Origin of the sequence: Luedemannella helvata (assembly GCF_039528415.1) — a bacterium.
Lineage (GTDB): Bacteria > Actinomycetota > Actinomycetes > Mycobacteriales > Micromonosporaceae > Luedemannella > Luedemannella helvata.
In genome coordinates, this window is sequence record NZ_BAAALS010000034.1 from 1 (window position 1) to 49,449 (window position 49,449).

General features: G+C 70.9%; 40 protein-coding genes. 19 read left to right on the forward strand and 21 right to left on the reverse strand.

All coding sequences use genetic code 11. The annotated features are described in order from the left end of the window. Positions 1–605 precede the first annotated feature (605 nt). A complete protein-coding gene (locus ABD191_RS25185; protein ID WP_344087105.1) occupies positions 606–1,148 on the reverse strand; it encodes a DUF2087 domain-containing protein in 543 nt (180 codons plus the stop codon). Positions 1,149–1,215: 67 nt separating this feature from the next. Here ABD191_RS25185 and hisN point away from each other — a divergent pair, with 67 nt between their 5' ends. Both hisN and ABD191_RS25195 read left to right on the forward strand, forming a co-directional pair. Continuing rightward, positions 1,216–2,010 (forward strand): histidinol-phosphatase, encoded by a 795-nt coding sequence (hisN, locus tag ABD191_RS25190; protein ID WP_344087108.1) that lies wholly within the window; start codon positions 1,216–1,218, stop codon positions 2,008–2,010. A 67-nt stretch (positions 2,011–2,077) separates the two neighbouring features. After that, positions 2,078–2,971: a hypothetical protein gene (locus ABD191_RS25195; RefSeq protein ID WP_425560855.1), complete on the forward strand. Its 894-nt coding sequence runs from the start codon at positions 2,078–2,080 to the stop codon at positions 2,969–2,971. 1 nt (position 2,972) lies between these two features. Here the strand turns inward: ABD191_RS25195 and ABD191_RS25200 are convergent, their stop codons facing one another. Continuing rightward, positions 2,973–5,624 carry an MGH1-like glycoside hydrolase domain-containing protein gene (locus ABD191_RS25200; RefSeq protein WP_344087213.1) on the reverse strand — a complete coding sequence of 884 codons (2,652 nt, stop codon included), beginning with the start codon at positions 5,622–5,624 and terminating at the stop codon, positions 2,973–2,975. A gap of 65 nt (positions 5,625–5,689) precedes the next feature. On the opposite strand from ABD191_RS25200, the gene ABD191_RS25205 reads away from it, so the two are divergent. The 3 genes from ABD191_RS25205 (at position 5,690) to ABD191_RS25215 (ending at position 9,397) form a co-directional block, all read left to right on the forward strand. Then, entirely contained in the window at positions 5,690–7,672 is a 1,983-nt protein-coding gene (locus ABD191_RS25205) for an amylo-alpha-1,6-glucosidase (RefSeq protein WP_425560856.1), read from the forward strand. Positions 7,673–7,850: 178 nt separating this feature from the next. Next, a complete protein-coding gene (locus ABD191_RS25210) occupies positions 7,851–9,095 on the forward strand; it encodes a glycosyltransferase family 4 protein (protein WP_344087219.1) in 1,245 nt (414 codons plus the stop codon). Positions 9,096–9,226: 131 nt separating this feature from the next. Next, positions 9,227–9,397: a DUF4236 domain-containing protein gene (locus ABD191_RS25215; RefSeq protein WP_344087110.1), complete on the forward strand. Its 171-nt coding sequence runs from the start codon at positions 9,227–9,229 to the stop codon at positions 9,395–9,397. Between the two features lie 24 nt (positions 9,398–9,421). On the opposite strand, the gene ABD191_RS25220 is transcribed toward ABD191_RS25215, so the two are convergent. Continuing rightward, positions 9,422–10,690, reverse strand: a complete 1,269-nt coding sequence (locus ABD191_RS25220; protein WP_344087112.1) for a vWA domain-containing protein — start codon at positions 10,688–10,690, stop codon at positions 9,422–9,424. Positions 10,691–10,933: 243 nt separating this feature from the next. Here ABD191_RS25220 and ABD191_RS25225 point away from each other — a divergent pair, with 243 nt between their 5' ends. Genes ABD191_RS25225 through ABD191_RS25240 form a run of 4 tightly spaced genes read left to right on the forward strand, consistent with a single transcriptional unit; the run spans position 10,934 to position 14,331 of the window. Beyond that, a complete protein-coding gene (locus ABD191_RS25225; protein WP_344087115.1) occupies positions 10,934–11,857 on the forward strand; it encodes an ABC transporter ATP-binding protein in 924 nt (307 codons plus the stop codon). Next, the gene (locus ABD191_RS25230) at positions 11,847–12,713 is read left to right on the forward strand and encodes an ABC transporter permease (RefSeq protein WP_344087118.1); all 867 of its coding nucleotides are present in this window, start codon (positions 11,847–11,849) and stop codon (positions 12,711–12,713) included. The genes ABD191_RS25225 and ABD191_RS25230 overlap by 11 nt, the downstream gene beginning before the upstream one ends. Continuing rightward, positions 12,668–13,621 carry an ABC transporter ATP-binding protein gene (locus tag ABD191_RS25235; RefSeq protein WP_425560857.1) on the forward strand — a complete coding sequence of 318 codons (954 nt, stop codon included), beginning with the start codon at positions 12,668–12,670 and terminating at the stop codon, positions 13,619–13,621. The genes ABD191_RS25230 and ABD191_RS25235 overlap by 46 nt, the downstream gene beginning before the upstream one ends. Continuing rightward, entirely contained in the window at positions 13,618–14,331 is a 714-nt protein-coding gene (locus ABD191_RS25240; protein ID WP_344087124.1) for an ABC transporter permease, read from the forward strand. Before ABD191_RS25235 ends, ABD191_RS25240 begins: the two co-directional genes overlap by 4 nt. A 102-nt stretch (positions 14,332–14,433) precedes the next feature. Here ABD191_RS25240 and ABD191_RS25245 read toward each other — a convergent pair whose 3' ends face one another. From ABD191_RS25245 to ABD191_RS25280, 8 genes are all read right to left on the reverse strand, one after another. Beyond that, positions 14,434–16,368 carry a M3 family metallopeptidase gene (locus ABD191_RS25245; RefSeq protein ID WP_344087127.1) on the reverse strand — a complete coding sequence of 645 codons (1,935 nt, stop codon included), beginning with the start codon at positions 16,366–16,368 and terminating at the stop codon, positions 14,434–14,436. Between the two features lie 101 nt (positions 16,369–16,469). Continuing rightward, the gene (locus ABD191_RS25250; protein ID WP_344087130.1) at positions 16,470–17,762 is read right to left on the reverse strand and encodes a cellulose binding domain-containing protein; all 1,293 of its coding nucleotides are present in this window, start codon (positions 17,760–17,762) and stop codon (positions 16,470–16,472) included. A gap of 138 nt (positions 17,763–17,900) precedes the next feature. Further along, positions 17,901–19,082, reverse strand: a complete 1,182-nt coding sequence (locus ABD191_RS25255; RefSeq protein WP_344087133.1) for a CaiB/BaiF CoA transferase family protein — start codon at positions 19,080–19,082, stop codon at positions 17,901–17,903. A gap of 90 nt (positions 19,083–19,172) precedes the next feature. Then, positions 19,173–23,240, reverse strand: coding sequence for a M4 family metallopeptidase (locus tag ABD191_RS25260; RefSeq protein ID WP_344087136.1), 4,068 nt, complete (start codon positions 23,238–23,240; stop codon positions 19,173–19,175). A 136-nt stretch (positions 23,241–23,376) separates the two neighbouring features. After that, a complete protein-coding gene (fahA, locus tag ABD191_RS25265; RefSeq protein WP_344087139.1) occupies positions 23,377–24,558 on the reverse strand; it encodes a fumarylacetoacetase in 1,182 nt (393 codons plus the stop codon). A 19-nt stretch (positions 24,559–24,577) separates the two neighbouring features. Beyond that, complete coding sequence (locus ABD191_RS25270) at positions 24,578–25,063, reverse strand: hypothetical protein (protein WP_344087142.1); 486 nt, start codon at positions 25,061–25,063, stop codon at positions 24,578–24,580. A 228-nt stretch (positions 25,064–25,291) separates the two neighbouring features. After that, positions 25,292–26,185 carry a TIGR03619 family F420-dependent LLM class oxidoreductase gene (locus ABD191_RS25275; protein ID WP_344087145.1) on the reverse strand — a complete coding sequence of 298 codons (894 nt, stop codon included), beginning with the start codon at positions 26,183–26,185 and terminating at the stop codon, positions 25,292–25,294. A gap of 104 nt (positions 26,186–26,289) precedes the next feature. Then, positions 26,290–27,459 carry an SGNH/GDSL hydrolase family protein gene (locus ABD191_RS25280; protein ID WP_344087148.1) on the reverse strand — a complete coding sequence of 390 codons (1,170 nt, stop codon included), beginning with the start codon at positions 27,457–27,459 and terminating at the stop codon, positions 26,290–26,292. 343 nt (positions 27,460–27,802) lie between these two features. Here ABD191_RS25280 and ABD191_RS25285 point away from each other — a divergent pair, with 343 nt between their 5' ends. Together ABD191_RS25285 and ABD191_RS25290 are read left to right on the forward strand one after the other, a co-directional pair. Continuing rightward, positions 27,803–28,144: a DUF1232 domain-containing protein gene (locus tag ABD191_RS25285; protein WP_344087151.1), complete on the forward strand. Its 342-nt coding sequence runs from the start codon at positions 27,803–27,805 to the stop codon at positions 28,142–28,144. 27 nt (positions 28,145–28,171) lie between these two features. Next, entirely contained in the window at positions 28,172–29,284 is a 1,113-nt protein-coding gene (locus ABD191_RS25290) for a calcium:cation antiporter (protein ID WP_344087155.1), read from the forward strand. Here ABD191_RS25290 and ABD191_RS25295 read toward each other — a convergent pair. Continuing rightward, positions 29,267–30,340, reverse strand: a complete 1,074-nt coding sequence (locus tag ABD191_RS25295) for a LacI family DNA-binding transcriptional regulator (RefSeq protein WP_344087158.1) — start codon at positions 30,338–30,340, stop codon at positions 29,267–29,269. The genes ABD191_RS25290 and ABD191_RS25295 overlap by 18 nt on opposite strands. Positions 30,341–30,512: 172 nt before the next feature. Between ABD191_RS25295 and ABD191_RS25300 the strand changes: the two genes are divergently transcribed. The 3 genes from ABD191_RS25300 (at position 30,513) to ABD191_RS25310 (ending at position 33,872) form a co-directional block, all read left to right on the forward strand. Then, entirely contained in the window at positions 30,513–30,869 is a 357-nt protein-coding gene (locus tag ABD191_RS25300; RefSeq protein WP_344087161.1) for an ArsR/SmtB family transcription factor, read from the forward strand. After that, a complete protein-coding gene (locus ABD191_RS25305) occupies positions 30,866–32,515 on the forward strand; it encodes a SulP family inorganic anion transporter (protein ID WP_344087164.1) in 1,650 nt (549 codons plus the stop codon). Before ABD191_RS25300 ends, ABD191_RS25305 begins: the two co-directional genes overlap by 4 nt. 124 nt (positions 32,516–32,639) lie before the next feature. Then, positions 32,640–33,872: an amidohydrolase gene (locus ABD191_RS25310; protein WP_344087167.1), complete on the forward strand. Its 1,233-nt coding sequence runs from the start codon at positions 32,640–32,642 to the stop codon at positions 33,870–33,872. 13 nt (positions 33,873–33,885) lie between these two features. Here ABD191_RS25310 and ABD191_RS25315 read toward each other — a convergent pair whose 3' ends face one another. Further along, the gene (locus ABD191_RS25315) at positions 33,886–34,551 is read right to left on the reverse strand and encodes a response regulator (RefSeq protein ID WP_344087170.1); all 666 of its coding nucleotides are present in this window, start codon (positions 34,549–34,551) and stop codon (positions 33,886–33,888) included. Then, positions 34,548–35,756, reverse strand: coding sequence for a sensor histidine kinase (locus ABD191_RS25320; RefSeq protein ID WP_344087173.1), 1,209 nt, complete (start codon positions 35,754–35,756; stop codon positions 34,548–34,550). The genes ABD191_RS25315 and ABD191_RS25320 overlap by 4 nt, the downstream gene beginning before the upstream one ends. Before the next feature lie 192 nt (positions 35,757–35,948). Between ABD191_RS25320 and ABD191_RS25325 the strand changes: the two genes are divergently transcribed. Next, positions 35,949–36,518, forward strand: a complete 570-nt coding sequence (locus ABD191_RS25325; RefSeq protein ID WP_344087176.1) for a hypothetical protein — start codon at positions 35,949–35,951, stop codon at positions 36,516–36,518. Positions 36,519–36,599: 81 nt separating this feature from the next. Here ABD191_RS25325 and ABD191_RS25330 read toward each other — a convergent pair whose 3' ends face one another. Next, positions 36,600–37,481 (reverse strand): helix-turn-helix transcriptional regulator, encoded by an 882-nt coding sequence (locus ABD191_RS25330; protein ID WP_344087179.1) that lies wholly within the window; start codon positions 37,479–37,481, stop codon positions 36,600–36,602. A 130-nt stretch (positions 37,482–37,611) separates the two neighbouring features. On the opposite strand from ABD191_RS25330, the gene ABD191_RS25335 reads away from it, so the two are divergent. Both ABD191_RS25335 and ABD191_RS25340 read left to right on the forward strand, forming a co-directional pair. Further along, entirely contained in the window at positions 37,612–38,517 is a 906-nt protein-coding gene (locus ABD191_RS25335; RefSeq protein ID WP_344087183.1) for an oxidoreductase, read from the forward strand. A 115-nt stretch (positions 38,518–38,632) separates the two neighbouring features. Next, a complete protein-coding gene (locus ABD191_RS25340) occupies positions 38,633–39,466 on the forward strand; it encodes a MerR family transcriptional regulator (RefSeq protein ID WP_344087186.1) in 834 nt (277 codons plus the stop codon). 34 nt (positions 39,467–39,500) lie between these two features. Here ABD191_RS25340 and ABD191_RS25345 read toward each other — a convergent pair whose 3' ends face one another. Genes ABD191_RS25345 through ABD191_RS25365 form a run of 5 tightly spaced genes read right to left on the reverse strand, consistent with a single transcriptional unit; the run spans position 39,501 to position 43,183 of the window. After that, positions 39,501–40,166 (reverse strand): hypothetical protein, encoded by a 666-nt coding sequence (locus ABD191_RS25345; RefSeq protein ID WP_344087189.1) that lies wholly within the window; start codon positions 40,164–40,166, stop codon positions 39,501–39,503. Continuing rightward, on the reverse strand, positions 40,163–40,942 hold the full coding sequence (locus tag ABD191_RS25350; RefSeq protein WP_344087192.1) for a hypothetical protein: 780 nt from the start codon (positions 40,940–40,942) through the stop codon (positions 40,163–40,165). Before ABD191_RS25350 ends, ABD191_RS25345 begins: the two co-directional genes overlap by 4 nt. 32 nt (positions 40,943–40,974) lie before the next feature. Continuing rightward, positions 40,975–41,838 carry an ABC transporter ATP-binding protein gene (locus tag ABD191_RS25355; protein ID WP_344087195.1) on the reverse strand — a complete coding sequence of 288 codons (864 nt, stop codon included), beginning with the start codon at positions 41,836–41,838 and terminating at the stop codon, positions 40,975–40,977. Further along, on the reverse strand, positions 41,838–42,662 hold the full coding sequence (locus ABD191_RS25360) for a cupin domain-containing protein (RefSeq protein ID WP_344087198.1): 825 nt from the start codon (positions 42,660–42,662) through the stop codon (positions 41,838–41,840). Before ABD191_RS25360 ends, ABD191_RS25355 begins: the two co-directional genes overlap by 1 nt. Continuing rightward, complete coding sequence (locus tag ABD191_RS25365; protein WP_344087201.1) at positions 42,659–43,183, reverse strand: RNA polymerase sigma factor; 525 nt, start codon at positions 43,181–43,183, stop codon at positions 42,659–42,661. Before ABD191_RS25365 ends, ABD191_RS25360 begins: the two co-directional genes overlap by 4 nt. Positions 43,184–44,056: 873 nt before the next feature. Between ABD191_RS25365 and ABD191_RS25370 the strand changes: the two genes are divergently transcribed. After that, positions 44,057–46,207, forward strand: coding sequence for a hypothetical protein (locus ABD191_RS25370; RefSeq protein WP_344087204.1), 2,151 nt, complete (start codon positions 44,057–44,059; stop codon positions 46,205–46,207). A 115-nt stretch (positions 46,208–46,322) separates the two neighbouring features. On the opposite strand, the gene ABD191_RS25375 is transcribed toward ABD191_RS25370, so the two are convergent. After that, positions 46,323–47,144, reverse strand: coding sequence for a hypothetical protein (locus ABD191_RS25375; RefSeq protein ID WP_344087207.1), 822 nt, complete (start codon positions 47,142–47,144; stop codon positions 46,323–46,325). Positions 47,145–48,713: 1,569 nt separating this feature from the next. Between ABD191_RS25375 and ABD191_RS25380 the strand changes: the two genes are divergently transcribed. Continuing rightward, positions 48,714–49,449, forward strand: a 736-nt coding sequence (locus tag ABD191_RS25380; protein WP_344087222.1) for an IS5 family transposase, incomplete at its 3' end; no start/stop codon positions are given.

Consider the following 49,449-nt stretch of genomic DNA (forward strand, 5'->3'; position numbering starts at 1 on the left):
CGAAATCCACCACGCCCTCACCGTTGACAAACCATAGGAGCATCACTTTGGCGGCATCGCGGACCACAGTGACCGCCGAAGTGCGCACTTCGGCGGGACCGATGGGACCGATGGGTGTCCGTTGCGTTCTGACGCATCAGAACGTGATCATCGCCGACCGAAACAGCGCTATGGTGCCATAGCTATGGAATGTGGGACCGAATTCCATAGCTATGGCACCATAGCGATGGAATCCTGCCCTTTGGACATCGCTCCAGCCGGAGCCGTGCTGCGATCACCTCCAGCAACCCATCGCCATCGCGGGCCTCCGCGGCAGAGTGCATACATGGGTGGTATCCGACGGCGTTGATGCCGCCAAAGTGCGCACTTTGGCGGTCACTGTGGTCCGCGATGCCGCCAAAGTGCGCACTTTGGCGGCCAGGCGAAGGGCGGAGGCCGGGGTCACAAGCCCGGCGCGGGGCGGGAGCGCGGGCCGGGGCGACAAGCTCGGCGTGAGGCAGGAACGCGGGCCGAGCCAAGCGGGGCGCGGGCGCGCAGGGCCGGGAGCGCGGGCCGGGGCGCGGGCGCGCAGGGCCGGGAGCGCGGGCCGGGGCGCGGGCGCGGGGTTAGCGGAGGTAGACCGGGCCGCCGGTGCGCCAGTAGGCGCCTTCCGAGCGGGCCATGAGGTCCTCGTCGATCAGGTAGCGGCGCAGGCTGGCGTAGTCCGGGTGCCAGGCGCGCAGTACCGCGTCGACCTCGCGTTCGGGGTACTTCACGCCCGGCTCGAAGCCCGAGACGATGTGCTCCAGGATGACCCGGCGCTTGCCGCGCGCGGCGGGGATGGACACGAGCCGGCCGTCGGCGATGAACGCGCGCAGCACGGCGGCCCGGTTACGGTCCGCGTCGAGGGGTTCGGCCGGCGCGGCGTGCTGTTCGGCGTACCCCCGGACGGTGTCCTTGAGGACGGCGACCTGCGCGACCAGCTTGCCGTCGACGGTGGCCAGCAACCCGCCCTGCAGTAACCGGTTGATCGCGGCGACCGCGTCCCGGGCGCTGAGGCTGGCGCGCTGCGCGACCTCGCTGGGCGTACTGGCACCGAGCACGACGGCTGCGAACGCGCGCAGGCGGTTCTCCTCCGCGAGCAGCCCCAGAACGACGTTCGGACCCACCCGCGAGAGACTACCCAAGCGCCGCGCCGGACCCACCGGGAGATCGGAGCCGTGTAGGTTCGCGTGCGTGACCCGCTTCGCCGACGATCTTGCGCTGGCCCACGTCCTGGCCGACAGCGCGGACTCCATCTCGATGGCCCGGTTCCGGGCGCTGGACCTCACGGTGACCGCGAAGCCGGACCTGACGCCGGTCTCGGACGCTGACACGGCCGTCGAGAAGGCGATCCGTTCGACGCTGTCGCGCACCCGACCGCGCGACGGCATGATCGGCGAGGAGTTCGGGCACAGTGTCGCGGCGGCGGGGCTGAGCCAACGGCAGTGGGTGATCGACCCGATCGACGGGACGAAGAACTTCGTGCGCGGCGTGCCGGTCTGGGCCACCCTGATCGCCCTCATGGAGGGCTCGGAGGTGGTGGTCGGCCTGGTCTCCGCGCCGGCGCTGGGCCGGCGCTGGTGGGCCGCCAAGGGCCTGGGGGCGTACGCGGGACGCCACCAGGCGGCCGCGACGGCGATCAGGGTGTCCGGAGTGAGCCGGCTCGCGGACGCGTCGTTCTGCTACTCGTCGCTGACCGGGTGGGAGCAGGCGGAGAAGCTCGACGGGATGCTCGACATCATGCGCCGCACGTGGCGCAGCCGGGCGTACGGGGATTTCTACGGGTACATGCTGCTGGCCGAGGGTGCCCTGGACATCATGGTGGAGCCGGAGCTGTCGTTGTGGGACGTGGCGGCGCTGATCCCGATCGTGACCGAGGCGGGGGGAACCTTCACGGACCTGGCCGGCCGGGAGGGGCCGGGCAACGGCAGCGCCATCGCGACGAACGGTCCGCTGCACGCGGATATCCTCGACATTCTCGGATCATGATCCACCGTCGCGCGCATCGCCCGGATGGGTCTCGGCGCGGGCCGAGGTGGCCGCATATCCTCCTCGCGTGATGTCTCCGGGCTGGTTCTTCCTCACTGCCATGATCGGCATGTACGGGGTGGCCAACCTGTTGCAGTCGATCGCGGCCGCCAGGACCACCGCGCACCACACGCTGGACCCGGCGTTGCTGGTCCGGCTCGCGCGGCACAAGACGTACCTCGTGGGCCTTTTGTGCCAGACGCTGGGCTTCCTGCTGGCCTTCGTGGCCCGCCGCGACCTGCCCCTGTTCCTGGTGCAGTCGAGCGTCGCGGCCGGCCTCGGCGTGACCGCCGTGCTCGGCGTGCTCGTGCTGAAGTGGCGCCTGCCGCCGGCCGAGATCGCGCTGCTCGTGCTGCTCTGCCTGGGCCTGGCCGCGCTCGTCATCTCGGCGCAGCCGCACCCGTCGCGCGACATCGGCCTGACGGGCGAGATCGCGCTGGCGCTGGCGCTCGTCGGCGTGGCCGGGCTCGGCTTCCTCGCCGCGAAGGTGCACGGCGCGCCCGGCTCGGTGGCCCTGGGCGCCCTGGCCGGTCTCTCCTTCGGCGCGGCCGCGATCGCCTCGCGGCCGCTCGCCAACGCCCACTCGGTGGACGCGTTCATCACCAGCCCGCTGCTCTACATCCTGGTCGCGCACTCGCTGGTCGCGCAGCTGCTGCTCGGCCTGGCCATGCAACGCGGCTCGACCACGGCCGCGGTCGCGGCGATGGACGCCGCGTCCGCGATCCCGCCCGCGATCATCGGCCTGGTGTTCCTGGGCGACAAGGTGCGCCCCGGGCTGGGGTGGCTGGCCGGCGTGGGCTTCGTGGCCACCCTCGCCGCGGTCATCGGCATGACCTTCTTCGCCGAACCGCAGCACCACCACGCGACCGGCCGCCACCGCCGGCCGGACCAGTTCGTGGGGACCCGCCGGGCCCAGGACTGAACTACCGGCCGTGCAGCGTGAGGATGTAGTCGAGCACGAGGGCGGTCCACCCGGTCTGGTGCGTGGCGCCCAGGCCGGCGCCCGTGTCGCCGTGGAAGTACTCCGGGAAGGGCAGCAGGTCGCGCCAGCGCGGGTCGTTCTGGAACAGCTCCACGTCGCCGGACAGCGGCCGCTTGCCGTCCTCGCCGCGCAGGAACAGGGCCACCTGCCGGCGGGACAGGTCGTCCGCGATGTCGGTCAGCGTGCGCTTCACCCCGGAACCGGTCGGGTACTCCACCTGCAGGTCGTCGCCGAAGAACCGGCCGAACCGGCGTAGGCCCTCGATGATCAGGTAGTTGACCGGGAACCAGATCGGGCCGCGCCAGTTGGAGTTGCCGCCGAACAGGCCGGTCGCCGACTCGGCCGGCTCGTAGCCCACGGTGAACTCCGTGCCGCCGAGCTCGACGGTGTACGGCTCCTTGAGGTGTTTGCGCGACAACGTGCGCAGGCCGTACGGCGAGAGGAACTCCTCCTCGTCGAGCATCCGGCGCAGGATCATCAGCAGATGGTCCGTGCCGACGGCCGTCAGCAGGCGCAGTTGCTGCCCGTCGCGGATGCGCCGGGCGCCGACCACGTCGGCGTACTCGGGTTTGTTCGTCAAAAACCAGCGCAACCGCCCGGCCACCTCGGGCAGCCGCGCCAGGGTGATCGAGCTGAGGATGGTGTTGGCGCCCAGCGGCAGCAGGCCCACGACGGAACGCACCTTGAGCGGCACCTGCGTGCCGTCCGCCTGGCGGATCACGTCGTAGAAGAAGCCGTCCTCGTCGTCCCACAGGCCCTGCTCGAACGCCGCCGACGCGATGTAGGCGAAGTGCTCGAAGAACTTCGTGGCCAGGTCGACGTACGCGCGGTCGTGCGTGGCGAGCACGAGCGTCATCTCCAGCAGATTCAGCGCGTACATCGACATCCACGCCGTGCCGTCGCTCTGCTCCAGCACCCCCGCGATCGGCAGCACCGCGCCCCGGTCGAACGGGCCGACGTTGTCCAGCCCCAGGAAGCCGCCCTCGAAGACGTTGTTGCCGCTGGTGTCCTTGCGGTTGACCCACCAGGTGAAGTTCATCAGGAGCTTGTGGAGTACCCGCGCCAGAAAGTCGTAGTCGCGCGCCCCGTCGAGCTCGAACACCTTGAGCGCAGCCCACCCGTGCACGGGCGGGTTCACGTCGTCGAAGGCCCACTCGTAGGCGGGGATCTGCCCGTTGGGGTGCATGTACCACTCGCGCAGGAGCAGCAGCAACTGTTCCTTGGCGAAGGACGGGTCGACCCGGGCGATCGCGACGCACTGGAACGCCAGGTCCCAGGCGGCGTACCACGGGTACTCCCACGGGTCCGGCATGGAGATCACGTCGAAGCTCGACATGTGCCACCAGTGGCCGTTGCGGCCGTGCTTGCGCGCCTCCGACAGCGGCTGGCCGGCGGGGTCGCCGGACAGCCAGCGCACCACGTCGTAGTGGTAGAACTGCTTGCCCCACATCAGGCCGGCCACGGCCTGGCGCAGCACGAGCGCCTCGTCCGCGCTGGCCGTGGGCGGGGTGAGGTCGGCGAAGTACGCATCCGCCTCCGCGCGGCGGGCGGCGACCACGGCGTCGAAGTCGGCGCCGAGGTCGAGGGCCGCGTGGTCGCGCTTGGCGGCCTCGGGCGACCACTCGTCGGCGCTGCTGGCCACGAGCGCGAGTCGCAGCCGGATCTGGCGGGTCTCCCCCGGTTGGAGGTTCAGCTCGTAGTGCAGGGCGCCCTTGGTGCCGATCCGCTCGGGGTTGACCATCGGCAGGCCGTTGATCAGGTACTCCCCGATGCCGTCCTTCGGGAACTTCGAGCGGCTCTCCAGCCCCCACAGCCGCTCGGCGTTGGACTCGTTGTCGCAGCACAGGGCCTCGGGGTTACCCTCGCCGGCCAGCACGAGCCGGCCCAGGATGCGGTGCTTGGCGACCAGCGTCCCGGCGTCGTAGCCGTGCAGCTGCGGCACGTCCGACCAGCCCGGCAGGCCCCAGGCCCAGGTGTTGCGGAACCACAGGGTCGGCAGGACGTGCAGCGGCGCCGCCTCAGGCCCGTGGTTGGTGATCGTCACCAGGATGCAGTAGTCGGTCGGCGAGGCCTTCGCGTAGTCGACATTGATCGAGAAGTACCGGTCCTCGTCGAAGACGCCCGTGTCGACCAGCTCGTACTCGGGCTCCTCCCGGCCGCGGGCCCGGTTGACCTCGGCCAGCTCGCTGTACGGGAAGTGGGCCTGCGGATAGTGGTAGCGCCAGGTCATCCACGAGTGGGTGGGCGTGGAGTCCAGGTACCACCAGTACTCCTTGGCGTCCTCGCCGTGGTTGCCCTCGGGGCCGGCCAGGCCGAAGATCCGTTCCTTGAGGATGTTGTCCTGGCCGTTCCAGAACGCGAACGCGAACGCGAAGGTCTGCCGCTCGTCGCAGATGCCGCCGAGGCCGTCCTCGTTCCACCGGTACGCCCGGGAGCGGGCGTGGTCGTGAGGGAAGTAATCCCAGGCCGTGCCGTGCTCGCTGTAGTCCTCCCGCACCGTCCCCCAGGCTCGTTCCGACAGGTACGGGCCCCATTCGCGCCAGGCGTCCACCCCCGCGTCCGCGTCCGCCAGCCGGTTCCGTTCAGCTCCCATTGCGTCCCCAGTCACGCCCTGATTGTCCGCTAGTCGTGTTACGGGCGCCCGCACCACCCGCCGTCATGATCTGTACCGGTACCCCACGACGTGCCCGTACGATCGGCAACGTGACATTGATCCCCCGGTGGTCCTTCGGCACCCAGGTGTGCGGCACGCTCTCCGCCGGCGCCAGCCGGGAGTGGCTGGTCACGGACGGCCGCGGCGGCTACGCCATGGGTACGGTCGCCGGCCTGCGCACCCGCCGATACCACGGCCTGCTCGTGGTGGCCGGCGCCACGCCGGCCCGCCGGATGTTGGGCCTGGCCGCGCTCGACGCGATCGTGACGCTCCCGTCGGGCGCCCAGGTGCGGCTGGGCACCCACGAGTGGGCCTCGGGCCACGTGGAGCCGCGCGGGTACACCCTGCTGGAGAGCTTCGAGCTGCGCGGCGGGGTGCCGCGGTGGCGCTGGCGCATCGGCGACCTCGTGCTCGAACGGGAGATCGCCATGGAGTACGGGCGGGCGTCCGTCGCGGTCACCCACCGGCTGGTGGCCGGTCCGCCCGTACGCGTGACCGTGGAGGCGCTGGGCACCTGGCGCGACTCGCACGGCGAGCGCCACGCGACCGGGGACGAACTGACCCTGGAACCGACCGGCGACGGGGTGCTCGTCGCGGGCGCCTACCGGGTGGCCGGGCCCGGGTACGAGCCGGACGGCCACTGGTGGCTCGGCGTGCGGGCCCGCGAGGAGGCCGAACGGGGCCTGCACCCGGACGAGGACCTGCGCTGCCTGGGCCGCTTCGGCGCGGACCTGGAGCCGGGCGGGACGCTGGCCGTCTCGGCGTGGGCGGGCGACCTGGCGACGGCCCCACCACCGGCCGCGACGGTGATCGCGGCGGCCCGGTCCCGGGCCGCCGACGTGGTTGCGGGCGCGGCCGACGAGACGGCCGCCGCCCTGGCCCTGGCCGCCGACGCCTTCGTCATCGCCACGGACGCCGGGCCGGACGTCGTGGCCGGGTACCCGTGGTTCGGGGCCTGGTCGCGCGACACCATGACCTCGTACGAGGGCCTGTTCCTCACGACCGGCCGCGCCGAGCTGGGCCGCGAGCTGCTGGTGAGCTACGCCGGGACGCTGTCGGAGGGGATGCTGGCCAACACGGCGGACACGGGCGCGACGGAGTACAACACGGCCGACGCGACGCTGTGGTTCCTGCACGCCGTGGACCGGCACGTGGCGGCCACGGGCGACACCGACCTGGCCGCGTCCATCGTGGACGGACTGGACGGCATCGTCACCGCGCATCTGGCGGGCACCCGCTTCGGCATCCGGATCGACCCGACCGACGGGCTGCTCACCCAGGGCGCGGAGGGCAAGGCGCTGACCTGGATGGACGCGGTCGTGGGCGGCATCGCGGCCACGCCGCGCCCCGGCAAGGCCGTCGAGATCAACGCCCTGTGGATCAACGGACTGGCCGCCCTGGCCGGGCTGCGCGAGCGCCTCGGCCGCCCGGCCGACGACCTGCGCAAGGTGCGCGAGCTGGCGCTGGACTCGTTCCGCGCGCGCTTCCCCGACCCGGCCGGCTGGCTGCGCGACGTCGTCGACTCCACCGCCCTGCAGACCTATCCGCGCGGCGACGACCCGGCCCTGCGGCCCAACCAGCTGCTCGCGTACGGGCTGCCGTACGCGCCGATGCGCGGCACCGACCCGGGGCCGGTGCGGGCGGTCGGCGCCGCCCTGCTCACCCCGCTCGGCCTGCGTACCCTGGCCACCGGCGAGAACGGGTACCGGGGCGCGCACCGGGGTTCGCCGGTCGCGCGCGACCACGCGTACCACCAGGGCACCGTGTGGCCGTGGCTCATCGGACCGTACGTGGACGCGTGCCGCGCGGTCGGGCTCGACCCGGCCGGGGCGTTGGACGGTCTGATCGCGCACCTGCCGGACTGGGGCGTGGGATCGGTGAGCGAGACGGCCGACGGGGACGCGCCGCACACGGCGACGGGATGCCCGTTCCAGGCATGGTCGGTCGCCGAGCTGGCGCGTTCCCACCAGATCCCCGAGGCAAAGTAACACTGCGGAAATCCGCATGTTCTCGCAGGTAACAGCCCCCGGACAGAATGGGGGGCATCCCGGTAGGTCGACGGCACCCCCGCTCAGGGGTGCCTGACGGCGCACGCCTACCGGCAGGTTCTGGGGAGCAGAAGGGGGAGCGACCGTGCCCGAAAACCCACGTTCTCGTCGCGTGCTGATGCTGTCCTGGGAGTACCCGCCCGTCGTCGTCGGCGGGCTCGGCCGGCACGTGCACGCGCTGGCCACGTCGCTCGCGGCCGCCGGCCACGAGGTGACGGTCGTGACCCGCCACGCCCCGGGCGCTCCGCGCGAGGAGTACGCCGAGGGCGTACGGATCGTGCGCGCGGCCGAGGACCCGCCCACGTTTCCGCTCGTCACGACAGGGCTGCTCGCCTGGACGATGGCGTTCAACCACTCGCTGACCCGCGCCGCCCTGCACGCGGCCGCCACCGGCGAGTACGACGTGATCCACGCCCACGACTGGCTGGTCACCCACACGGCCGTGACGCTCAAGGAGCACCTGGGCATTCCGCTCGTCGCGACCGTCCACGCGACCGAGGCCGGCCGCCACCAGGGCTGGCTGCCCGGCGAGATGAACCGGACGATCCATTCCGTGGAGGTGTGGCTGGCCCGGGAGGCGTGCCGGGTGCTGGTCTGCTCGGAGTACATGCGCTGGGAGGTGACCCGGCTGCTGGACCTGCCGGTCTCGCGGGTGGACGTGGTGCCCAACGGGGTCGACAGCTCGGTGTGGCGCACGACGCCCCGGGCTGTCGCCGCGGCGCGCACCCGGTTCGCGGGCGAGGGCCCGCTGTTGGGCTTCGCCGGCCGGCTCGTCTACGAGAAGGGCGTGCAGCACCTGGTGAGCGCGCTGCCGGAGCTGCGCGCCCGCCACCCCGGCATGCGCCTGGTGATCGCGGGTGACGGTCCGCACAAGGCCGAACTGATCGCCGCCACGAACAAGCTGCGCCTGCAGCGGGCGGTGAGCTTCACCGGCTTCCTCGGTGCCGACCTGCCGGCCGTCCTGGCCGCGACCGACGCGATGGTGGTGCCGAGCATCTACGAGCCGTTCGGCATGGTGGCGCTGGAGGCCGCGGCGGCCGGCGCGCCGCTGGCGGTGGCGCGCACCGGCGGCCTCGCCGAGATCGTGGAGCCCGGTGTGACCGGCGTGACATTCCCGGCGAGCGACCCGGGCGGCCTGGCCGAGGCGGTGAGCTCGCTGCTGGGCGACCAGCGCTTCGCCAAGCGCGTCGCGCGGCAGGCCAAGGCGATGGTGGCGGCCCGCTACGGCTGGCCGACGATCGCCCGCCATGTCGTTTCGGCCTACGACGCCGCGCTGGCGCAGGCGCCGTCGTTCAACGAGGAGTCGGCGCGGGCCGTGTCCGCACCGATCAATGTCCCCGAGGGCAACCTGCTCGCTGCTTGATCACCTACACTGTGGACCACCTGGCGCTTGTTGCCACGGTGGTCCACAGTGTGTGGTGACCGGTTTGGCGATCGTCGCCCACCGGGTATTTACGGATTTACTCCGAGTGCTCGACGAAAGGGGCGCCCGCGATGGGCATCATCTTCCGCAAAGTGTGGCGGCTGGGTCCACTGCGGTTGAACTTCACCAACAAGGGTCTCTCCTCGTGGACCTTCAAGATCGGCCGTTGGTCGTGGAACTCCCGCACCCGCGCGCACCGGGTCGACCTGCCGGGCCCGATCTCCTGGAAGCAGGACAAATAGCACCGCCGCACCGGCGGGCCCTGTTCAGGCCCGCCGGTGCGCGCCGCGCCAGTCGTTGAGCTTGCGGACGACCACGACCAGGAGCAGGACGAGCGTCGCCGCCCCGATGAGCAGCAACACCATCTGGAAGTACGGCGGGTTGAGCGTCGTCTCCCCGTTGACGGCGATCGTCTGCGGGCCCTCCAGCTTCGTCGCGCGCTTGAGGTGGTGCTTCGCCAGGACCGCGTCCCAGGGTGAGCTGACCTCGGCGTGCAGCGCGAAGGAGGCGTGGACCGCCATCTTCTCCGACGACAGCCGGAACCAGGGCTTCGTGGGCCACTCGAACTGCACGTAGTAGTAGGCCGGCGTGTTGGGGACGAGTTCGATACGTTCCGGCAGCTTGGCCACCGTGACGGTCTCGTCGCCCTCGACGCGTTGCAGGGTCACGCCGGTCAGGACGAGCGGCAGGTTCGACGTCTTCGACTCCAAGGTGATCATCTGGGACGCGTTGCCGGCGGCGGGGTCGACCCCGTCGAGCGAGTGGTCCCAGGTCAACGAGACCGACGCCGCCAGGTCCGGTTTGAGCACGGTCCTGAGCCGGCTCACCTGCAGGTCGGAGCGCATCTTGTCGTAGAACTTCTTCGCCTGGTCGGTCTTGGTGATGTTGATCGCCTCGACCTTGCCGAAGACGGAACGCAGCGCCCGGGTGCTCGACACTCCCCCGGCGGTGGACCCGAAGACGCGCAGCCCTTCCACGTTGGACGCCGGCTTCAGCGTCTTCCACAGCGGGTCCGTACGGTCGGTCAGGTCGTTGGACTTGCGGTCGATGTCGCTCATGACGATGAGCGCCGACACGGGCGCCTTCTCCTCGCGCATGTCGCCGAACGCCGTCAGCAGCGGGCGGGCCAGGTTGGACGACTCGCCCTCGTCCGCGGCGGGCAGGCAGGACACCATGTCCTGCGGGTCGATCAGCGTGCCGGAGTAGCAGTCGCCGGGCGAGTCCGCGAACGTCGTGATGTTGATCGTGTCGTTGGGGCCGAGGGCGCCGATCAGCGCGAGCAGCGACCTGCGGGAGCTGCTGAACCGGCCGCCCTTGAACATCGTGGTCGACGTGTCGATGAGGACCTCGAAGTGGATCGGCACGTCACCGATCTCAAGGGTCTCGTAGACGTCCTGCTCGGTCGCCTCGCCGTCGGCCGCGCGGGCCGGCGCCGGCACACCGAGGGCCGTGATCGTCGCGAGTACGAAAGCCAGCGCCGCGGCGCCCGCCCGCCGTCCGGACGCCTGCCGGGGCGGCACACTGAGTCGGCTCATTTCGTGCCGTTCCTTCCTTCTCGCGGTCCGCCCCGCGTCACCGGGCGGAGTTAGGTGCGCGGGGCATGCTAACGACGCGCAGTCGGGCGTTCAGTCGGCTGACGGACGGAACGGGCGGTTGTTCCCCGTTCGGCTACCGGATGGGCGACGTACGGACAGGCTCGTCCCCTACGGGTTGTGAGCAGGGGAATACCGGGGATGCACCGGGTCCCCGCGATGGCACCGGGCAACTACGGTATGCCGGTGACACTCATCGCGACCGAGGCGCTCACCAAGCGGTACCCGAACGGGGTCACCGCCCTGAGTGACCTCACCGTGGACGTCCCGCCCGGCGTGATCGGGCTGGTCGGCGCGAACGGCGCCGGAAAGTCGACCCTCATCAAGATCCTTCTCGGCCTGCTGCCGCCCACCAGTGGGCGGGTCAGCGTGCTCGGCATGGACCCGACCGCCGAGCCCGAACAGGTGCGCGCCCGGGTGGGTTACATGCCCGAGCACGACTGCCTGCCCCCCGACCTGGCCGCCGCCGAGTTCGTGACCCACATGGCGCGCATGTCCGGCCTGCCCCGCGCGGCGGCCCGCGAGCGCGCCTCGGAGACCCTGCGCCACGTCGGCCTCTACGAGGAGCGCTACCGCGCGATCGGCGGCTACTCCACCGGCATGAAGCAGCGGGTCAAGCTCGCCCAGGCCCTGGTGCACGACCCCGACCTGCTGCTGCTCGACGAGCCCACGAACGGGCTCGACCCGGCCGGGCGTGACGCGATGCTCAACCTCATCGACCGCATCGGCAGCGAGTTCGGCATCTCGCTCGTGGTCTGCTCGCACCTGCTCGGCGAGGTGGAGCGCATCTGCGACACCCTCGTGGCCATCGACGGCGGCAAGCTGCTGCGCGCCGCCAACATCTCCGCCATGACGAAGGCGAGCGACGTGCTCGCCATCGAGGTCACCGAGGGCGGCGACGCGCTCGCCGCGCGACTGTCCGCGCGGGGCCTCGACGTGCGGGCCGACGGGCGCGACCTCCTGGTCCCGCTGGCCGGCGACGAGACCTACGACGTGGTGCTCGCCGCGATCGCCGAGCTGGACCTGCCGCTGCACCGGCTCGACCAGCGTCGCCACCACGTTTCCGACCTGTTCCGCGACACCGCCGGGGAGCCCGCCCATGTCGGTTGAGAAGCAGCCATCCGGCGTCATCCATGACATCGGCTACCAGCGCTACACCGGCGCCCGCCTGGGCCGCTCGTACGCGACGCGCTCCCTGTACATCCACAGCCTGCGTACGGCCCTCGGTCTGGGCCGGGGCCCGAAGGCGAAGATCTTCCCGTGGCTCGCCGAGGGCATCCTGCTGCTCGTCGCCGCGATCGTGACGGCCATCCGCGCGCAGGGCGGCGAGGCCGTCCTCAGTTACTCGGAGTTCGCCGGGCAGCTGAGCTTCCTGCTCATCCTGTTCTGTGCGGCCACCGCCCCGGAGCTGGTGTCGCGCGACCTGCGCAGCGGCGTCCTGCCGCTGTACTTCTCCCGGCCGATCCGCCGCAGTGACTACGCGTTCGGCAAGCTGGCCGGGATGGCCACGGCCACCTGGCTGCTGCTGGCCGTGCCGCAGACGCTGATGTTCATCGGCGGCGTCTTCTCCGTGAGTGGCGTCAGCGCCGTCTGGGACGAGACCATCGAGTACGGGCAGGGCCTGCTCGCCTCGGCGCTGTTCGCGCTGCTCTTCGGGGCCATCTCGATCCTCATCGCGTCGCTGGCCGGCCGCCGCGCGGTCACCGCCGCGCTCATCGTGGTGGCGTTCCTGGTGACCACGCCCATCTACGCCGTCATCCAGGAGGTCGGCAGCGGCCCGGTCAAGCAACTCGCCGGCCTCATCAACCCGGTCACCCTCGTCCTGATCACGAACGCGTGGCTCACCGGCGACGACCTGGAGGGCCTCGGCGGGAACTACGGCGCGATCTACGCGCTCAGCACGCTGATCGCGATTCTCGTGTGCGTACTCCTGCTCCTGCTGCGGTATCGGAAGGTGGCCCGGTGACCGACGTCGAGTTGACCAACGTCTCGTGCTGGTACGGCAACGTGGTGGCCGTCAATGACGTCACGATGACCCTGGGCCCGGGCGTGACCGGCCTGCTGGGTCCGAACGGCGCCGGCAAGACCACGCTGCTGCACATGATGGCGGGCTTCCTGGCGCCGTCCCGGGGCACCGTGCAGGTCGGCGGCGCGCCGACGTGGCGCAACCCGGCCGTCTACCGCGACCTCGGGCTCGTCAGCGAGCGGGAGGCGGCGCACGGGTTCCTCACCGCGCGCCAGTTCGTGGAGGCCAGCGCACGGCTGCACAAGCTGGCCGACCCGAAGGCCGCGGCGGCCCGGGCGATCTCCCTGGTCGAGATGACCGACGCGCAGGACCGGCGCATCGAGACGTACTCGAAGGGCATGCGCCAGCGCACCCGGGTCGCGGCCGCGCTCGTGCACGACCCGGCCGTACTCCTGCTAGACGAACCGTTCAACGGCATGGACCCGCGCCAGCGGCTGCACATGATGGACATGCTCGACAAGCTGGGCCGCGACGGACGCACGATCCTGTTCAGCTCGCACATCCTGGAGGAGGTCGAGCAGGTCTCCGGGACCGTGCAGGTCATCGTCGCGGGCCGGCTCGCCGCGTCGGGCGACTTCCGGACGATCCGCCGGCTGATGACCAACCGGCCGCACGTGTTCACCATCCACTCCAGCGACGACAGGAAGCTCGCCGTGGCCCTCATGGGCGACGCGTCGGTCGCCGGCGTGGAGCTGGAGAAGACCGGGCTCACGGTGCGGGCGGGCGACTACGGCGCGTTCACCCGGTCGCTGCCGAAGATCGCGACCTCGTCCGGCGTACGGGTGACCCGCGTCCTGCCCGCCGACGAATCCCTTGAGAGCGTCTTTTCTTATCTGGTGGCCTCATGAACTGGACAATTGCATCGATTACGCTGCGAGGGCTGTTCGGGCGGCGGCGGTTCCTGTTGCTGCTGCCGTTGCCGCTGCTCGTCATCGGCCTGGCGGTGCTCTGCCGCGCGCTGGGCGCCGACCCGGAGACCTGGGGCGAGCCGGTCCTCGTCGGCCTGGGCCTCAGCGTCACGCTGCCGCTCATCGCGCTCATCATCGGCACGGGCGTGCTCGGCGCCGAGATCGATGACGGCACGATCACCCACATCCTGGCCAAGCCCTTGCCGCGTGCCGAGATCATCCTGTCGAAGCTGCTCGTGGCCATCGTGGTCACGGCCGTGACGGTCGCCCCGGCGTTCGCCGTGGCCGGCCTCATCACGGGTACGACGTCGGTCGGCGTGGGCCTGGCCGTGGGCGCGCTGGTGGGCTCGGCCGCGTACGGCGGGCTGTTCGTGGCCATGAGCATTCTCACCCGCCGGCCGGTGCTGCTGGGGCTGCTCTACGTGCTGCTCTGGGAGGGCATCCTCAGCAACGCGCTGGAGGGCACCCGCATCCTGTCCATCAGCCAGTACGTCGCCACGGTGGCGGACCGGTTCTCCGACTCGCCCATCCTGGGCAGCACCGTGGGGCTGCCCGCCGCCCTGATCATGTCGGGCGTGTTCCTGGTGGGTGGCACGCTGCTGGCCGTCAACCGGCTGCGGTCGTTCAGCGTGGCCGGCGAGACCTCCTGACGTCCATGCGGGGCGCCCCGTTCGGGGCGCCCCGCATTCTCCGAGGGGTCGATGCGCCTTTTTCCGCGAGTCTAAACAAACAGATCGAGTACGGTCAACGCGTCAGCTGTTCAACCAGGCCTGGTAGGCGTCAAAGGTGTAGTCCCGACCGAGGAACTTCCGGACAAGCTCCGCGGCGGGGGCCGAACCGCCCGGCGCGAGCACCGCGTCGCGGTAGCGCGCGGCGGTCTCCTCGTCCAGCAGGCCCTCCCGCTTGAACACCGTGAACAGGTCCTTCGCGATCACCAGCGACCACATGTACGTGTAGTAGATCGCCGAGTACCCGTCGAGGTGGCCGAACGACAGGTGGAACCACGTCCCCGGCACCTCGGGGAACGGGGCGTAGCGCGCCTGCAGCTCGCGCTTCAGCTCCGCGACGTCGAAGGTCTGCGGGTCGCGCCGGTACAGCTCCAGGCTCACGGCCGCGTAGAACATCTGTTGGCGCACGAAGATGCCCTTGCCGAACTCCTCGGCGGCGCGCAGCTTCTCGACCATCTGGGCCGGAATCGGCTCGCCGGTCTTGTAGTGCACGGCGAAGGTGGCCAGCGTCGGCGCGTCGAGCGTCCACTCCTCCAGCAGTTGCGAGGGGGCCTCCACGAAGTCCCACTCCGTGCTGATGCCGCCCATGCCCGACCAGCGGGTGTGGCCGGCGAAGATGTGGTGGACGAGATGGCCGAACTCGTGGAAGAACGTGCTGACCTCGTCGTGCTGCAGCAACGCCGGGTCATCCCCCGGCTGGGGCAGGTTGCACAGCAGCGCGCACTCCGGGATGCGTACGCCCGCCTTGCCGTTGACCATGGTGAACATCGCCGCGTGGTTGTACTTGTCGGCGCGCGGGTGCATGTCGAGGAAGATGCGCCCAATCAACTCGCCGCCCCGGGACACGTCGTAGGCCTCCACGTCCGGGTGCCACACGGGCGCGTCCTGCCGGCGCGTGAACGACACCCCGAACAGCCGCTCGGTGAGGTCCATCAGGCCGGCCTTCACCCGGCCGTACTCGAAATACGGCCGCATGGCCTGCGAGTCGAAGGCGAACCGCTCCGCCTTGACCCGGTCCTGCAGGAACGAGTTGTCCCACGGGTCGACCGCGGTCGCGGCCGGGTCGTCGGCGCGCTTGCGCTCGAGCAGCGTGGCGAGATCGGCCCGCAGCCGGTCGGCGGCCACGGCCGCGATCCGGTCGATGAAGTCGCCCGCCGCGTCGGCGCTGCCGATCATCTTGTTCTCGGTGACGTACTGCGCCCAGCTCGGATAGCCCAGCAGGGTCGCCAGCTCGTGACGGCGCTCGATCAGCCGGTCGAGCACCTCGATGTTGTCCGGATGCCCGCGCAGCTGGAACAGCCGCCACAGCTGCTCGCGTGCCCCGGCGTCGGTCGCGTAGGTGAGGAACGGGATGACGTCCGGGTACTCCGTGGTGACGCGCACGAGGCCGTCCTCGCCGGGCGGGTGGGCTCGCACGTAGTCGTCGGGCAGGCCGGCCAGGGCGCTCGGCGGCAGCGTGGCCGTGCGGGTGTCGGAGCGGATGTTGCGGTCGAAGTCCTGCCCGATGCCGACGAGCTCCTCCTGCAGCTCGCGGACGCGGGCGCGGGTGGCGTCGTCGCGATCCACACCGGCGCGGCGGAACTCGCGCAGCGTCTTGGCCACCCAGTGCCGGGTCGCGGCGTCGAGGCCGCTCACGTCGATGGCGGCCAGCGCCTCGTAGACCTCCCGATCGAGCGAGATGTCCGTGGCGACCTTGTCCAGCTCCTGCTCGGCCTCGTCGGCCGCGTCGCGCACGGCCTTGTCCGGGTGCGCCTTGGCGATCATGCCGGCCAGCTCGCGCAGATTCCCCAGCGCGGCGTTGGCCTCGTCGAAGATGTCCAGCAGCTCAGCGGCGTCGCCCGTGGCCTTCTTGAACCGCTCAATGCCGCCGCGGGCGGTCGCGATCGCCGCCTCGGTGGCCTTCGCCAGCTCGTCCGGGGTTCCGGAGGCCAGGCGCGCCGCCTCGAAATCCACCGACATGACTTCCTCCCCAGTACGCGCGGGCCGACGCCGCTGACACTACCTGGCAGGACCCGGGCGGGGCGGTCGACGTCGCGACCGCCCCGCCCGTTTCGCGGAGGTCAGCAGCCGATGCGGCTGGAGCCGACGGCCACGTCGTCGTACCAGAGGGTGTCCGCGCCCTCGCCGTAGCTCTCCCAGCCGATGCGGAAGTTGCTCAGCGCGGGCCGCCAGCCGGGCCGGCTGCTCACCCACTGGCCATCGATGTCCTGCGTGGGCACCATGTCCTCGCGCAGGCCGGGCACGTCGGCGCCGTTGACCCAGGTCTGCATCTGGCCGTTGCCGCCGTTGACCATGAACTCGACGCACGTCCAGGTGTTGGTCGGCAGGTCGACGCTCTGCGCCACGCCCGCCGGGCTCTGCGCCGGCAGCGTCGCGTCGTCGGACTCGCGGTTCCACTGCAGCTTGCCGTTCTGGCCGCCCATACGCAGGTCGCGGTTGCCGTCCGCGGTGTCGCGCATGGCGAGGAACGTGACATGCGAGGTGGGCAGCGCGGTGGTGTGCCGCACGTAGAACCGGGCGTACCAGACGTTGCCCGTCAGCGGCGTGGACGACTGGACGAACACGTGGTTGCAGTACCCGGCGACGCCGGACACCTTGAGCGACTTCGAGCCCGACCGCGCCGTCGTGGTGTCGATCGCGGCGGTGCCCGACCCGGAGCAGTTGGGGTTCTGCACGCTCCAGGCGCCCGACGGCGTACCAGCGGCGAGGTTCTCGAAGCCGTCGCAGATGCTCGCGCCGGAGCACCCGACCGGCGTGCCGGTGGTGACCGGGGCGGACGTGACCGGGGCGGACGTGACCGGCCCGCCCGTCGTCACCGGGGCGCTGGTCACAGGGCCCCGGGTGGTGACCGGAGCGCTCGTGACCGGGCCCTGCGTGGTCACCGGGGCGGACGTGACCGGGCCTGCCGTGGTCGGCGTCGTCGTGCCGTTGCAGGCCACGCCGTTGACCGCGAAGTCGGTGGGCGTCGCGTTCGTACCGGAGTAGGTGCCCTGCACGCCGAACTCCGTGCTGCCGTTGGCGGCGACGGTGCCGTTGTAGGACATGTTCTTCGCCGTCACGGCCGTGCCGCTCTGCGTGACCGTGGCGTTCCAGGCGTTCGTGACCCGCTGGTCACCGGCGTAGGTCCAGGTGACCGTCCAGCCGTTGAGGGCCTGGTCGCCGCCGCTGACGCGGACGTTGGCGGTGAAGCCGCCCGGCCAGCTGTTCGGCGTGTAGGTGACCTGACAGCCCGTCGCGGCGCTGGCGCCGGGGGCCATGACGAGCGCCACGGCCGTGGCCGCGAGCCCGCTCGCCAGGGCGGCGGCCGCCGCCACCGCGCGGGCGCGACGCGACCGCAATCGTGAGATCCACATGGGTGTGCCGTTCCTCTCCGCCCCACCCAGCCCCGGGGAATCAATCGACGAACATCGCTGGATGAAGGGCCGAGGTCAGTGTATCCAGCAGCAATCTTCCATGGAGACGTCCATCAATGGGCGACGAGACCGGGCAGGTCAGGCCTGGCCGGACGGCGGAAGTTCCAGGGCCACGACACCGGCCTGGACCAGCTGGGCGACCTCGTCGTCCGCGAGCCCCGCCGCCGCGAGCACGGCCGCGGTGTCGGCGCCCAGCCGCCGCGGCGGCCGCACCGCGCCCGTCGGCGTCGCCGCGAAGCGGGGCGCCGGGGCCGGCTCGACCGTCCCGTCGGCGCGGGTCCGGTAGGTGCCCCGCGCGGCCAGGTGCGGGTGGTCGGGTGCCTCAGCCAACGTCAGTACGGGCGTGACACACGCCTGCGTGCCGTCGAACAGCCGCGCCCACTCGTCCCGCGCCCGCCCCGCGAAGATCCCGGCCAGCCGGGCGTGCATGGCCGGCCACGCGGCCCGGTCGTACTGTGCGGCGAAGTCCGGGTCGCCGGCCAGTCCCAACACGGCGAGCAGCTCGGCGAAGAAGCCCGGCTCCAGCGCCCCCACCACCACGTGGCCGCCGTCCGCGCACCGGTACGACCGGTAGAACGGTGCGGCCCCGTTCACGATGTCGATGCCGCCCGCCGCCTGCCACGCCCCCGGCCGCCGGGCCCCGTACGCCATGGCGAGCAGCAGCGCCGACCCGTCCACCATGGCGGCGTCGACGACCTGCCCCTCCCCGGTGGCGCGCGCGTGCAGCAGCGCCGCGAGCAGGCCCACGGCCAGCAGCATCCCGCCGCCGCCGAAGTCGCCCACCAGGTTCGCGGGCGGCACGGGCGCCCGGTCGGGATCGTCCGCTGGCCGGATGGCGTCGAGGACGCCCGCCAGGCCCACGTAGTTGATGTCGTGGCCGGGCGTCCGGGCGGCCGGGCCCTCCTGTCCCCACCCGGTCATCCGCCCGTAGACCAGCGACGCACGCCGGGCCAGGCACACGTCGGGGCCGAGGCCGAGTCGCTCGGCCACCCCGGGCCGGAACCCCTCGATCACCGCGTCCGCGCCGTCGATCACGCGCAGCAGCGCCGCCACCCCGTCAGGGTGCTTGAGGTCGATGGCCGCCGACCGGGCGTTGCGGTGCAGTACGGCGTCCGGCGCGGGGGCGCCCGCCTCCGCCACCCGGGCGATGCGGATCACGTCGGCGCCCAGGTCGCCCAGCAGCATGCCGCAGAACGGGGCCGGCCCGATGCCGCCCAGCTCCACCACGCGCAGGCCGTGCAGCGGCCCTTCACTGGTCACGTGCCGACCCTGCCACACGACGTCCACTTCCCCGCGACGGCGCGGGGCCCCGGCCGTGTCGGCCGAGGCCCCGCGCGTGCTGTCGGTGGATCAGCCGAGGGCCGCCCCGAACAGGGTGCCCGCCTGACCCTTGCCGTCGAACTGGCTGTTCGTCACGACCTGGGCGCCCGTGGCCGCCGGTCCGGCCGGGTAGAGCACGACCGCGCCCGTACCGTCGTCCTCGCCGGGGATGCCCACCAGCAGGTTGGCGCCCGTACCGGACTTGACCTTGACGATCCGTACGGCCGCGCCGAACTGGTCGCCAACCTCGTCGCCGCCCGTCGCCGCCGTCTGTCCGAAGGCCAGCGCGCCCGTGCCGGACAGCCCGCCCGAACGTCCCTTGAGGACGGCCACCGTGCCGGCGTTCGCCAGCGCGCCGCTCGCCTCGCCGGGCGCACCCACGGCCAGGTCGACATACCCGTCACCGTTGAGGTCACCGACGGCCAGCGCGGCGCCGAACAGGTCGCCCGTCTCGCCCGTACCCGGCACACCGGAGGTGTTCTGCGAGAAGGCGACCGAGCCCGAGCCGGTGATCCCACCCGACGAACCCTTGAGGATCGTGACCGCACCGGCGCCGGAGCCGGTGTTCGTGATCGCCTCACCGGGCGCGCCGACCGCCAGGTCGACGTAGCCGTCCTTGGTGAAGTCACCCACGGCGAGCGCCGCGCCGAACAGGTCCTCCGCCTCGGCCACTCCGGTCACGCCCGAACTGTCCTGCGAAATGCCCTTGGAGCCGCTGCCGGTCAGGCCGCTCGACTTGCCCGGCAGCACGACGATCGCGCCCGCCCTGGCCAGCGACCCGACGGCTTCGTGGTAGACGCCCACGGCGAGATCGGCGTACCCGTCCTTGTTGAAGTCGCCGAAGGCGACCGCGTTGCCGAAGCGGTCACCCGCCTCGCCGGCGCCCGGTACCCCGGACGAGTCCTGGGTGAACCACTGCTTGTTGGTCGTGGTGAGCCCACCCGACGCACCGCGCAACAGCCCGACGCCGCCCTTGGCCGAGTCGAAGCCCTCCACGCCGATGGCAAGATCGGCGTACCCGTCCTTGTTCACGTCCCCGGCCGCGAGCGCCTTGCCGAACCCGCTCGACGCGGTCGCGAACGTGCTGCTCGCGAACACCTTCGCGCCGCGGGCGGTAATGCCCTCGGACGAGCCGTAGAACACCGTGACCCTGCCCGAGGTGGCGCCCTTGGCGGCGGCCCCCACGGCCAGATCGGCGAACCCGTCGCCGTTGAAGTCGGCGCTGACCACCGACGAGCCGAACTGCTGGTTCACGACCGGTACCGCGCCGGAGGCGCCCGTGCCGGCCGTCAGGACCCGAGCGCTCGACGTCGTGAGCCCGGAGCCGGTGCTGCCGTAGCTGACGGTCACCGTGCCGGCGTCCACCAGCCCGCCCAGGTCGCGACCTGGCGAGCCGATCGCCACGTCGGCGACCCCGTCGCCGTTGAAGTCGGAATGCACCGGGTTCTTCGCCGAGCACGTGTAGACCCGCACGTTGTCCAGCCACCAGCCGTAACCAGCGCTGGCCGGCGAGAACACGCCATCGGTCTTGAGCGAGAACCGCAGCCGGAGATTCTTACTCTTGTACGTCGCCTGGTCCAGCGCGATCCGCGACGACGTCCAGCCCCGGCTGTCGCCGCCGAAGCCCTTCGTCCCGGTCGCCCCGATCTCCTTGCCCGGACCGTTGGTCCACGTGCCCTTCGGCGCCGCGAAGGTCGAACCCGTGGTGACGCTGAGGAAACCGCCGTCGAGAAAGACCTCCGACGGGTCGTTCGGGACCGGGCCCAACCAGTCGAACGCGTCGAGGTGGTCGAACCGCACATAGACCGTGCCGGTGGCGGGCAGGGAGATCGACGAGTTGAGCGTCGCCGTGATCGTCGTCGCCTTTACGTCCGGGTACGGGGCCGCCAGCACCAGGCTGTCACCTGCCACGGCGCTCGGCTTGACGCTGCCATCGATGCCCGCGTTGCCGGAGATGGTCCAGGCTTTGGCGCTGGAGAACTTCTCCAGGAGCAGGTTCTTCGGGCCCTGGCCGGCCGGGCACACGCTGGCCTGCTTGATGGCGGGCTCGGCCTTTGGTTGCGCGGTCATCCGCACAGCCGCCACGGCGTCGCTCACCGACCTGCACTCGGTCGTGTAGCCCAGGTTCGCGCAGGCCTGCTGCAGGGCGTACGCCAGGTCGCCGTAGTCGGCGCCCGAGGTGAGCAACTGCTCGGCGCCCAGCCAGATCCTGCCGACCTTGGTGAGGTCCTTGATGCCCGCGACGGTGACGCCGTTGAACGTGCCGCCGTCGGTCATCAGGTATGCCGCCTTGTTGCCGACACCACTGTTGAAGTGCACGCCACCGCCGTCCCACCAGGCCGGGTCCCACAGCTCGCTGTTCACGTCGGGATCGTCGTCCGTCATGGCGTCCGGCTGGTAGAACTGGGGTGGGTTCTTCAGGTTACGCAGCGCGCCGCCGGTGCCCGGCGGCTGCGGGTAGTCGGGATCGATCGGCAGATCCTCGCCGAGAAGCCAGCGCATGTTCGCGCCGTCGGCGCCGGGCACCAGCCGCTGGCCGCCGGGCCGGGCGCCCCGCGGGGCCGACCCGGTCGTCGCGGCCCCCTCCGTCGTGGCCGGCGCGGACGTCTCCGGCGCGGCGGTGGTGATCGCGGCCCCACTCGTGGCGGGAGCGGAAGTCTGCGGGGTCGCCGTCTGCGCGGTGGCGGTCTCGGGCGTGGCCGGCTCCGGGGTCTCCAGCCCCGGCGCCTCCGTCGCCGCCGTGGTGACCGGCGCTTCGCTGGAGGCCGGCGCGCTCGTGGCCGGGGCGCTGGTCGCCGGAGCCGAGGTTGCCGGCTCAGCGGTCGCCGGGGCGCTCGTGGCCGGGGCCGACGTCGCGGGGGCGGTCGTGGCCGGCGTGGCGAGCGACTCGCCGTCGAAGGACAGGTCGAACAGCTCGCCGAGCACGTCCGAGATGGACTCGTTAATCGCGCCGGACTGGTAGTAGTACAGCAGGTTGGACGTGTACTGGGTCACGCCGTGGACGAGTTCGTGCCCTACCACGTCGTCGGCGGAGGCGTACCCGTCGCCGAAGACCATCTGCTCGCCGTCCCAGAAGGCGTTCGGGTAGCGGCACAGGCCGGTCTTCTCGTCCTCGAACTCCGTCGGGCAGAACCGCGTGGTGGAGATGAGCTGCAGGCCCTTGCCGTCGATGCCGTCGCGGCCCAGCGTCTGAAGGAACCGGTGCATCGCCCCGGTCAGCTCGTACGCGTAGTCCACGTCGGCGATACCGGAGGGTTCGTCGTCTTCCTCGGTTCGCAGGGCCTTCTCCCGGTCGCACACCCAGTCGTCGGACGGCTTGTTGTCCATATCGCACACTGCGCGGTCCGGGTCGCTGGCGTGCTTGACCTGCGAGAAGGTCAGTGCGATGTGGCCGCTGCGGGCGTCAACCAGGACGAACTGGTTCACGTCCGGCCGGCTCGGGGCCGTGACCTCAATGTGCCACACGGGGCGGGCGCCCGGGATGGTCTCCGGGCCGACCAGCGACGCGTCATAGAGCGACAGCGACGCCTTACCGGCCCGCAGCTTGCTCGCGGAGATCTTGAGCTTGCGGGCGGTGGACGCGATCGCGTTCTTCTTCGCGTCCGCGGCGCTGACCGTGGCCTTCGTGGTGGCGCCCTCGGTCGTGGCGGCCTCGCCGTTGATGGCGAGCAGGCCGCCGGCCTTGTTGACCGTGACGGCGAGCTGGCCGCCGATCACGGGCAGGCCGCCGTAGGTCTGCTGGAAGCGGACCACGTTCGCCGCGCCCTGGCCGAACGAGCGGACCGTCGTGAGGTCCTTGGCCTGGTCGGTGACGCCGAACGCGGCGCCGTACGTCCTGAGGTGGGCGCGCGCGGCCTCCTCGGAACTGGCACCGGCGGGCAGATCGGCTGGGGGCGCGATGGGCTCCCCAGCCGGAGCGCTGAGGTAGTGGGCCAGACCGTTGTCGCCAACCTGGATCGTCGGCGTGTTCGCCGAGACCAGCGAGGCCACGGGCGCGGGGCGGGTCAACAGCACGGCGACGCCCGCAGCCGCGGCGACAGCCGGGGCGGCCACGAGGGCGGTCAACGTGAGGACGCGGCGGTTGAGGGGAAGTCCCACCGTGGGTTACTCCTGCCGGGGTGGATGCGGAGCGGAGAAACACCCGACTGTAGGGCTTCGCGCGCCTGCGCGCCGTCCCGGATGGGCGCGCACGACCCCATCTCCAGCCGTTCGGCCAGATGGTCGACCCGATCGATCAGGTTCGCGCGGGCGCCACGGTCCCTCGTACCTCGCCGAGGCCGACACGCCCACCGTCCGGCCCGGGGGCGGTGGCGGTGATGACGACCTCGTCGCCGTCCGCCAGGAACGTCCGCCGTTCGCCGCCCGGCAGCGTCAACGGGTCCCGGCCGTTCCAGCTGAGTTCCAGCAGCGAGCCCCACTGGTCGCGGTCGGGGCCGCTGACCGTACCGGAGGCGAACAGGTCCCCGGTGCGCAGGCTCGCGCCGTTGACCGTCAGGTGGGCCAACTGCTGGGCCGGGGTCCAGTACATGACCCCGAACGGCGGTCGGGTGATGACGTGGCCCGCCAGCGTGACCGTCAGCGCGATGTCGAGCCCGGCGCGCGCGTCATCGGACAGATACGGCAGCACGGGCATGTCGCGCGCGGGCGGCGCGACGCGGGCGTGGTCCAGCGCGGCCAGCGGCAGCACCCACGCCGATATGGACGTGGCGAACGACTTGCCGAGGAACGGCCCGAGTGGCGCGGTCTCCCACCGCTGGATGTCGCGGGCCGACCAGTCGTTGACGAGCACGACGCCGAAGACGTGCGCGTCGAAGTCGGCGACGGCCACCCGCTCCCCCGGCGCGGTCGGCACGCCGACGACAAAGCCCACCTCGGCCTCGAAGTCGAGCCGCCGCGTGGGCCCGAAGACCGGGTCGGGGTCGCGGAACTGCCCGACCGGGCGGGTGACCGGCGTGCCCGAGACGACCACCGTGCCGGCCCGTCCGTGGTAGCCCAGGGGCAGGTGCTTCCAGTTGGGCGGCAGCGCCGGGCCGTCCGGCCGGAAGATCCGCCCGGCGTTGACCGCGTGCTGCTCGGCGGCGTAGAAGTCGACATAGTCGGCGACCTCGACGGGCAGGTGCAGGTCGACATCGCGCAACGGCGTGAACAGCGCCGGGTCGGGGTCGGCCACGAGCCAATCGCGCAGGTCGGCGCGTACGGCCGCCCACACGTCGGGTCCGGCCGCCATGAGCGGGTTCAGCACCGGGCCGGCCAGCAGGTCCGCGTAGGACCACCGCAGCCGGCGGGCCACCGCGCACGCGTCCAGCACGTACCCGCCGTAGCGGACGCCGACGCGACGCGGCCCGCCGCCTACCGAGAAGATCCCGTACGGCAGCGCCGTGATGCCGAACGGGTGGTCGGGCGCGAGGTCGAACACGCACCCAGGCTAGGCGCTGTCAGTCGTCGTTGCGCCCACCGAGGCGCCGGCGGCGGCGGCGCGCCTTCTCCCACAGCTCCAGCGGCACGAACACCAACGTCATGAGGATGACGGCCACGAACGCCCAGGTGGCGACGATGCCGGGGCCGATGTGCCCGACGCCCAGGTTCGCCGTCCACGCCGGGTCGAGGCCGAGCGGCGGGAAGCCCTCCCAGAACAGCACCCACAGCAGCGGGATGAGACCCATGGCCACGCCGTACGCGGTGAAGTGGCCCGCCTTGGAGAAGACGATCCCGATGAGGACGGCGACGATGAGGTACACCAGGATGGCCGTGCGCTGCGCCCCGTCGTCCGGGATGCGGTCCACCACGAAGTTCCAGGCGCCGGAGACGGCGTCGAACACCGCGGTGTGGAAGGCCGCGACCAGCACCAGGATCGCGACCGTCACCACCGAGATGAGTACGCCGCGAAACACCAGCTTGCTGCCGTCTTCTCGCCTGGCCATGACGCTCCTTGAGGGGTGAGTTCTGCGCACATAGTGACACCCGCGCGCCCGCGCCGCGACGGCCAACCAGCCAGGAACCGCCCTGGTACGTATAGGTACCAGCGCGGTTCACTGCTAGGGAGGCGACAGTGGGGGGCCCACACGAAACAGCTGGGGCCTATGGACGTCCTGATGAAACGCATCGTCCCTGAACGTGCGTAGCCGGCCCAGCGTCCTACGCAGACGGCGCTAGGGCGCGAGGGCGGTGAGGAGTCCCTCGGCGCGGGCGGTGGCCTCGTCCGGGTCGGCGTCGGGGCTGCCCACCAGCGGGTCCCAGTTGAGGTCGAGGAAGACCTCCGTGACGCCCTGCTCGGCGAGCCAGGCGAGGTCGGCGCGGATGTCGTCCACCGATCCCGACAGGCGTGGACCCCGCTCCCCCGGCCGGACGACGCCGCGGCACACGATCCGTACGCCTGACGGGTCCTTGCCGGCCTCGACAGCGCCGCGCTTCACCTCGGCGACGTCCGCGGCGATCGCGGAGAGGTCCTGGGCGCTGCGGCTGATCCAGCCGTCGCCGATGCGCCCGGCGCGGCGCAGCGCGGCGGGCACGGAGCCGCCGAACAGCAGCGGCGGGCCGGGGCGCTGCACCGGCTTGGGCTCCATCCGGGCGGCCGGGACCGTGTAGAACTCGCCGTCGTGCGACGCCACGCCGGCGGCCCACAGGGCGCGCAGCACGGCGGCGTACTCCTCGACGCGGGGGCCGCGGCGCGCCATGGACGCGCCCGTGGCCGCGAACTCGGCCGGCGACCAGCCGGTGCCCAGCCCGAGGTCGAGGCGACCGCCCGACAGCACGTCCAGGGTCGCCGCCTGCTTGGCGAGGACCGTCGGCGACACGAAGGGGGCGTTGACGATCGCGACGCCGAGGCGGGCCCGCGTCGTGTGCGCGGCGGCGAACGCCAGCGCGATCAGCGGGTCGAGCACGGACCGGTAGACGGGCAGGACCTGCTCATTCTCCGGGACCAGGAGCCGCTGGAACGTCCACAGTGACCCGTAGCCGAGCTCTTCCGCGCGCGCGGCGAAGCGGGCCACGTTCGCCGGGGTCGCCCAGGCGCCCGCGACGGGCAGTCCGAAACCGATCACCACGCCCTCACCCTAGCCCTGCCGGGTGCACGACGTGGATGGCGCCGCGCGTCACAGCGAGGCGTCCATGGGGTCGGCCAACCCCATGGACGCCGGTCTCTGATGATCTAGGCGAAGGCCCCGGCGGGCACCGCGGCGGCGATCGCCCCGTACCCGGCCGGGTTGATGTGCAGGTGGTCGCCCTCGTCGTAGGCGGGGAGCAACCGGCGCGGGTCGGCGGGGTCCCGGACCGCCGCGTCGAAGTCGAAGACGGCCTCGAACGTGCCGCCCTCCCGGATCCACCGGTTGACCGCCTGCCGGGCGCCCTCGCGGTGCCCGCCCGGGTCGTCGTACCCGCCGCCGCCCCCGAAGGGGGTGATCGTCGCGCCGTACACACGGATGCCGCGGGCGCGGGCCCGCTCGACGATCTGCTCGTAGGCGGCGACGAGATCGGCGACGACCTGCTTCTGCGCCGCCTCGGTGGCCGCCGCCGTGCCGATGTCGTTGACGCCCTCGAAGACCACCAGCCGGCGCACACCGCTCTGCGCGAGGATGTCGCGGTCCAGGCGGGCCAGCGCGCTCGGCCCCAGGCCGTCGTTGAGCACCCGGTTGCCGCCGCCCGCCTGATTGATCATCGCGACGCCGCCCGGCAGGCGATCGAGCAGCTGGTCGGGCCAGCGGTCGTTGCCGTTCGTGGTCGACCCCCGGCCGTCGGTCAGCGAGTCGCCGAGCAGGGCCACCACCTCGGTCGCGGCCGGCGCCCACACCTCGACCCCGCCGAGGAAGTACCAGTGGTCGACCCGCGCGGCGCCCGCCAGGTCCGCGTCGGCGACGCGATTTCCCGCGAGTACGTGCGACGTGGTGCGCGAGCCGGGGTGGGAGGTGACCGCGCCGGCCGGCTGGCCCTGGGCGAGGTACGCCGTGACGGCGAGGGCCGACCGGGGCGCCAGGTCGATGTCGAGCGGGTCGGACAGCACCGGGGCGCCGGCCGCCACGACCACGGAGGGCCGCCCGTGGAAGGTGACCGTCCGCGCGGTCTCGGGCTCGATGGCGCCCACCCCGACCGCGCCGCCCGCCGGCAGAGCCACCGTGACGGCGGCGATCGGGAGCGGGCAGTCACCGAACGCGTTCGTCAACCGCAGCCGGATGCGGCCACCGCCGAGCGACACGCGGAAGGTCTGCCGCAGGGTGGCGTCGGCGAAGGCGACCCCGTCGGCGACGTACGGATGCGGCGGCAGGTCGGCCGGCTCGGTCAGCATCGGCATCGCGGCCCACGTGGCCACCCAATGACCCACCACGACGCCCCCCTCCGCGCATCGATCCGGGGCTGGGCGGGCCGCGAGCCCGCGCGACCCACCCTCTTCCCGAGGTACGAGTGTTTCTCAGATGTTGACGTGGACGTGGAGCGCGCCACTGGAATCGACAGTTGCGGATATATGCCCTTGATTCGAACGCGTTCCGTGATGTTAGCGACTGATTTCCGCTGCTATCAATGCCTCGAAATAACGTTCGCCCACCACGGAACTTCCGACATGGGTACGGCACTGCGGCCTGCCACCTCCAACCGACCCCTCGAAAGTTTCGGCGTGTTCGGCCAGGATGGCGTTCGGGTATGACTGGTGGGGACGAAGGGAGCGACCGATGTCACGGGAAGCGTGGATCGTCGTTGGCGTGATCGCGGCGGTCGTCGCGGTGGTGACGCTCGTGTGGGCCGTTCGTCTGCTGGTCCGGCTGTTCGCCATGCGCCGCACCCTGCAATCCATGGGCGCCAAGGGGAACCTGGTGTTCTGGGGCGCGCTGATCTACACCATCTTCCCCATCGACGTGCTGCCCGACCCGATCTACCTCGACGACGTGACCGTCCTGGGTGGGGCCCTGTGGTTCCTGTCGAACCTGCTGCGCCGCCGCGCGAGCCTCAAGGACGCTCCGGCGCACGCCCAGCGGGTCGTCGAACTCGGCGCGAAACAGCGCCAACGCCGCTAATCGGGCTTTTTGCCTGAGAATGACCGCATGACGAACTTCGCGTCGCCGTTGCGGGCACTCACCCAATGGACCGTCCTGGTGCCCGTACTCGCGGTCGTGGTCCTCGCCCTCACCTGGGGACGCCACCTCGCCGGGCCGGCCGTCATCCTGGTCTCCGTGCTGCTCGCCGGCGCGGTGCTCGCGGCCGTCCACCACGCCGAGGTGGTCGCGCACCGGGTCGGCGAGCCGTTCGGCTCGCTGGTGCTCGCCGTCGCCGTCACCGTGATCGAGGTCGGGCTCATCGTCACACTCATGGCGACCGGCGGCGCGAAGGCGGCCACGCTCGCCCGGGACACCGTCTTCGCCGCCGTCATGATCACATGCAACGGCATTCTGGGCCTTTCCCTGCTCATCGCGGCGTTGCGCCGGCGCGTGGCCGAGTTCCACGCCGAGGGCTCGGGCGGCGCGCTGGCCACCGTGGCGACCCTGTCGACGTTGAGCCTCGTGCTGCCGAAGTTCACCACCAGCGAGCCGGGGCCGGAGTTCTCGCCGTTCCAGCTCACCTTCGCGGCGATCGCCTCGCTCCTGCTCTACGGCGTCTTCGTCCTCACCCAGACCGTGCGGCACCGCGACTACTTCCTCCCCGTCACGGACGCGCTTCCCGCGTCAACGACGGACACCGAATCCCACGCCGTCCCGCCGTCGACCCGGGCCGCCTCGTTCAGCCTGCTGCTGCTCTTCGTCGCGCTCGTCGCGGTCGTCGGCGACGCCAAGACGGTCTCCCCCACCATCGAGCAGGTCGTCGCCCGGCTCGGCCTGCCGGTGAGCGCCGTCGGCGTCGTCATCGCGCTGCTGGTCCTGCTGCCCGAGACGATCGCCGCCGTCCGGGCGGCGCGCCGGGACCGCGTCCAGACCAGCATCAACCTCGCCATCGGGTCCGCCATCGCCAGCATCGGCCTCACCATCCCGGCCATCGCGATCGCGTCCATCTGGCTGGGCGGACCGCTGCACCTCGGCCTCGGGCCGGCGCAGATAAGCCTGCTCGCGCTCACGTTCGTCGTCGGTACCCTCACGGTCGTGCCCGGCCGGGCCACGCTGCTGCAGGGCGGCGTGCACCTGGTCGTCTTCTCGGCGTTCCTCGTCCTAGCCGTCAGCCCCTGACGGGGGCGGCGCGGTGCTCTCCCGGACGGTCAGCGTCGTGGCGAACTCCATGCGGCGCTGCGCCGGCTGCTCACCGCGGCCGAGGGCGAGCGCCAACTCCGTGGCCGCCACGGCCATCTCCATCAGTGGCTGACGGACCGTCGTGAGCGGCGGGTCGACCCACGAGACGACCGGCAGATCGTCGAAGCCGACGACGCTGAGATCCTCGGGGATGCGCAACCCCGCCTCGCGGGCCGCCTTGTAGACGCCGAGGGCCTGCACATCCGTGGCCGTGAAGATCGCCGTCGGGCGGCGCGGGCGGGCCAGCAGCTCGCGACCCGCACCGTACCCCTGCTCGTGGTTGAGGTCGACGAGGAGGACGAGCGCCGGGTCGACCGGGATGCCCGCGGAGTCCATCGCGGAGCGGTAGCCGTCCAGCCGGGCGCGGCAGCACAGCACGCTGTCCGGGCCGCCGATCATCGCGATCCGGTGGTGTCCGAGCTGGATGAGGTGGCGGGCCGCGGACCGACCACCCAGCCAGTTGGTCGCCCCCACGTACGGGGCGTCGTCGGGCAGGTCGGCGGCGAGGTCGAACACCACGAACGGGATGTTGCGCGCCACGAGCTGGTCGCGCTGCGTCTGCGACAGCTGGGCCACGGACACCACACACCGGGGTCGACGGGCCAGGGCGTCCTCGACCCAGCCGCGGGCCTCCGTCGGCCGCTGGTCGAAGTCCGACAGCACCACACCGACGTGGTGGTCGCGGGCGGTCCGCTCGACACCCCGGATGATCTCCAGGCCCCACATGCTCTCCAGCTCGCCCATGACGAGCTCCATGATGTCCGAGCGGGTCGTCGGCTCCGGACGCTGATAACCGTGCTCGTTGATGAGGGCCTCGACCCGGGCGCGCGTCTCGGCGCCCACGCCCGACCGCCCGTTGATCACTTTGGACACGGTGGGGATCGACACGCCGGCCCGTTCCGCGATGAACGCGATCGTCACCGTCCGGTACGGGTCGCCGGGCCGGTTCTCGGATCGCCCGTGCCGCCCGTCGGACCCGGTACGAGGAACCGGCACGCCTTCCTCCCATCGATCCCGCTCAACACGCTGGTGCGCAAAGAATAGCGGCGACGGGCCGTTCGGGCGGCCCACTCAGCGGACGGGTGGGCGGCGTACGGGCGTGTGACCCACGGCATAGCGGCCGACCCCGCCCACACATAGCGACTTGCAGAAATCTTCAATTGCACACATGCAGGTTCCGTTGTATCAGGCGAAGGCGGAGTTCTTCCGCATGCTGGGCCACCCGGTGCGCATCCGCGTCCTCGAACTGCTCGGCGAAGGGCCGCGGCAGGTACGCGACCTGCTCGACGACATCGGCGTCGAAGCGTCCAACCTGTCGCAGCAGCTGGCCGTGCTGCGCCGGGCCGGCATCGTGATCTCGACGCGGGAGGGCACCGCCGTGGTCTACAGCCTGGCGGGCCCGGACGTGGCCGACCTCATGCGCGCCGCGCGCCGCATCCTCACCGAAATGATCGCCAGCCAGGCGGAACTGCTCGACGTCCTGCGCGAAACCGAAGCCGGCGCCGCGTCGCCGACCGCCGCGTGAGGACGCGGGTCCTCTCCGGCGCCCGACGGCGCGTCGGAGCGGTCCTGCCGCGCTGGCGCGACCTCGCCGCGATGCGCGAGCAGCCTCGCGCGAACCTGGTCGCCGGGGTGACCGTCGCGGTCGTCGCCCTGCCCCTCGCGCTCGGCTTCGGCGTCTCGTCCGGCCTGGGCGCCGGCGCCGGGCTGGCCACCGCGATCGTCGCCGGCTGCCTGGCCGCGATCTTCGGCGGCTCCAACCTTCAGGTCACCGGCCCGACCGGGGCCATGACCGCCGTGCTCGTACCCATCACGGCCAGCTACGGCGCCTCCGGGGTGCTCACCGTGGGCCTGCTCGCCGGGGTGCTTCTCGTCGTCCTCGCGCTGACGCGCGCCGGCCGCTACGCGCGCTACGTGCCGGCGCCCCTCGTCGAGGGGTTCACCCTCGGCATCGCGGCCGTCATCTTCCTCCAGCAGGTTCCCGGCGCGCTCGGGGTGGTCGGGCACGGCGACAAGGTGGTGACAATCGCCGCCGACGCGGTACGCGGGTTCGCGGGTACCCCGCACTGGCCGGCTCTGGCGGTCGCCGCGGGAGTGGGCGTGCTCGTGCTGGTCGGCCTGGCCCGCCGCCCTAAGATCCCGTTCTCGTTGCTGGCCGTCGTGGCCGCGACCGCCACGGCGGAACTCTTCGACCTCCCGCTCGCCCGGATCGGCGCGCTGCCGGCGACCCTGCCGGCCCCCTCGCTCGCGTTCCTGGACCCGGCGCAGGTACCAGCACTGGTCACGGCCGCGGTCGCGGTCGCCGCGCTCGCGGCGCTGGAGTCGCTGCTGTGCGCCACGGTCGCCGACTCCATGCGCGCCGCCGCCGACCCGCACCGGGCCGCGCAGCGGCACGACCCGGACCGTGAACTGTTCGGCCAGGGCCTTGCCAACATCGCCGCCCCGCTCTTCGGCGGCGTACCCGCGACCGCCGCGATCGCCCGCACGGCCGTCTCGGTCAAGGCGGGGGCGTCCACCCGGCTCGCCGCGCTCAGCCACGCCGCCGTGCTGGCCGCCATGATGCTGGCCCTCGCGCCCCTGGTCGCGCTCGTGCCGATCGCCGCGCTGGCGGGCGTCCTGTTCGCCACCGCGATCCGCATGGTCCACCTCGCGACGCTCGTGGCCAACGCACGCGCCAGCCGGTCCGACGCCGTGATCATGACGATGACCGCCGTCGCGACCGTGGCGCTCGACCTCGTCACGGCCGTACTCGTCGGTCTCGGCGTCGCGGTGGTCCTGGCGCTTCGCAAGGTCATCAAAGCGGTCCACATCGAACGCCTCAGCGAGGAGCACCTCCACGACGTGCTGGTGCTGCGCCCGGTCGGCCCGCTGTTCTGGGCCGCCGCGCACACGCTGGAGCACCAGCTCGCCGCCGTACGGGACGTGCGCTGCGTACTCATCCGCATGTCCCGGGTCAGCGTCATCGACGCGTCCGGCGCCCAGGTGCTCCGCGACGCGATCACGGACCTGCAGCGGCGCGGCATCGTCGTCTACCTGTCCGGGCTGCACCTGGCCCATCACAAGCCGTTGGCGGCGTTCGGGATCCTCGACGACCTCGACGGCCGGGTGTTCAGCGACGCGCTCATGGCGCTCCAGGCCGCCGCCCAGCACCCGCCGCGGCACACCGCGTAGCGGCCTCCGGGTGCCCGGGCCACGGGGAATCCGCGGTTCGTGCCCGCCGATCGGGGATCGAACCTAGCATTATGGGAAAGAACTCCCGGCGTTCATCGTCTGCGGGGCAACCATGAACACATCAGTGGCCGAGAGGACCGACGACCTGATCGCGGTCTACAAGGACCTGCATTCGCATCCCGAGCTGTCCCAACACGAAACCCGTACGGCCGCGATCGTCGCCGAGAAGCTGAGAGCGACCGGGTTCGACGTGACCACGGACATCGGCGGCCACGGGCTGGCCGGGGTGCTCCATCGCGGGCAGGGGCCGACCGTGCTGCTGCGCGCCGACATGGACGCGCTGCCGGTCGCCGAGCAGACGGGCCTGGACTACGCCAGCACGGTCACGACCACCGACCAGAACGGTCAGGAAGTGCCGGTGATGCACGCCTGCGGCCACGACATGCACGTCACCTGCATGCTGGGCGCCGCGCGGGTGCTGGCCGGCGACACCGACGGCTGGCGCGGCACCCTGATCCTGGTCTTCCAGCCCGCCGAGGAACTCGGCACAGGCGCCCAGGCGATGATCGACGACGGGCTCTACAAACGGGTGGGCACCCCCGACATCGTTCTGGGACAGCACGTCTCGCCGCTGCCGGCCGGGATGATCGGCCTGCGCGCCGGCACCTCGTACGCGGCCTCCGACGGGCTGCGGGTGGTCATGCACGGAAAGGGATCACACGGCTCCCGACCGGAAGCCTCGATCGACCCCGTGGTCATGGCTGCCGCCACGGTGATGCGGTTGCAGACCGTGGTCTCCCGGGAGATCGCCGGTACGGACACCGCCGTGCTCACCATCGGCGCGATGCACTCCGGCACCAAGGAGAACATCATCCCCGACCGCGCCGAGCTGCTGATGAACGTCCGTACCCTCGACCCGGCCGTACGCGACCGGGTGCTGGCGGACATCCAGCGGATCGTCGACGGCGAGGCCACCACCTCGGGCGCCCCGCAACCACCGGAGATCACCGAGATCGAGTCGTTCCCGCCGGTCATCAACGACCCCGACGCGGTGGCCCGGCTGCGGACCGCGTTCGCGAAGGAGTTCGGCGCCGCGAACATCATCGACCCCGGCAGCGGAACCGGCAGCGAGGACGTGGGCCGGCTCGCGACCGCGGCCAACGCCGCCTGCGCCTACTGGCTCCTCGGCGGCGCCGACCCGGCCCCGTTCAAGGGCGCCACCGACATGGGCGACATCATGAAGGTCCTCAAGGACGTGCCGTCCAACCACTCACCGAAGTACGCCCCGGTCATCGAACCGACCCTGGACATCGGCATCGCCGCCCTGGTGCGCGCCGCCCGGACCTTCGCCAACTGACCAACCTGACGGCTCAGTCCGCTTCACCCGGCACGATGAGCCCGTGCTCGTACGCGTACACGACCGCCTGTACCCGGTCGCGCAGGTCGAGCTTGGCCAGCACCCGGCTGACGTGGGTTTTCACGGTGGCGTCGGACAGGTGCAGGCGCCCGGCGAGTTCCTGGTTGCTCAGGCCACGGGCGACCAGCCGCAGCACCTCCAGCTCGCGTTCGGTGAGCCGGTCGGCGGCCGCCCGCGCCGCCGCCGTCGGCGAGGGCGGCACCCGCAGGAACCGGGTGATCAGCCGCTTCGTGACCGCCGGCGCCAACAGCGACTCCCCGGACGCGACCGTCCGGACGGCCTCGGCCAGCTGACCCGGCGGCGCGTCCTTGAGCAGGAACCCGCCGGCGCCCGCGCGCAGCGCCTCGTAGACGTACTCGTCCAGGTCGAAGGTGGTGAGCACGAGGACCCGGGGCGCATCAGGCGCCGCGCGGATGCGCCGGGTGGCCTCGATGCCGTCCATCTTCGGCATCCGGATGTCCATCACGACCACGTCCGGTCGTAACGCACCGGCGCGCTGCACCGCCTCGGCGCCATCGGCGACCTCACCGACGATCGTGATGTCGGGCTGGGCGCCCAGCATCCCGGCCAGCCCGGAGCGGATCAACGCGTGATCGTCGGCGACCAAAACGTTGATCATTGGGGCTCCCTCGGAAGTCGCGCGTGCACGGCGAAGCCGTCGCCGTCCGGGCCGGCGGTGACCGTCCCGCCGTAGAGCCGCACCCGCTCACGCATGCCCACCAGCCCGCGCCCGCTGCCCGCGGTCCGCGCCCCAGCGCGGTCGCCGTCCGGACCGGCGGCGTTACGGATCTCCAGCTCGATCCAGCGGTCACCGTAGCCGATCCGCACGCTGGTCTCGACGGCTCCGGCGTGCCGGCGCACGTTGGTCAGCGCCTCCTGCACGATCCGGTAGCCGGCCAGATCGACCCCGGCCGACACGGTACCCCGCTCACCGTCGATCACCAGCCGTACCGGCAGGCCGGCGGCGGACACCTCGTCCACCAGGTCGGCGACCCGCTCCAGGGTCGGCTGCGGCGCCAGCGCCACGGCGGCGGCCGGCCCGCCCTCGCGTTGCACGTCCAGCACGTGGCGCATCTCGGTCAACGCCTCGCGGGCCGTACGCCGGGCCGCGGCGATGTGGGCGCGGGCGCTGTCCGGGTCCAGGCCGATCAGCTCCTCGGCGGCGCCCGCCTGGACCGCCACGATCGACAGCGAGTGCGCGACGACATCGTGCAGCTCCCGGGCGATCCGCGCGCGTTCGGCCACCACGGCCTCCTGCGCCAGGCGGACGGATTCCCACCGCGCTGCCGCGGCCTCATCGGCCAGGCGCGCGGAGTCGGCGCGCGCCGCGGCCGCCTGAGCGGCGCGCAAGCGGACCAGCCAGCCGCCCGCCCAGGCGCCGGCCACGAAGAAGCCGAGGATGAACATCTGCCCGATGCTCGTCGGGCTCTCGTGGTAGCCGAGCGGGAACAGCGACAGCATCGCGAGCACCGGCGCGATCCCGGCCGCCACGGCCACCGCCCGGCTGCGGGCGTGCAATGCCGCTGAAAAGGTCGCCACGAGCAGACTGGGAAAGGGGAACGTGCTGTCCTCCCGCCCGGGGATCAACCAGATGCGGACCATCAGCACACCGATGAGGACCGCCATCACGGCGACCGGGGCGCGCCGGCGCAGGACCAACGGCAGCGTCACGCAGACCGCGAACAACACCCGCTGCCACAGCAGCCCCGGCCCGGACGCGGTGAACGCCTCGATCACGGCCCACGTGAGCAGCGGGGCGGTGATCAGGACATCGACGCGCGTCGGGCGGCGCGGCGCCCTCGCGATCGTCTCCAGCGCATCCACCAGCCGACCCTAGCCAGCCCGGGGGCGCACCGGCGTCATCCTCCGGTCGCATGATGATCAGTCGAGCGATGGAGAAAACAAGCGCCCGCCGTGGGGTACGGACCGGTCCGCGGACCGACGTTCGGGGACCCCGCCCGCTCATACGGTGATCTCGTTGGCCGGCACGGTGCCGGCCCGGAAGGAGCGACCACCATGAGCAGCACCACGACGACCGCCCCGACCGCCGCTGAGACCCGCGTGGGCGGCAAGGGCGCCGGCTACGCCGCCATCGCCGGAGGCATTGCCTCCGCCGCCGCCGGGGCCATGCAGGCGGTGCGAACCGACGACGGCAATCCGATAGTCGGCGCCTCGGAGCACGCGATCCTCACCCTCATCGCCGCGGCGCTGGTTCTGTGGATGCCCGGCTACCTGGCGCTGGGCAGGGCGTCGGGCCGGCTCGGCCGAATCGGCGCGATCACCACGGTGGTCGGCACCGGCCTGCTGGCCTTCGGCATGACCTCGACGAACCTGAACGATCAGGACTTCTCGTGGTTCCCGGCCGTCGCCGCGCCCGCCAACCTGGCCTGGTTGGTCGGCTCCGTGCTGCTGGCCGTGGCCACGTTCCGCACCGGGGCGCTGCCGCGCACGCTGGCGCTCAGCCTTCCGCTGATCTGGCTGACCTCGATCATCCTGTCGCAGCTCGGCGGCAACCTGCTCGCCGGCGCCGGCTGGGCCGTGATCGGCTGGGTCCTCACCGTCAACGCCCGGCAGGGTGGGCGCTGACGACCGGGTCCCCTCGGTTGGCACCGTCGTCGGCACGTCCGACGGCGGTGCCAGCCCGTATGCGTCGACCTCGGCGGCCGGCTATTCCCAGGGGGTGTGCCTGCTGGCGAGCGCGGAGCGGGTCGCGTGCAACGACGCCAGGATCCGCAGCCGGTCCGCGTCGGCGCTGCCCGGTTCGGCGGTGAAGACAAGCATGATCGGGCCGGGACTTCCCGGCAGCGGATACGTGTCCCAGTCCAGGATGATGTCGCCGACCTCGGGAACCCGGAAGGTCTTGGTGCCGCTGACCGATTCACGTACGTCGTGCCGGGCCCACAGCCGCCGGAACTCGGCGCTGCGGATGCTCAGCTCACCGACGATCGCGGTGGCGCGGGGATGGGTCGGGTCGGTGGCGACGGCGGCGCGCATCATGCCGATGTAGTCGAGAGCCTGGTTCTCCCAGCCCGGGCAGCTGCGCTCGCCGGTCAGCGTGTCGTCGAACATCAGCAGGAGCATGTTGAGCCGGTCGGGCGGATACGCGTCCGGGTCGCCGAGCAGCGCCTGCGCCATCGGGTTCCAGTCGAGCAGGTCCAGGTGCCGGCCGAGCACGACCGCCGGGGTGTCCATCACCCGCAGCAGCCGCCGCGTGCTGTCCGGCACCAGCTCCGGACCGTGGTCCAGTCGGGCGGGCACCGGCCGGCGGGCGGCGTGGGCCAGAGTGAACAGGTGCCGGCGTTCCTCGTCGTCAAGACCGAGCGCGTCGGCGAGCGCGTCCAGCACACCGTCGGACGGGCGTACCTCCCGGCCCTGCTCCATCCGCTGGTAGTAGTCCGTGCTCAGCCCGGCGAGCAGGGCCAGCTCCTCGCGCCGCAGCCCGGTGACCCTGCGCCGGCCGCCCGGCTCCAGGCCGACGTCACGGGGACGCAGGCGACCCCGCCGGGCGCGCAGAAAATCACCGAGCTCACGAGCGTACGGGTGGGTCATGCCGCAAGTGTGCCGCCTCGCTGGACACCCAAGGTAGGTCCCGCAGACCCAGGTAACCGAGGACGACCGAACCAGCCCGCCCCGCTCCTAGCGTGATCGGTCTACCGCACCGACACACCAGGAGCAGCAGATGACCGGATGGACCACCGACCGCATCCCCGACCAGCGCGGCCGCACCGCCGTCGTGACCGGCGCGAACTCGGGCCTCGGCCTAGTCACCGCCACCGAACTGGCCCGCCACGGCGCCCACGTCGTCCTCGCCGTCCGCGACACCGCCGCCGGTACGGACGCCGCCCGCCGCATCGGCGGCGACGTCGAGGTGCGCGAGCTGGACCTGGCCTCCCTCGCCTCCGTACGGGCCTTCGTGGCGAAGCTGGCCGCCGACCACCCGGCGATCGACCTGCTGGTCAACAACGCCGGCATGGTGCTGCTCGGCCCGCGCCGGACGTCCAGCGACGGCTTCGAGCTGCAGCTGGGCACCAACATGCTCGGCCACTTCGCGCTGACCGGCCTGCTGCTCGACAACCTGGCCGCGGCGCGGGAAGCCCGCGTGGTCAGTCTCAGCTCGATCACCCACAAGAACGCGCACCTCGATTTCGACGACCTGATGTTCGAACGCGACTACCGGGCCGCTGCCGCCTATGGCCGTTCCAAGCTCGCCACGACGGTCTTCGGCGTCGAACTGGCCCGCCGCCTGCACGCCGCCGGATCGCCGATCGTCAGCACGCTGGCCCACCCCGGTCTCACCCGTACCAACCTGACTCCGCGCGCCTGGAGTCATCGTGGCCGGCTCGGGCAGGCGATCGCGTGGGCCGGCCTGCTGGCCACCCAGCCGGTGGAGCAGGGCGCGTTGCCACAGTTGCGCGCCGCCACCGAGCCCGGGGTGCGCAGCGGCCAGTTCTTCGGGCCGTCCGGACTCTGGGAGACCCGGGGTCGGGTCACCGAGGCCCGGCTCAGCCGGGAGGCCGCCGACCCGGCCGTCGGCAAGCGGCTCTGGGCGGCGGCCGAGAAACTGACCGGCGTCAGCTACCTATGACCCGACCGTGCCGGATGCGCAACCCGCACCCGGCCGGGTGGCCCTGAGCGGACGCCCGCACGTTGCTCGGATGCGGTGTTGACCCTGACACCGTGTCAGGCCCCAGGATGGGGCGGTGTTCAGCATCGGGGATTTCGCCGCACTCGGCCGCGTGTCGGTGCGCATGCTGCGCCACTACGACACGATCGGCCTGTTGCGGCCCGCCGCGACGGATCCGGCCACCGGGTACCGCCACTACCGCGCCGACCAGCTGCGCCGGCTCAACCGGATCATCGCGCTGAAGGACCTCGGACTCACGCTCGCACAGGTCGCCGACATCCTCGACGACAAGGTCACCGTCGAGAAGCTGCACGGCATGCTCCGGCTGCGGCGCGCACAACTGGAAGAGCAGCTCAGCGCCGATGCCGCCCGGCTGGCCGGCGTTGCGGCGCGGCTACGCATGATTGAGCAGGAGGGGCACATGAGCACCGAGGACGTCGTGTTGAAGCGCATCCCGCGAGCGCGCGTCGCCGAGCTTTCGGCGGTGGCCGCCAGCTACGAGCCGCCGGACATCGGGCCGGTGATCGGGCCGCTGTACCAGGAGATGTGGCGACGGCTGAACCAGACCGGCGTGACGGTGACCGGTTCGCCGATCGCCTACTACCTGCCGGAACCGGGCGTCGATGGCCAGGAGGTACGGGTGCACGCGGCCGTCGAGGTGGCCGCCGACACGCCTGCCGGCGACGGCACCATCGACGTCCTCGACCTGCCCGGGATCGAGTCCGCCGCCACGCTCGTCCACCGGGGACCGATGGACGAGGCGGTGCGCAGCATGCAGATCCTGGCCCGGTGGATCGACGACAACGGCTACACGCCGGTCGGGTACGCCCGCGAGGTCTGCCTCGAGTTCGACCCGCAGAACCCGGCGAACTGGGTACACGAGTTCCAGTTGGAGGTCGTCCGCACCTGACGGTCGCGGCAGGCCGCCGACGTGGCGTGCCGAGCTACCGCCGCGCCGATGCGGCCTTGACCGACGGCAGGGCGCGGCGGGCCGGGTCGCGGAGCGCGACGGCCGTGACCAGCAGGCACAGGGCCAACACGGCGGCCCACCGGGTGTGGGCGAGCGTCCAGTCCTGCGGGCGCAGGCTGAGCAGGATGAGCCGCTGGCCGACGACGAACGCGACCATGGCGCCGGCGGCGACGACGGCCCCGGCGATCAGCCCCGGCTCCGGTATCCCGACCCGGGCGGCGATCGCCGCCGCCGCCAGCGCCAGCGCGACCATCGTGACGAACTCCAGGGTGAGCCCGCCGACAGGCAGCTCGGGGACCCGGGCGCGCACCACGAACAGGATCGCCGCCCACAAGGGACCGAACAGCGCGGCCAGCAGAAGCACCCGCAGGCCGACCCGGTGGACCAGCGGCATGGGCACCGACGCGGTCAGTGACGCGGCCGCGTCGTCGAGCAGGAAGCCCGCCCCGAGTGCCAGCAGCACGGCCACCAGACGGACCGTCCACACCGCCGGGCGGAACTGCGGCGGCTCGGCCCGCCAGCCCGTCGAAACAGCGAGCGCCACCACCGTCACGACCACGAGGCCCGCGACGGGCTGCCAGCGAACCACCCGCAACAGCGCCGGCACGTGCGTACGCAGCTGGAGCATGGGGGACGTCACGGCAGCTGGGCCCATCCGGTCGCGACCACGGCCACGCCGCACAGCAGACCCACGCCCACCCACCTGCCGCGCCAGCGTGGTTCGCGGGCGAGCGCGCCGGCCCCTGCGAGCAGGCACAGCGCCAGCAGGTAGGCGGCGTGCCAGTTGGCCGACCCGTCGATGAAGCCCCAGCCGCCCGGGGAGTCCGGCTCCGGCCCCCACCGGGCGAACTCGACGTAGAAGCCCAACCACATCGCGTCGCCGCGCAGCCGGAGATTGAACGCGAAGAGCACGACCATCGCCAGCAACGGCGCGCCGGGCCACGGCGCCCACCGGGACACCATGACGCCCAGCAGGCCCGCGCCGAGCACGCAGAGCGGACCGGCGAGAAGCTCGGCCGGCAGCGGGAAACGCTCCACCTCGACCGGAGCGAGCGCGTAGTAGGCCGCCGCCATGGCCTGGGCGACGCAGGCGACCAGGAACGGCGCGACGGCGGCGAGCAGCGACGCGGCCGTGCGGCGCTGGCGCTCATCGGGCAGGGCGGCAAGCAGTTCGTCACCGCCGGCGCGTCGGTGCGCGGTGGCGACCAGGTGCGCCGCGAAGAACGTGGGCACCCCCCAGACGATGGCGACCGTGTTCGTAATCCAGCTGTACGCCTCCCGCTGGCTGCCGCCGAGGTCGGCGAAGAAGGTGAACACGTACAGCGCGGCCCCGAGCAGGTGCAGGGGGTGGCGCAGCAGTAGGTTCGCCTCCGCCAGGGCCAACGGCCACAGCACGGGCATCGTTCGCCCCACCACGGGCGGACGGTGGCTACGCACGTCCAACTCCGTCATGCCGCGCTCCGGGTACTCGTGGCTTCGGTGTCCCCGGTGAGGAGCAGGTACGCGTCCTCGATGCTCGGTTCGGCCAGCTCGGCGTCCGGCGGGGGTGTGCCGATGTTGCGGTAGCGCCCGTCCCCGGTCCGCCAGGACAGCGTGGCGCCGGGCGAGCGTCGATCGGAGTGCCAGATCCGGCCCTCGGCGAGGCCGGTGAGGTCCTCGGGGGTGCCGTCGAAGAGCGTCCGGCCGCCCACCAGCGCGACCACCCGGTGGCAGAGGGCGGCGACGTCCTCGGTCTGGTGGGTGGAGAGCAGCACGGCGCAGTCCTCACCCACGCGCGAGATGAGGTCGCGGAACCGCATCCGTTGCTCCGGGTCCAACCCGGCGGTCGGCTCGTCCAGAATCACCACGTCGGGATTGCCCAGCAGGGCCTGGGCGAGCCCGGTGCGGCGCCTCATCCCACCCGAGAGCCGGCTGATCTTCTTTGATCGCTCCCGGTCGAGCCCGACCAGTTCGATGACCCGGCGTACCTCGTCGTGGCGGGCACGGCGGTCGGTCATCTCCTTGAGGATCGCGATGTAGTCGACGAACTCGAAGACGGTGAGCGACCGGTGAAAGCCCGGCTCCTGCGGCAGGTAGCCCAGCCGCCGGCGCACCTCCAGGCGACCGCTCGGGGTCGCCGGGTCCCGCCCGCCGAGGCGCACGCGGCCGCCGTCGGGTGCCAGCACCGTGGCGAGGATGCGCAGCAGCGTCGTCTTGCCGGCGCCGTTGGGGCCGAGCAGTCCCGTGACCCCGGGGCCAGCGGCGAACGTGACCCCGTCGAGCACCGTGCGGCCACGGTACCGCTTGGTAAGCCCTTCAACGGAGATGTGCATCAGATCCTCCCGAGGCGGTCGCGCCGACGCACCAGTACGGCCGCTGAGCCGAGCGCGAGAACAAGAAAGCAGAGCTGGCCTATCGGGCCGAGGGCGGTCAGGCGGTCGCCTTCGACCGTGGTCACCACGACGACGAGCCAACCGGCGGCCACGACGGCAGCCGAGGTGACCGAGTCGAACCACCCGCTCAACGCCAGCGTGAGCAGGGTCAGCCCGAGCGCCGGCAGGAGCCACACCGCGACCGAGAGGCCGCGCGACGGCGTCAGCGATCCCGCCGCCAGCGCAAGAACGGACGTACTGACGATCACCGCGGCCGCGCGAAGCAGTAACACCCGAAACGCGGAGTACGGCGCGGCGAGCCCGATCTCGTACGTGGGATCCGTACGGGCACCGAAAGCGACCGCGACCGACAGCACCGGAGTGATCGGGGCGAGGCTGAGGAAGAAGAGCATGCCGTTGGCGTCGGCACGGGCAGCGACCACCGCGAAGGCCAACGCGGCCGCCGTCGCGCCCAACCAGGGCAGGCGCAACGACGACGTCGCCGCCACAATCCTGGCCTCCGCCGCCGGCACGCCGAGCAGCCGCAGCAACCGTTCGACGACCGACAGCCGTGGCGCGTCGACCCGATCGACGATGCCGGCCCACACCTGGTCCAGCCGCGGCGCCAGGCTCGGCGCCGCGCCTTCCGCGATCGAGTCCCGGCACGTCGCGCATCGCAGGAGGTGCGCCTCAACCGACGCCGCCTGCGCCATGTCGAGCGTCGCGGTCGCGTACCCATCGAGGGTCGCCCGGTCCACGTGCCATCCGGCGCTATCGGTGCTCATGCCAGCTCCTCCCTGAGTACGGCGCGGGCGCGCATCATGCGGGTCTTGACGGTGCCGGCCGGAATGCCGAGCAGCTTCGCGGCCTCGCGCGTCGTGAGGCCGTCGAGGATCGTCGCCTGCACCACCGAGCGCAGCTCCGGAGAAAGGCGGGCGAGGGCGCCCCCGAGATCGCCATACTCGACCCCCAGCAGGACCCGGTCCTCGGCCGAGGCGACGACCTCAAGCGTCTCGGTCAGCTCCTGGGTCTGCGGGGCCCGCTTCCGGAGGTGGTCGAGGAGACGACGAATACCGATTCCCCAGATCCACGCGGCGACCTCGCCCCGACCGTCCCAGCCGGTCGGCTTGCGCCAGATCGCCAGGAACGTGTCCTGGATCACCTCGTCGACGAGTGCCGCGTCGGCACATCGGCGACCCAGTCGGAGCATCAGCCACGGCGAGTGCCGCCGGTAGAGCACCTCAAGTGCCGTCCGGTCGTCAGCGGCCATCGCCGCCAGCAGCTCACCGTCCGTGCGCTGCGTCACCCACACCACCTCATCGCGCTTGCCACATCCACCTGTCGCCGGACGGCAACGGATCGGTTCAAGATCATGACATGTGGGCGGCGCGGGCCGCGTACACCGTGGCCAGGGCACGTGGGCTCGTGGACTGCGTGACCTCGGGAGTTGTCGATAGTGCGCCAGCGCTTCAGTGGACCGGAGGCCCAGGCGTACCCGTCCTGCGCCGGGCGGCAGGCAAAGCCGAGACAGCACCGGTGACGCCGGTTAACAGCGGGCACGAAAACGGCCCCTCAGATCATCTCTGAGGGGCCGTTATTCCTAGTAGCGGGGCTAGGATTTGAACCTAGGACCTCTGGGTTATGAGCCCTTCGGATCTTGATCCCGGCTGCGCTTAAGTTCGCATTTTCCCAGCTCAGCCCACATCTCCGGGGCCGCGCCATGTCACCTAATGCTACCTCTTGATGGGTCGTTTGCCCTCGCCCTGCCCTCATCGGCCATAGAGGCAAGCCACTATTCGGCCCATGCCCAATCTCCGCTCGCAACCAGGGCGAGCCCGACACGGCGTAGACGGAGCCTGCCATCGAGGGGGTCTCGGTAGGGCGGAGCCGCTAGGGTTCGGATCTGTTCAGCGCAGATGGCCAGCGACGCCGAGCGCCTGTCTCGGCGAGCAGATAAGGCAGGTTAATCTTGGACGGCCTTCTTGACGGGGAGTTGCTCCAGGGCGTCCACGAGGTAAGGACACTGTTGCGACCGGCCCGTTACGCGCGCCCGGTTCCCGTGGGCGACCCAGGCCGGCTCCATGATGTGATCGGTATGCTCTGCCAAGTATGGGGCGGGGCGGGCCACCCGCTTCTGCCGGTCGCTGACGGGTCAATCCCCGGTTCGTATGCGGATCTCTTGCCAATCGCGCAGATCGACGAAGTCGACGATTCGCTCACGATTGACAACCTCCCGTCGGGGGTTGGACAGCTGCGTTCTTGGGACTCGATGGCGTTGCTTCTGGCGAACACCGGACGCAGGGCTGAGCTACGCGGAACGCGGGTCGCTGCACTGAAGGCTACGGATCCGTGGCGTGGCATCTACGCGGCCGTCCTGGGATATCTGCCCGAGAAGCCGGACCCGTTACTCCTTGATCAGGCAATGGCCCGCAACGACCTCACGTTCGAGGAGATCATCCCACTGGAACGCGGCAGCGTTGCGGGGTCACTGGAAGATCTAATCTCTCGGCTCAACTCCCGCGACTGTTTCCATCCCCGTCAGTTCAGCAACATTTACCTCGCTTACGGGCAGAGCCCGGACACGGGTTTCATCAATACATCCGACATCCTTCCCGCGCCGCGGAAAATCCGCCGGGCAGCGGGTCCGAACATCGTCGTGATTGTCGCACCCGGCTCGGTCGAAGACATCGTCCTGCTGTGGAACCTAAGAGTCGTGCACGGCGACACAGACGTCCTGCCGATTGGTCTGCCTGCTCAGCAGGCCGACGCGGCGGCCATAAAGACGATCAACGAATGGACAGTGAAGTTTGGAATCAGCGGAGGTTCGCTGTACCTGACGACCGTCTCAGCCAGCCACGACTTGCTCCATGAACTATCGAGCGCCTGCCCGAGAGCGCAGGCAGTGCCTTATGAAGCGCTACTCGATCTTGGATTTGCTCCCGGCAGGCCACGAAGCCATGTGAGCAGTTTTCGTGATGGCTTCGCTCGGCTGGATCCCTTCTCGGAACGTGACCGCGAAATCCTGGCGCCCACGCTTCAGGCGTTCCGAGGACCCAAAATGATCTTAGACATTGAAGTTGATGGCTATCCGCTGCCGCGTGTTTCGACGATGCGGGGAGGAATAGTCGGGCCTCGGTTTCGGGCCGGTGCCGCCCAAGTCAATGTGGCGGGCCTGAGAGACACGAGTCGCAACAAAACGTTGGAGGTGGGGTTTCCCTCGACCTGGACCAGCCTGGCCGCGTCGGCCAGGGCGAGAGGTTTGCGAGTCGAAGCGTCAGAGCCGGGAATCGCGGCCACGACTCTCATCGAGGCGATCGGTGGGATCTATGAAATCCGCTATCTTCTCCACCCTCCGCTGATCAAGCTGCTCTACGAGCTCGCCGAGCGCAGCGGCATGACCTGGTGGAAGCAGCGGTGGACCCACACGCACAAGATCCTCATCGACGCCGGCACCGACCCGGCCGTGCTTGATCGCGCAGTAACCGTGCTGGGCCGGGACGATCCAGCGGTGGCCCCGGCCGGCGAAGGCAGGGCCTTGAAGTTCAGCCGATTTCTGCAGGTGCTTGGAAACAAGGTCGCCGCCCAGCGGTGGATGGCGTGGGCCGAGTCACGGCACCTGATCGTGCGCGGAACCGACATCACGTGTCCGTCATGCCGAGCGAAGTCCTGGCTGCCGATGGCATCTCTCACACCCCCTGTGGGATGCAGCGGATGTGGCCGAGGCATCGACCAGCCGTACGAGTCCGACCGGCTGGAGTTCTCCTACCGCATCGGCGAACCCCTACGCCGGGTGTTGGAGACCGACAGCCTCGGACACCTCTTCGCGCTACGCTGGCTGACCGTCCTGTTCGAGTTCCCGCGGGGCCGCCTCATAGGAGCACACCCAGGGGTCAATTTCGTCGCCTCTGACGGCAAAACGGTGGGCGAGGCCGACGTACTCCTCCTCTTCCCCGACGGAAGCATGGTGCCAGTCGAGGTCAAACGCCGCCACGCCGGTATCGACGCAAACGCGATGGAACTGCTCGACAAGCTGTCCGACGCACTCGGATCGCCCTACGACATCATCGCTGTTACCGAGCCCGCACGCGTCTGCGACGGTCTCAACGGGTTCAGCGCCTGCCTACCCAGCCGGCCCCGCCTCGCGCTAACGGATGACCAGCTCATGAACCCGCGGCCCATCTGGGCGCTCACAAGCAATCCCTTCGCGTGGAATCCCATCACTGAGCAGCAAGAACAGCAGGTGCGGGACGCCTTCATATCCGATCTCACACGTTCGGATCCGGGAGCACGCTTGGACGTCATCGGCAGCGAGATCCTCAACGAACAGTAGGCCGCTGCCCTTCGTCGGGCGACGGCTCATTGAGCGCCCCGATACGGAGGACTGGGAGGCGACATGTCATGTTCGCCCTGGGCGGGCCACCCAGGGGCGACCCGCCCAGCAGTTGTCAACGGAAGAACGACCGTACAGGTAGGTGGCAGTTTCCGGTGTCATTGAGGTGTCGCCGCTTGGTCTGCAGGACCTCGTCGAACCTGATCCGTCCGTCCAGGACCAGATAGATGTCATCTCCGTCGAGGGTTATGAAGGGGCAGCCGCTGGCGTGTGGAACTTCGAGAAAGCCCTGCGTGAAGCCGCTGACGCTCACGAAGAGACCCAGAGTGTTGCGACCCTTGCGGTGGATCTTCGCCGCGAAAACGTCGGCCTGTTCGCGTTCAATGCGGGGTTTGCACCACTTGGCTTCCAGCAGGTAGTCGTCGGTGTTGAAGGTGAACGAGCCGTCGATCTGCTCGTGGGGCAGGCTGTAGGCGATCCGCGGCTGCATGTCGTGCAGTTCGAACAGCCGGTAGAGGACAGTCTCGAACCGGCGGCCACGGCCCTGAGGATCGCCGCTCGCGTCGAGCCTTACGAAGTCCGACTTGATCTGCCCGAGCGCCTCGTCATAGCTGCGTTGTGCCGCAAGACGCGCCTGGTCGGCGCGCTGTCGCGCCTGAGCACGCTCCTGCCCGTCGAGGTCGGCACGGTACTGCCTGGTGATAGCTCGCAACGCGTCGATCGCCTTACGAGCACGGGTGATCAGCTGATCGGCGTCCACTTGGCTGGAGAGGTTGGGGAAGACCGTCATCTCGGAGAGCTCGACCATCAATCCCAGCGTCGTCTGGTGGTACCTCGCATCGGTGGCAAGCAGCTGTACAACCGTCCCGGCCACGGAGCGCTTGACCTGGCTGAAGTCCAGACGCGCCAGCAGTTCTGGGTGTTCGTGCAAGGCCATGCGCACGTATCGCTCGAAAGGCGCCTTGTTCCAGCAGATGGCGGCCAACGCTTCCGCGAGGGCTTCGTAGGCCTGAGCATTGATCCTTTTGGCAATGAGCCCCGAAGTCGTGGTGACCGCCGTCCCCTCGGCGCGCTCGACAATGCGATGCCAGGAGGGCTGACCGACAACTCAGCCAACGCGATCACGGCGGGTCGACTACCTCGCACGGTCGTCGCCTCGGAGGTACAGAACTTTCGAGCCTTGGGGTGGCGTGCGGCCACAGGTAACTCCTTCAAGGGTCACCCAGCTGGCCGACATCAGAGGGTGGCGGTGTCACCCGTGAAACACCTGACCAGCATTTCTGCTGGTAGCAGGCCCGAACGGGTTGCGCGTGCGCAACCCGTCGTGCAATAGTTGCCGCTGTCCGATGAGTGCAGCGAACACTCGTCAGACTTCCTGATATCGGCGCAGCCGGTATCTCTTTCCGGGCCGGGCGGGACGTGAGTCCCTACCCGGCCCGGCTGCTTTGGTGCTACTGCTGAGGGACCGTACCACCGAGCCAGCCTTTCGGTCTCGGTCAGCAGTTCGAATCGACGTGTCGCCCCATCCGTCCGATAGGGACGTTTGCGCCGAAACGTCGAATGTTCGCTGCCGCACGGTTGGTGACATTCTTCCATGACCATCGGGCATGTGCAACACGCTCAGTAGTCGACGCCGCTATCTCACCGACCATGAACGCCAGAGCAGCCCAGGCAGCTCCGCACGAGATGTTCCTGGTGGTTCCCATACTTGCAAGCAAATCCGCCTACTGTAGACCTACGCTCCGGTAACTTCGCGGATGTTCGCAGGCACGGCAGGCCGACCATTACCCTCATCTTGATTACGCTGCGTAGTGGGCAGAGGAACGTGTTCCGCGTTTCCTGCAACCCGTTCACCGCTATGCACGAAGAAGACGGCCATATCGGTCATGCTTACCCATAGGAATCCCCTACGCGGCGTGACTTCTCGACGTCTACACTTGCTCGAAACGCCTCCCGGACAACCCCGTCACGGGACCCATGCGCGAACGCGTGTGGAGCGCCCTGCGTGTTTCGCGACAGGGTCCACATAGCACTAACCGCCAGCTGAAACTACGACAGCGACCGGGATGAGACTCACGGCGAGTCCACGGTGGAGTAGCAGACACACCATCAGGATGCGCAGACCAGGTGCTGCCCGACCGACCAGCCGCCTAGCGGTATCCAGTTCCGGGCCGGCGTGAGGCTACTCAGCCGACGCAATCTCATCGTTTCGCGGCCTCCGAGGTGGGCGTTCCTCATTGAGCTGCCCGCTCTGTCGTGCTTGCTCCTGGCCTTCCGCACCGGCCGCGCCCGCGGGGAGGGACGGACCCATGATCCCGCCGCGCCGGTGGGTGTCAAGTCCCTCCGGGCCGCTGCGCTTCTTGACATCCACCGGTGCGCAGCGGGCCTTTTGGGCCGTCCCTCCTCAGAGGACGTTTTGCGAGGTTTTCGTAGTTCGTCTTCGCTCGATGTTGTGAGGTTCTGGTCCCGCTGATGTCCGCTCGTGCCGGTTGCCGTTGGGTTGGTCGTGGATGGACGTAAGCCGTATCCCAGCGACGTGACCGATGCCCAGTGGGCGGTGGTCGGCCCGTTCCTTCAGGCGTGGAAGGCCCGGCATCCGTCGGTGTCGGGGCATCAGGGCCGTTATGAGTTGCGGGAGATCCTGAACTCGATCTTTTACCAGAACCGGACCGGGTGTCAGTGGGCGTACCTGCCGCATGACCTTCCGCCGAAGTCGGCGACGTACTACTACTTCGCCCTGTGGCGTGATGACGGCACCGACCAGGCCATCCACGATCTGTTGCGCTGCCAGGCGCGGGAGAAGGCCGGTCGGGCGGAGGACCCGACGGCGGTCGTGTTGGACACCCAGTCGATCCGCGCCGCGAACCATGTTCCGGCCGCCACGACCGGTAAAGACGCGGGCAAGAAGGTGCCGGGCCGTAAGCGGGGTCTGGCCGTCGACGCACTCGGACTCATCATCGCGGTGGTGGTGACGGCCGCGTCGGTGACCGACAACACGATCGGGATCAAGCTGCTCGACAAGGTCGTTGAGCACACTCCGACGGTGACCAAGGCGTGGGTCGATGCCGGGTTCAAGCACGACGTCGCGATCCACGGCGCCGTGCACAACATCGACGTCGAAGTCGTCAAACGCTGCGACATCACGCCGGGGTTCGTGCCGGTCGCGAAGCGGTGGGTGGTCGAGCAGGTGCGCCGTGAGGCGCTGATTGATCGTGTGGAGGTGAGAGACCGCCACCGCCGTC

What these genes read in the sequence shown, in the direction of transcription:
- ABD191_RS25285 (WP_344087151.1), top strand. Translation starts at nt 27,803, where the DNA reads ATGTCACGGGAAGCGTGGATCGTCGTTGGCGTGATCGCGGCGGTCGTC.
- ABD191_RS25230 (WP_344087118.1), top strand. Translation starts at nt 11,847, where the DNA reads ATGTCGGTTGAGAAGCAGCCATCCGGCGTCATCCATGACATCGGCTAC.
- ABD191_RS25360 (WP_344087198.1), bottom strand. Translation starts at nt 42,662, where the DNA reads ATGAGCACCGATAGCGCCGGATGGCACGTGGACCGGGCGACCCTCGAT.
- ABD191_RS25245 (WP_344087127.1), bottom strand. Translation starts at nt 16,368, where the DNA reads ATGTCGGTGGATTTCGAGGCGGCGCGCCTGGCCTCCGGAACCCCGGAC.
- ABD191_RS25205 (WP_425560856.1), top strand. Translation starts at nt 5,690, where the DNA reads ATGATCTGTACCGGTACCCCACGACGTGCCCGTACGATCGGCAACGTG.
- ABD191_RS25250 (WP_344087130.1), bottom strand. Translation starts at nt 17,762, where the DNA reads ATGTGGATCTCACGATTGCGGTCGCGTCGCGCCCGCGCGGTGGCGGCG.
- ABD191_RS25375 (WP_344087207.1), bottom strand. Translation starts at nt 47,144, where the DNA reads ATGGCCTTGCACGAACACCCAGAACTGCTGGCGCGTCTGGACTTCAGC.
- ABD191_RS25270 (WP_344087142.1), bottom strand. Translation starts at nt 25,063, where the DNA reads ATGGCCAGGCGAGAAGACGGCAGCAAGCTGGTGTTTCGCGGCGTACTC.
- ABD191_RS25215 (WP_344087110.1), top strand. Translation starts at nt 9,227, where the DNA reads ATGGGCATCATCTTCCGCAAAGTGTGGCGGCTGGGTCCACTGCGGTTG.
- ABD191_RS25290 (WP_344087155.1), top strand. Translation starts at nt 28,172, where the DNA reads ATGACGAACTTCGCGTCGCCGTTGCGGGCACTCACCCAATGGACCGTC.
- ABD191_RS25210 (WP_344087219.1), top strand. Translation starts at nt 7,851, where the DNA reads ATGCTGTCCTGGGAGTACCCGCCCGTCGTCGTCGGCGGGCTCGGCCGG.
- ABD191_RS25315 (WP_344087170.1), bottom strand. Translation starts at nt 34,551, where the DNA reads ATGATCAACGTTTTGGTCGCCGACGATCACGCGTTGATCCGCTCCGGG.
- ABD191_RS25335 (WP_344087183.1), top strand. Translation starts at nt 37,612, where the DNA reads ATGACCGGATGGACCACCGACCGCATCCCCGACCAGCGCGGCCGCACC.
- ABD191_RS25330 (WP_344087179.1), bottom strand. Translation starts at nt 37,481, where the DNA reads ATGACCCACCCGTACGCTCGTGAGCTCGGTGATTTTCTGCGCGCCCGG.
- ABD191_RS25200 (WP_344087213.1), bottom strand. Translation starts at nt 5,624, where the DNA reads ATGGGAGCTGAACGGAACCGGCTGGCGGACGCGGACGCGGGGGTGGAC.
- ABD191_RS25240 (WP_344087124.1), top strand. Translation starts at nt 13,618, where the DNA reads ATGAACTGGACAATTGCATCGATTACGCTGCGAGGGCTGTTCGGGCGG.
- ABD191_RS25325 (WP_344087176.1), top strand. Translation starts at nt 35,949, where the DNA reads ATGAGCAGCACCACGACGACCGCCCCGACCGCCGCTGAGACCCGCGTG.
- ABD191_RS25220 (WP_344087112.1), bottom strand. Translation starts at nt 10,690, where the DNA reads ATGAGCCGACTCAGTGTGCCGCCCCGGCAGGCGTCCGGACGGCGGGCG.
- ABD191_RS25355 (WP_344087195.1), bottom strand. Translation starts at nt 41,838, where the DNA reads ATGCACATCTCCGTTGAAGGGCTTACCAAGCGGTACCGTGGCCGCACG.
- ABD191_RS25300 (WP_344087161.1), top strand. Translation starts at nt 30,513, where the DNA reads ATGCAGGTTCCGTTGTATCAGGCGAAGGCGGAGTTCTTCCGCATGCTG.